Source organism: Streptomyces sp. NPDC048258, from assembly GCF_043201995.1.
Classification (GTDB): domain Bacteria; phylum Actinomycetota; class Actinomycetes; order Streptomycetales; family Streptomycetaceae; genus Streptomyces.
In genome coordinates, this window is the sequence record NZ_JBICZH010000019.1 from 1 (window position 1) to 56621 (window position 56621).

General features: G+C 71.6%; 46 protein-coding genes, 2 tRNA genes and 3 pseudogenes. 28 read left to right on the plus strand and 23 right to left on the minus strand.

Annotated features, from left to right (window positions below):
• Positions 1–559: 559 nt before the first annotated feature.
• The 3 genes from ACGFYQ_RS32375 to ACGFYQ_RS32385 form a co-directional block, all read right to left on the minus strand.
• Positions 560–634: transfer RNA gene (locus tag ACGFYQ_RS32375), tRNA-Trp, on the minus strand.
• Positions 635–1011: 377 nt separating this feature from the next.
• Positions 1012–1494, minus strand: a complete 483-nt coding sequence (locus tag ACGFYQ_RS32380) for a hypothetical protein (protein ID WP_393749863.1) — start codon at positions 1492–1494, stop codon at positions 1012–1014.
• Positions 1495–2230: 736 nt separating this feature from the next.
• Positions 2231–3772 (minus strand): hypothetical protein, encoded by a 1542-nt coding sequence (locus ACGFYQ_RS32385; RefSeq protein WP_393749748.1) that lies wholly within the window; start codon positions 3770–3772, stop codon positions 2231–2233.
• A gap of 448 nt (positions 3773–4220) precedes the next feature.
• On the opposite strand from ACGFYQ_RS32385, the gene ACGFYQ_RS32390 reads away from it, so the two are divergent.
• Positions 4221–5699 carry a hypothetical protein gene (locus ACGFYQ_RS32390; RefSeq protein WP_393749749.1) on the plus strand — a complete coding sequence of 493 codons (1479 nt, stop codon included), beginning with the start codon at positions 4221–4223 and terminating at the stop codon, positions 5697–5699.
• 28 nt (positions 5700–5727) lie between these two features.
• On the opposite strand, the gene ACGFYQ_RS32395 is transcribed toward ACGFYQ_RS32390, so the two are convergent.
• The 3 genes from ACGFYQ_RS32395 to ACGFYQ_RS32405 all read right to left on the minus strand — a co-directional run bounded on the left by ACGFYQ_RS32395 (position 5728) and on the right by ACGFYQ_RS32405 (position 9714).
• A complete protein-coding gene (locus ACGFYQ_RS32395) occupies positions 5728–6162 on the minus strand; it encodes a hypothetical protein (RefSeq protein ID WP_393749750.1) in 435 nt (144 codons plus the stop codon).
• A 143-nt stretch (positions 6163–6305) separates the two neighbouring features.
• Positions 6306–8432 (minus strand): PIG-L family deacetylase, encoded by a 2127-nt coding sequence (locus ACGFYQ_RS32400; protein ID WP_393749751.1) that lies wholly within the window; start codon positions 8430–8432, stop codon positions 6306–6308.
• Positions 8433–8679: 247 nt separating this feature from the next.
• Positions 8680–9714 (minus strand): helix-turn-helix domain-containing protein, encoded by a 1035-nt coding sequence (locus tag ACGFYQ_RS32405; protein WP_393749752.1) that lies wholly within the window; start codon positions 9712–9714, stop codon positions 8680–8682.
• 107 nt (positions 9715–9821) lie between these two features.
• On the opposite strand from ACGFYQ_RS32405, the gene ACGFYQ_RS32410 reads away from it, so the two are divergent.
• Both ACGFYQ_RS32410 and ACGFYQ_RS32415 read left to right on the plus strand, forming a co-directional pair.
• Positions 9822–10718: an alpha/beta hydrolase gene (locus ACGFYQ_RS32410; protein WP_393749753.1), complete on the plus strand. Its 897-nt coding sequence runs from the start codon at positions 9822–9824 to the stop codon at positions 10716–10718.
• Positions 10719–10941: 223 nt separating this feature from the next.
• The gene (locus ACGFYQ_RS32415; RefSeq protein WP_393749864.1) at positions 10942–12051 is read left to right on the plus strand and encodes a serine hydrolase domain-containing protein; all 1110 of its coding nucleotides are present in this window, start codon (positions 10942–10944) and stop codon (positions 12049–12051) included.
• Between the two features lie 52 nt (positions 12052–12103).
• Here the strand turns inward: ACGFYQ_RS32415 and ACGFYQ_RS32420 are convergent, their stop codons facing one another.
• Positions 12104–14308: an MMPL family transporter gene (locus tag ACGFYQ_RS32420; protein WP_393749754.1), complete on the minus strand. Its 2205-nt coding sequence runs from the start codon at positions 14306–14308 to the stop codon at positions 12104–12106.
• A gap of 292 nt (positions 14309–14600) precedes the next feature.
• Here ACGFYQ_RS32420 and ACGFYQ_RS32425 point away from each other — a divergent pair, with 292 nt between their 5' ends.
• The 4 genes from ACGFYQ_RS32425 to ACGFYQ_RS32440 are packed head-to-tail and all read left to right on the plus strand — an operon-like array spanning position 14601 to position 17544.
• Entirely contained in the window at positions 14601–15827 is a 1227-nt protein-coding gene (locus ACGFYQ_RS32425; protein WP_393749755.1) for a sensor histidine kinase, read from the plus strand.
• Positions 15824–16606 carry a response regulator gene (locus tag ACGFYQ_RS32430; RefSeq protein WP_393749756.1) on the plus strand — a complete coding sequence of 261 codons (783 nt, stop codon included), beginning with the start codon at positions 15824–15826 and terminating at the stop codon, positions 16604–16606. Before ACGFYQ_RS32425 ends, ACGFYQ_RS32430 begins: the two co-directional genes overlap by 4 nt.
• A 24-nt stretch (positions 16607–16630) precedes the next feature.
• A complete protein-coding gene (locus ACGFYQ_RS32435; RefSeq protein ID WP_393749757.1) occupies positions 16631–17014 on the plus strand; it encodes a hypothetical protein in 384 nt (127 codons plus the stop codon).
• 44 nt (positions 17015–17058) lie between these two features.
• Entirely contained in the window at positions 17059–17544 is a 486-nt protein-coding gene (locus tag ACGFYQ_RS32440) for a carboxymuconolactone decarboxylase family protein (RefSeq protein ID WP_393749758.1), read from the plus strand.
• Positions 17545–17632: 88 nt separating this feature from the next.
• On the opposite strand, the pseudogene ACGFYQ_RS32445 reads toward ACGFYQ_RS32440, so the two are convergent.
• Positions 17633–19241 (minus strand): annotated as a pseudogene (locus ACGFYQ_RS32445) (FAD-binding oxidoreductase).
• 64 nt (positions 19242–19305) lie between these two features.
• Here ACGFYQ_RS32445 and ACGFYQ_RS32450 point away from each other — a divergent pair.
• Positions 19306–19965: a TetR/AcrR family transcriptional regulator gene (locus ACGFYQ_RS32450; RefSeq protein ID WP_393749759.1), complete on the plus strand. Its 660-nt coding sequence runs from the start codon at positions 19306–19308 to the stop codon at positions 19963–19965.
• A gap of 870 nt (positions 19966–20835) precedes the next feature.
• Positions 20836–21603, plus strand: a complete 768-nt coding sequence (locus ACGFYQ_RS32455; protein WP_393749760.1) for an NPP1 family protein — start codon at positions 20836–20838, stop codon at positions 21601–21603.
• A 164-nt stretch (positions 21604–21767) separates the two neighbouring features.
• Here the strand turns inward: ACGFYQ_RS32455 and ACGFYQ_RS32460 are convergent, their stop codons facing one another.
• Positions 21768–22985, minus strand: coding sequence for a glycosyltransferase (locus tag ACGFYQ_RS32460; RefSeq protein ID WP_393749761.1), 1218 nt, complete (start codon positions 22983–22985; stop codon positions 21768–21770).
• A gap of 333 nt (positions 22986–23318) precedes the next feature.
• Between ACGFYQ_RS32460 and ACGFYQ_RS32465 the strand changes: the two genes are divergently transcribed.
• Complete coding sequence (locus ACGFYQ_RS32465) at positions 23319–24416, plus strand: hypothetical protein (protein WP_393749762.1); 1098 nt, start codon at positions 23319–23321, stop codon at positions 24414–24416.
• Between the two features lie 138 nt (positions 24417–24554).
• Entirely contained in the window at positions 24555–24914 is a 360-nt protein-coding gene (locus ACGFYQ_RS32470; protein ID WP_393749763.1) for a zinc ribbon domain-containing protein YjdM, read from the plus strand.
• Between the two features lie 64 nt (positions 24915–24978).
• On the opposite strand, the gene ACGFYQ_RS32475 is transcribed toward ACGFYQ_RS32470, so the two are convergent.
• From ACGFYQ_RS32475 to ACGFYQ_RS32485, 3 genes are all read right to left on the minus strand, one after another.
• The gene (locus ACGFYQ_RS32475; RefSeq protein WP_393749764.1) at positions 24979–25479 is read right to left on the minus strand and encodes a hypothetical protein; all 501 of its coding nucleotides are present in this window, start codon (positions 25477–25479) and stop codon (positions 24979–24981) included.
• Positions 25480–25615: 136 nt separating this feature from the next.
• Positions 25616–25852, minus strand: coding sequence for a hypothetical protein (locus ACGFYQ_RS32480; RefSeq protein ID WP_393749765.1), 237 nt, complete (start codon positions 25850–25852; stop codon positions 25616–25618).
• A 68-nt stretch (positions 25853–25920) separates the two neighbouring features.
• The gene (locus ACGFYQ_RS32485; RefSeq protein WP_393749766.1) at positions 25921–26253 is read right to left on the minus strand and encodes a GYD domain-containing protein; all 333 of its coding nucleotides are present in this window, start codon (positions 26251–26253) and stop codon (positions 25921–25923) included.
• A gap of 137 nt (positions 26254–26390) precedes the next feature.
• On the opposite strand from ACGFYQ_RS32485, the pseudogene ACGFYQ_RS32490 reads away from it, so the two are divergent.
• From ACGFYQ_RS32490 to ACGFYQ_RS32500, 3 genes and pseudogenes are all read left to right on the plus strand, one after another.
• Positions 26391–26906 (plus strand): annotated as a pseudogene (locus ACGFYQ_RS32490) (glycosyltransferase); the annotation flags it as partial.
• Positions 26907–27087: 181 nt separating this feature from the next.
• Positions 27088–27657, plus strand: coding sequence for a maleylpyruvate isomerase N-terminal domain-containing protein (locus ACGFYQ_RS32495; protein WP_393749767.1), 570 nt, complete (start codon positions 27088–27090; stop codon positions 27655–27657).
• Between the two features lie 133 nt (positions 27658–27790).
• Complete coding sequence (locus tag ACGFYQ_RS32500) at positions 27791–30481, plus strand: tetratricopeptide repeat protein (protein WP_393749768.1); 2691 nt, start codon at positions 27791–27793, stop codon at positions 30479–30481.
• Positions 30482–30590: 109 nt separating this feature from the next.
• Here ACGFYQ_RS32500 and ACGFYQ_RS32505 read toward each other — a convergent pair whose 3' ends face one another.
• Together ACGFYQ_RS32505 and ACGFYQ_RS32510 are read right to left on the minus strand one after the other, a co-directional pair.
• Complete coding sequence (locus ACGFYQ_RS32505; protein WP_393749865.1) at positions 30591–31247, minus strand: DUF5701 family protein; 657 nt, start codon at positions 31245–31247, stop codon at positions 30591–30593.
• Positions 31248–31526: 279 nt separating this feature from the next.
• Positions 31527–31685 (minus strand): annotated as a pseudogene (locus tag ACGFYQ_RS32510) (LacI family DNA-binding transcriptional regulator); the annotation flags it as partial.
• Between the two features lie 157 nt (positions 31686–31842).
• Between ACGFYQ_RS32510 and ACGFYQ_RS32515 the strand changes: the two are divergent.
• Positions 31843–32760: an oxidoreductase gene (locus ACGFYQ_RS32515; RefSeq protein WP_393749769.1), complete on the plus strand. Its 918-nt coding sequence runs from the start codon at positions 31843–31845 to the stop codon at positions 32758–32760.
• Here the strand turns inward: ACGFYQ_RS32515 and ACGFYQ_RS32520 are convergent.
• The 5 genes from ACGFYQ_RS32520 to ACGFYQ_RS32540 form a co-directional block, all read right to left on the minus strand.
• Positions 32720–33535, minus strand: coding sequence for a class I SAM-dependent methyltransferase (locus ACGFYQ_RS32520; RefSeq protein ID WP_393749770.1), 816 nt, complete (start codon positions 33533–33535; stop codon positions 32720–32722). The two genes, ACGFYQ_RS32515 and ACGFYQ_RS32520, sit on opposite strands and share 41 nt — an antisense overlap.
• A 132-nt stretch (positions 33536–33667) precedes the next feature.
• Positions 33668–35311, minus strand: coding sequence for a serine/threonine-protein kinase (locus ACGFYQ_RS32525; protein ID WP_393749771.1), 1644 nt, complete (start codon positions 35309–35311; stop codon positions 33668–33670).
• Between the two features lie 159 nt (positions 35312–35470).
• Positions 35471–37810 (minus strand): FtsX-like permease family protein, encoded by a 2340-nt coding sequence (locus ACGFYQ_RS32530; RefSeq protein ID WP_393749772.1) that lies wholly within the window; start codon positions 37808–37810, stop codon positions 35471–35473.
• A gap of 2 nt (positions 37811–37812) precedes the next feature.
• Positions 37813–38580: an ABC transporter ATP-binding protein gene (locus ACGFYQ_RS32535; RefSeq protein ID WP_393749773.1), complete on the minus strand. Its 768-nt coding sequence runs from the start codon at positions 38578–38580 to the stop codon at positions 37813–37815.
• Positions 38577–39083 carry a PadR family transcriptional regulator gene (locus ACGFYQ_RS32540; RefSeq protein WP_393749774.1) on the minus strand — a complete coding sequence of 169 codons (507 nt, stop codon included), beginning with the start codon at positions 39081–39083 and terminating at the stop codon, positions 38577–38579. Before ACGFYQ_RS32540 ends, ACGFYQ_RS32535 begins: the two co-directional genes overlap by 4 nt.
• 168 nt (positions 39084–39251) lie before the next feature.
• Between ACGFYQ_RS32540 and ACGFYQ_RS32545 the strand changes: the two genes are divergently transcribed.
• The 6 genes from ACGFYQ_RS32545 to ACGFYQ_RS32570 all read left to right on the plus strand — a co-directional run bounded on the left by ACGFYQ_RS32545 (position 39252) and on the right by ACGFYQ_RS32570 (position 46921).
• A complete protein-coding gene (locus ACGFYQ_RS32545) occupies positions 39252–40526 on the plus strand; it encodes an ABC transporter substrate-binding protein (RefSeq protein WP_393749775.1) in 1275 nt (424 codons plus the stop codon).
• Between the two features lie 219 nt (positions 40527–40745).
• A complete protein-coding gene (locus ACGFYQ_RS32550; protein WP_393749776.1) occupies positions 40746–42425 on the plus strand; it encodes a glycoside hydrolase family 13 protein in 1680 nt (559 codons plus the stop codon).
• 67 nt (positions 42426–42492) lie between these two features.
• Positions 42493–43824: an ABC transporter substrate-binding protein gene (locus ACGFYQ_RS32555; protein WP_393749777.1), complete on the plus strand. Its 1332-nt coding sequence runs from the start codon at positions 42493–42495 to the stop codon at positions 43822–43824.
• A 10-nt stretch (positions 43825–43834) separates the two neighbouring features.
• Positions 43835–45166 carry an ABC transporter permease subunit gene (locus ACGFYQ_RS32560; RefSeq protein WP_393749778.1) on the plus strand — a complete coding sequence of 444 codons (1332 nt, stop codon included), beginning with the start codon at positions 43835–43837 and terminating at the stop codon, positions 45164–45166.
• The gene (locus ACGFYQ_RS32565; protein WP_393749779.1) at positions 45163–46095 is read left to right on the plus strand and encodes a carbohydrate ABC transporter permease; all 933 of its coding nucleotides are present in this window, start codon (positions 45163–45165) and stop codon (positions 46093–46095) included. Before ACGFYQ_RS32560 ends, ACGFYQ_RS32565 begins: the two co-directional genes overlap by 4 nt.
• Before the next feature lie 124 nt (positions 46096–46219).
• Entirely contained in the window at positions 46220–46921 is a 702-nt protein-coding gene (locus ACGFYQ_RS32570) for a DUF4232 domain-containing protein (RefSeq protein ID WP_393749780.1), read from the plus strand.
• Positions 46922–46952: 31 nt separating this feature from the next.
• Here ACGFYQ_RS32570 and ACGFYQ_RS32575 read toward each other — a convergent pair whose 3' ends face one another.
• Entirely contained in the window at positions 46953–48572 is a 1620-nt protein-coding gene (locus tag ACGFYQ_RS32575) for a poly(3-hydroxybutyrate) depolymerase (protein ID WP_393749781.1), read from the minus strand.
• A 257-nt stretch (positions 48573–48829) separates the two neighbouring features.
• Here ACGFYQ_RS32575 and ACGFYQ_RS32580 point away from each other — a divergent pair, with 257 nt between their 5' ends.
• The 6 genes from ACGFYQ_RS32580 to ACGFYQ_RS32605 all read left to right on the plus strand — a co-directional run bounded on the left by ACGFYQ_RS32580 (position 48830) and on the right by ACGFYQ_RS32605 (position 53761).
• Positions 48830–50098: a TerD family protein gene (locus ACGFYQ_RS32580; protein WP_393749782.1), complete on the plus strand. Its 1269-nt coding sequence runs from the start codon at positions 48830–48832 to the stop codon at positions 50096–50098.
• Positions 50099–50381: 283 nt separating this feature from the next.
• Positions 50382–50654, plus strand: coding sequence for a hypothetical protein (locus ACGFYQ_RS32585; RefSeq protein WP_393749783.1), 273 nt, complete (start codon positions 50382–50384; stop codon positions 50652–50654).
• A 92-nt stretch (positions 50655–50746) separates the two neighbouring features.
• Positions 50747–50893: a hypothetical protein gene (locus tag ACGFYQ_RS32590; RefSeq protein ID WP_393749784.1), complete on the plus strand. Its 147-nt coding sequence runs from the start codon at positions 50747–50749 to the stop codon at positions 50891–50893.
• 381 nt (positions 50894–51274) lie between these two features.
• Complete coding sequence (locus ACGFYQ_RS32595) at positions 51275–51709, plus strand: hypothetical protein (RefSeq protein ID WP_393749785.1); 435 nt, start codon at positions 51275–51277, stop codon at positions 51707–51709.
• Between the two features lie 253 nt (positions 51710–51962).
• On the plus strand, positions 51963–52340 hold the full coding sequence (locus ACGFYQ_RS32600) for a hypothetical protein (RefSeq protein ID WP_393749786.1): 378 nt from the start codon (positions 51963–51965) through the stop codon (positions 52338–52340).
• Positions 52304–53761, plus strand: a complete 1458-nt coding sequence (locus ACGFYQ_RS32605; RefSeq protein ID WP_393749787.1) for a hypothetical protein — start codon at positions 52304–52306, stop codon at positions 53759–53761. Before ACGFYQ_RS32600 ends, ACGFYQ_RS32605 begins: the two co-directional genes overlap by 37 nt.
• On the opposite strand, the gene ACGFYQ_RS32610 is transcribed toward ACGFYQ_RS32605, so the two are convergent.
• A tRNA-Met gene (locus tag ACGFYQ_RS32610) sits at positions 53759–53832 on the minus strand. The two genes, ACGFYQ_RS32605 and ACGFYQ_RS32610, sit on opposite strands and share 3 nt — an antisense overlap.
• Before the next feature lie 196 nt (positions 53833–54028).
• Here ACGFYQ_RS32610 and ACGFYQ_RS32615 point away from each other — a divergent pair.
• Entirely contained in the window at positions 54029–54682 is a 654-nt protein-coding gene (locus tag ACGFYQ_RS32615) for a DNA alkylation repair protein (RefSeq protein WP_393749866.1), read from the plus strand.
• Between the two features lie 139 nt (positions 54683–54821).
• Here the strand turns inward: ACGFYQ_RS32615 and ACGFYQ_RS32620 are convergent, their stop codons facing one another.
• Both ACGFYQ_RS32620 and ACGFYQ_RS32625 read right to left on the minus strand, forming a co-directional pair.
• On the minus strand, positions 54822–56054 hold the full coding sequence (locus tag ACGFYQ_RS32620) for an FAD-dependent oxidoreductase (protein WP_393749788.1): 1233 nt from the start codon (positions 56052–56054) through the stop codon (positions 54822–54824).
• Between the two features lie 117 nt (positions 56055–56171).
• Positions 56172–56576: a hypothetical protein gene (locus tag ACGFYQ_RS32625; protein WP_393749789.1), complete on the minus strand. Its 405-nt coding sequence runs from the start codon at positions 56574–56576 to the stop codon at positions 56172–56174.
• Positions 56577–56621: the final 45 nt, after the last annotated feature.

Sequence of the window (56621 nt, forward strand, 5' to 3'; positions counted from 1 at the left end):
ACCGCGGCGAGAAGACGGCGGGTGGCGGGAGAAGCAGACATGCAGACGACTCCTTCGAAAAGTCAGCCCGGTCCGGCTTCGTGCGAGCCGGACGGACTCCGTGCGGTTCCCGGCGTCCTGCCGGGAAGCCACACTCTGGCCCCATCCATCGCCAAAGGCCACAACTCAGGACTCGTGTTGCCGAATATGGACATGTCCGTAACTCTCCCTTGTAGGAGGCATATGTCAATGTCCCGTTGACGGCGGTCGGTGCGGGGGGCGGCGACGGCCTGTGCGGTATCGGGGCATGCGGGTTTCGGCCATGGAACCCGGTCATTCGCGCCAGCCTGTGTGGTGTGCGCCGAATGGGTTCAGGGATCTGTAACAGGCGCTTCTGGTCGCATTTCGCACGCAGGTGCGCAGTTCCGTTCTGGTGTGCGGGTGACGTCGACAGCGGCTCTGTGGGCCCGTGCGTGAACTGGCGGCGTGCTGGTGGGGTTTGGACGTCAGCAAGGCGGCCTGTTGGACCTGGGATCAGGGCGGGTGGTCCCGCTGTCACGGGATGCCGGCGAGGTGCGGACGGAGCCGACCGGAATTGAACCGGCGTCCTCGCGATTTTGGAGACCGCGCGCGTCGACCTCTGCGCTACGGCTCCGCCCGCCCGGGCATCGTAATGCGGCCCCGCAGATGGCGGGAACTGCTGGAGTCCTGGGGGACCGCAACGGCCCGGGACTCCTCATCGGCTGGGGCGTTGGCTGCGCGACGCGGATCCGGGGCCGCGCGCCCCGTTCGCGTGACGGCGTGTCACAGGCTCGGTCGCGGTGGGTGGGGCGACGCGCTCCACGAGCTCGCAGGCGGCGTCCTCCAGCAGCATTTCGGTGGCCGGCCCTTGCAGTCGCAGACCGCCTCGGAGGAGGCGTGGTCGAAGGTCCGCGGCCCGACCACGCCGGCGAGTTCCAGAGCCCGTCGGCCGGCCGGCGTGGAGTGGGCGTCGATCCGCGCATGGGCGCCGAAGATCGCACTCCGGGGACGTCAAGCCGTGTGTTTGTGCATCACGTCCAGGTAATGCCGATCACGGTGCGGCACGTGGTCGTCCCGTCCCGGCAAGCCGAAGACCGCACAGACGTCGGCGGGCCGGGTCAGGATGCTCGACTGCTCGTCGAAGGTGAGGATGCTGTTGACCGCATGCCGGCAGCCTGCGGTGTCAAGGGCAGTGATCAGCTCCTCGCGGAGGACGGTTTCCTCGAATGACTCGGAGTCAGGCAGGACGAGCGGCGGAAGTCTGGCGGTCGAACCGGGCCGGAGGTTGATCCGGATGCCGCTCACAGTCCGTTGCGTGATCACCAGCTGCAGCCCGCCCCAGGAATAGGGGTAGCCGTCGATATCGGGCCCCTTCATGATGTGGGCCGGGTGCGGACGGCCCGGTCCGAGGAGGTCTTCGGCCTCAACCAGGGACATTCCGCAGTTCAGCGGCCCGATCCGGCCAGTACAGGAGAAGTCGACGAGTACGTCCATCAAGGTCACGACAGGACTGTGACACCCTCCCGGACAAGCTCGCACCCCGATATCGGCGCGGCGCCGGGACCGTGGCGTCCGGGCTCATGTCGTGGTCGAGCCGGAGGAGCAGGACCGGCAGGAATGCTGGGTCGTCCTGGACTCCCGGGACAGGAGCGACACTCGATCGCTGGCCTGAAGCATCGTCCGGCACCCAAGCCTCGGTCCAGCCGGGCCGGGCCGGGAACGGCCCCGGCGGTCGCGGCGGCCAGAGCGAGGACGGTGCCGTCGTCCGCCCGCCTCGTCCGCCCCGGACCGCCTGCCGATGTCACACCGGCCGCCGACAGCTGCGCCAGAAGGGCTCCAACCGCCACAGCCGCAGCGCCTCGCAGCGGTGTCGCCATGCCGGTGCCGCGCATCGCCGGGCCCCTTCCGTATGCGGGAGACGGCGCCCCGTCGTGCTGACAGGCCCCGCCTGTCATGACACCGGCAGAAGGTGCGCCGGGCAACCGACACGCGTCCGAACGGGTCCGCACGGGTACCGTCGTGCGTCCTGACAGTGCGGTACGGGCAACGAGGTTGCGAGGCCGGAGGCGCCGGGAGCACATCGCCGACATGGACTGGGGCGAGCAGCGCATCCGCCTCGTCCGACCGCAACCGGACCAACACACTGATGGGGCCAGTACAGTCGAGGGTCCGAAACCGTCCTGCGCCGCACATGACGGCGCCCAGGTCGTCGTGGGACACGGGCTCCGGTTCAGAGGCGGTGGATCCGGTCGACGCCGTACCACTTCGACACGCAGGCGGCGACCCAGTCCCGCTCGTAGCTCCCCGTGAAGAAGGGCTCGGCGAGACTGCCGATGTGCAGGGGCCGGTAGCCCACGTCCGCGGCGCTCCGTGCGGCCTCGGTCCGGATGCGGGAGTTCTGGGCGTCCCAGGCCACGGAACGGGCGACCGTGGTGGTCGTGAGCTGCCGGACGTTCGGGACGAGCACGGCCACCGAGGCCAGCGCCAGGCAGCCCGCCGCGACGGCGCCGGTCACGAGGACCGTGTCGATGGTGCGGCGGCCCGAGAGCCACCGGCCGCCCCACGCTCCCAGCAGCGCGCCGTAGCCGCAGAGCGCCAGTTCCATCGGTACGAGATAGTTCGTCCAGGCACGGGCGTACGTCCACCCGCTCGGGCCGTAGCCGCTGCGCAGGCCCACCACGACCGCGAACGACCCCAGCACCACCACGGGCACCGGAAGCAGAAGCACGGCGATCAGCACCTTGCGCGGGACGGTCCGCCGCGGCTCCCGATTCCCGGGCTCCGCGGGCCCGCGGAGCCCGCTCGCCAGGCCCAGGAGGACGCCGACGGCGGCGGCACCCAGGTAGGCCCACTGGCCGGTGACGGAGTCCCACATGCGAAGCCAGTCCGCGAACGCACCGCTGAGTTCGCCCGCGGAGAGCACGGACTCCTTGTCCGGCTGCTGGGCCCGGCGCCACCGGGCTCCCGGGGAGGTGTAGAGCACGACAAGACCGCAGACGAGGCCGGAGCACCAGAGCAGGCACCAGGTGAACGGATGCCAGTCCCGCGCCAGACCGAGGCGGGGCAGGCAGAGCAGCCCGACCCCCGCGGCGAGCAGCCCGCTGACGAGCGCGAACGGCTCGCTGAGGGTGCCGAGCGCGAAGCCGATGAGGAACGCCGAGGCGAAGCCCGCCACACGGACGGCGGCACGGGGATGGCGGACGGTCCGGATGGCCAGCAGGAGCGCCCACAGGCCGATGACGCTCGGAACGGTGTGGGAGATCGTGGCAGGGGCCCACAGCAGTACCTGATAGCTGCGGGTGCCCGCGAAGTAGACCAGCGCCTGGACGACCAGGGCGCAGGCGGTCAGGACCAGCACCCGGGGTCTGCCGCCGAGGAAGCGTATGAATTCACGCCCCAGCAGGACCAGTCCGGCGGTGAAGGAGACTGCGATGACCGTCGGCAGGATCTTGGTCCCGGCCAGTCCGTCGCCGTAGACGACACCGCTCAGGAAGGCGTTGGCGATCCTGCCGTTCTGGGTCGTGTAGAAGTCGGACGTGATGCCGAGGACTCCCAGATCACGGGCTTTCCACGCGGCGCACCAGTCGTCGGACGTGGGCCGTACGTAGAGACCGAGGAAGCATCCGACGGCGATCAGGGCTCCGGCCGCCGCGACGAGCGTGGCCCCGGCCGCCGGGAGGAGCCTGCGCAGGAGGGGGCGGCGGCCGGTTCCCCGGCCCCTCGCGGGGGAAGGGGTCCGGACGTCCTCGCCCTCGACCGCAGCAGTGCTCATTCACCACCCCTTCGCAGCGGGGCCCTGCCGGAGAGGCGGCCGATGCGCCCGCCGACCGCGGCGACCGCACGGCCCGCGAGCACCCATGATGTGCACGGTTCGCCGCCACCGGCATCCCGGGTGCGCCAGGAGGGGTACGGAGCCGCGAGGCCTCTCGGGCGCCTCGCTCACCAGGACGGGTACGGAGCCGCGAGGCCTCTCGGGCCCCTGGCTCACCCGGACGGGTACGGAGCCGCGAGGCTCCTCGGGCCCCTGGCTCACCCGGATGGGTACGGAGCCGCGAGGCCTCTCGGAACCCCTCGCTCACCCGGACGGGTACGGAGCCCCGAGGCCCCTCGGAACCCCTCGCTCACCCGTGCGGCGGCCATTCCGTGGCAGCCTCCGCACGGCTCTTCCAGGATGGGGAATCCGGGTCCGCGCGCAGGCGGGTCCGGCGGAGGGAGTGGCGATGCCCGGTGTCCGGCTCGGCCGTTGGGCGGTCGTCACAGCGGCCTTGGCGAGCGTGGCCGTGCCCGTGTGTGCCGCGGGCCCGCCCGCCGGGCGGCCCACCGGCGCGGCGCGGCCGGCGCTCTTCGTCTGGCCCGTGGGCCACCAGAGCCGTGGTCTGGCCGAGCGCAGTTACGCGCCCCTGTCGATGCTCGCCGCCCCCACCGTCGGCCTCCTGTCCAACACGACCGCGGTCGAAGGCGTTCCGCCGTCCGTCGCCAGGGGCGCGCGGTACGTCGAGGGGAGCAACGTCCTGCGGTTGGCGTCCGGCCGGTGGATGTACCTTCCCGCCGGCAGGACGAGGTCGGCCGTGGTCGCCCCCGACCATCCTCAGGCGGGGCAGCAGGTCGCGCGGAGCCGCGCCTGGCTGGCCTCCGGTCGGGTCCCGGGCAGGTCGCCCGCGCAGCGTGCGGCGGCCGAGCGGGCTCTCCTGACCATGCGCGCCCTGCTCCGGCCGAACGGCGCCATGGCGGCGGGGTGGAGTCCCGGCTGGAAGTACTCCTGGCCGCGCGACTCCAGCTTCGCGTCCGCCGCGTTCGCGCACACCGGCCATGAGGCCGAGGCCTACCGGATCCTGCGCTACAGCGCCGCGACCCAGCGCGCGGACGGCACCTGGGAGGCACGGACGAAGCTCGACGGATCCGGGCCGCCCGACGGCAGGCGGTGGCAGCTCGACGCCAACGGCTGGGTCCCCTGGGCCGCCTGGCAGTGGTACCGGACGGCCCCCCGGGCCACCCGCCAGGCCCGGCTGATCTCCCTCTACCCGATGATCCGCAAGGCGGCCGACCACGCGGCGGGCTCCCTGCGGGCGGACGGGCTGCCCCCGGCCTCGCCCGACTACTGGGAGCTGATGACGACCACCACGAACATCGGTACGGCCGCTCCGCTGCTCGCCGGGCTCAACGCCTCCGCGGACCTCGCCCGGGAGGCGAACCGGCCGGTCGACGCGGCGCGCTGGGCCCGGGCCGCGCGGCGGCTCTCCTCCGGGATCTCCGCGCGGTTCGTTCCGCTGGGGTACCAGCGCACCGTCGACGGACGGCACGGGCTCGACAGCGCGGTGGCGTTCATGGCGCCCCCCTTCAACGCGGCCCCCGCCGGCCTGCCCGGGGCGCTGGACGCCACGTACCGGGCGCTGCTCCTGCCCAATGGGGGGCTGACCCCCGGAAACGACCCCACTGCGCCCTGGGGCGGGAACGCCTGGACGCCCAGTACGGCTCTGTTCGCGCTCGCATGGGCCGCTACGGGGAAGCCGGCGAAGGCCGGGCAGGTCCTGGACTGGGTCCTCTCCAAGAGGAACGCGCTCGGCGAGCTGCCGGAGAAGGTGGACAAGGAGGGCAGGCCCGCCTCGGTCGCTCCCCTCGCGTGGACGGGATCGATCGCCGTCCTGTCCCTCGTGGCGCTCGACGGCACGCCGCTTCCCGCCCCGCCCCTGCGGTCGTAGTGCTCGCGGTGCGGGTCGGGGCAGGGGCTCAGACGGGCTCCGTCCCGTCACCCGGCGGCGGAGCGGTGCGGACCCTTTCCAGCGCGGCCAGGAGGTGCCGGTAGGCGAGCCGTTCGGCCGCCACCGCCCGCCCGAGGAGGAGGTCATGCGGATCACGGCGTGACCGGGCCTGTGCCGCGGCGGCGAGGCGGAGCTCCCTCGCCCGGTCCACCTCGTTCCTGGCCTCGACGTACGCGTCGTCGAGCAGCCGGTGGTCGAGCACCTCGGCGAAGGCGCGCTCCGCCAGGGCGTCGAGCCGGTCGAGGCCGTCGGCACAGCTCGCGGGGGCCGACCCGGCGCAGCCTTCTTCCAGGGCCCGGGACAGCGATCCCAGGGTCGCCCCGAGCTCCGGGTACCCCCAGGCCGGCGCGGCGTCGTTCCTGCACCCCGTGGCGAGGGCCACCAGCACGGCGACGGAGGCCACGGCGCGGACCGTTCCCGGTATCGCGCGCCCGCGCGCGGTGGAGCAAGGGGTCATGAGAGCCCCGATCGCCGGTGGTCAGATGGTCGGGAGCCGGCCTCGGCCGGGCCCCGACGTGGTCCGCACGCCATCCTCGCCCGCACCGGTCAGCGCTGCCACCCGGAGCCCGCACGACCGGCCAGCGCGACTTCCGGGGGCTGGACCGCGCGGTGCCACGGGGAGGAGGGCGGGCGGCTGCCGGCCGGCTCGGATCCGGCCGGGGGAGCCGTCGTGACGTGCAGACCGGCGTCCAGGCCGAGGGCTGCGGCGACGGCCGTGCCGTCCGGCTCGGCCACGGCCGCCGGTGCGCCCGTGTAGAGCATCTGGGAGTCGTACCAGGACGGCGTGTCGTCCGGGCCCGACACGCCGACCGTGCCCGTGCCCGCGCGGCCCGCGAGCAGGTGGCCCGCGACGCCGACGGCGCCGTAGCCGCCCTCGCCGCCAGCCTCGGTGACCGGGGAGAACGTCGGCGCGGGCCCGCCCGCGGTGGCCAGGCTCGTACCGACGGTGCCCGTGCCGGGGCGGCGGAAGTACAGGCGGACGCCGTCGCCCTGCGGGCTCGCCGAGAGCGGACCGGTGGTCGCCGGGAGCCCGGTCGGGAAGGGGCCGCTGAGCGGGGCGTCCGGGGTCGGCTGGACCCAGGCCAGCACGGTCCGGGCCGTGGCCGCGTACACGTGGCGCCGCCCCGCCCCGTCGGTCGCGGTGACCGGGTCGCCCTGCACACCGGTGCCGCCGAGGGCCTGCCACGCGCCGAAGGCGCCGTCCGGGGTCGCCTGTGCGCGGGCGCGCAGGGTGCGCCGGGAATCGCGTACGTACACCGTCATCCGGCCCGTACGGTCCACGGCGACGGACGGTGCGCTGATCGCCGAGGTGCCGGATATGTCGACCGTGTCCGGGGTGCCCAGCGACTGCCACGGGCCGAAGGTGCCGTCGGGCGCGGCCTGGACGGCGTACACGAGGTCGCGCCCGTACGCCTGGGGTGTGGCGCCCAGCGTGGTGCGGGTTCCGAAGACCGCGATCCTGCCGTCGGGGAGCCGGACCGCCGTCGCGCCCGCGTCGATCCCGGCGCCGGGGAGGAACAGGGGCCCCTGCCAGGGGGCCTTGGGGCCGCTGCGCGACCAGTACGCCATCCGGCCGTCCAGGACGGCGAAGGCCCACAGCCGGCCGGAGACGCCCTCGGCCATCCAGGACGTGCCGTCGCCCCGGCTGTAGCGGATGGTCTGGTTCCAGCCGGCGCCGGTGGGCCGGGTCGCCGTCTTGCGGTCGCCGCACCCGGCGGGGCTGCCGCACCAGTCCTGGTGGTCCGTCCAGGCGTAGGTCTTGAGGTAGCCGAGCTTCTCCTCGGCCGCCTGCGGGTCGAGCGTGGGAGGCAGGGAGCTGTTGGGGTAGCTCACGTAGTTCTGGATCGAGAAGTGCGGCCGGTCCGTGGACTTCGCGTAGCGTTCGGCCGCGGCCTGCACGAAGCGGGCGCCGTACATGTGGTCCTGGTGGTCGTGGAAGGCGCCGCCGCCCTGCGACCGGCCGGGCGTCGGGTCCTGCGTCCGTATCGTGGTCGGCCGGTACATCGCGAAGACGTCCGCGATGGCTTCCACGGCCTGCTCCTTGGTGTACGAGAACCAGGGCTTGACCGGCGTCCCGGAGGTCAGCTGGGCACCCAGGGCGGGGACCTTGCCGTCCCACAGGCCGCGGAGGCTGTCCGGATTGTCGTCGGAGATGCTGCGGGCCTCACGCAGCTGCATCCATACGAGGTTGACCTCGGGCCTGGCGACGAGGACGTCCACCTCGGCGCTGCCCCCGCCGACGGTGGGTACGGACTTGCGCTGCCAGGCGCTGGTGCGGTCACCGGTGGCCATCTGCGCGTAGGCGGCGCGTATGCCGTTCTGCCGGGCCTCCGCGTAGGCGGCGTGGTCGGCGGGGCGCGCGGGGTCTTCCAGGTGCGGGCTGTGGGCCTCGTTCCTGCCGTCGGACTCGCCGGAGGTCAGGTAGACGGTGGCGACCTTGACGCCCGTCGATATGGAGCGGCTCAGGTCGGGGTTCATGAAGAAGAGGTCGTCGTCGGGATGGGCGACGACCTGGAGGACTGTGCCTTCGGTCACACTCGGGCGGAGGGTCGCCTCGGGGGCCGCCGTCTCCTGCGCGTTCCCGTATCCGTAGGCCCAGGTCGTCACCCCGGCGGCGCCGACGGTGAGCGCGGCGAGCAGGGCCGCGAGGCGGGTGCGGCTGGCCAGGGACATCTGCAACGCCTTGAGGATCGGTCCGGTGCGGAATTCCGCCGAGGAGTGAGTCGGCGCCCCGATGGCTCCACCACTTCCGGAGACGACCGGGCCCGATTATGCCTCGCGCGTTTGCGGCTGACACACCATCAAGAGGCATATGAGAGGAAGCAAGTTGAATGCGTAATATGCACGACTTGTCCTATTTGGCATCGCTTGAGCGGCGCTCACGGCAGGGCGGAGGGATGATCGCCGAGGAGGCTCTTCCTCAGTGGTCGAGCAGCCGCCATGCGGCGAGGGCCAGCCCGGCCCGCATCAGTCCGGTGGGCTGGGTGAGTTCGATGTCCAGGGTCTTGCCGATCTGTTCGATGCGGCGGGCGACGCTGCTGTGGTGCAGGTGGAGAAGGTCGGCGGCGCGGCGCAGGGAGCCGGTGACGCAGTAGGCGTCCAGAGTCTCCAGATCCTCCGGGCTGTCGGCCACGCGGGCGATCCCGGCCACGTCGGCGTTGTCGCGCGAGGCGTCTTGAGGAATCTCGGCCAGGAGCGCCAGCGCGCCCAGGTCGGCGTAGCGGACGACGGGTTCGCGCGGGCCGGTGAAGCGGAGGGCGGTGCGGGCCTGCCGCCAGGAGCGGTCGGGGTTTCCCGCGGCGCCTATGCCCGCGCGTACGCCCGCCGGGAACCGGGCCGGGTCGACGGCTGTGGCCAGGATCACGCCCACGTCGGCGAGAGGTGCCGCCTTCACGGGGCCGGCCGGGCACACCAGGGCGCCGATCCGGTCGAGCGGGAGCTGGGACCGTACGGCGACGACGCGGACCGGCAGGTCGGGGGCGAAACCCAGCAGCCGTAGCGCCCGGGCCCTGGCCGCCTCGTCGTTGTCGGCGCTGATCGCCAGTTCGACGAGGGCGGGGTCGGCCATGGTGGTGCGGGCCGGGCCGTACCGCTCGGCGACGGCCGCGGCGGCGATGGCGAGCCGGTCGAGCAGCACTTCGTCGAGAGGGTTCGGCGGACCGGGGCGTTCCAGCCACACCGTGCCGATCTCTTCCTCGTCGAGCGTGATCGGCACCGTGGTGGACGCGGGTGACGGCGGGGTGGACGCTTGCCTGCCGTCGGGCGTGACGCGGATCACCCGCCCCGTGCCGTGGAGCCGAATCCCTGCCACGCACTCGGCCAGGCCCGCCGAAGCGCGGGCGAGCGCCGGGAGATCCACCCGTCGGCGCATCAGCGTGTCGTAGAACGCGATGACGCGGATCGCGCCGTCGACGTACGGATCCAGTCCCGACAGCCGTACGGCCAGTGCCTCCATGGCAGAAGGATAGAAGGACAGGGGCGCGCCGGTCGGCGCGCGTTCGGGGCGGGATGCGCGACGGATGGCGGATGACCGCCCGGGTGGCGACCGTGAGGATGGTCGTCATGGATCCCGAACTCGAAGCATTCATCCCGTTCCTTCCGCAATTGGACATGAACGACCCGGTCGCCACGCGCAAGGACTTCGCCGAGCGTGCCGCTGCGGCGCCGGCGCCGGACACCTCGGCCATGGAGGTCGAGGACCGCACGGTGTCCGCCGATCCGGACGTGGCGGTCCGGGTCTACCGCCCGCACCAGGCACAGGGCGCCGTCGTCTGGCTGCACGGCGGCGGCGGAGTCTTCGGCGACCTGGACACCGAGCATCCGTGGGCCGCCCGGATCGCGGACCTCTCCGGGGCGGTGGTGATCTCGGTGGGCTACCGCCTGGCGCCCGAGCACCCGTTCCCGGCCGCCCTGGACGACGGCTACGCCGTACTGGCCTGGACGGCCGGGCACGCGGCCGAACTCGGCGTCGACCCGGCGCGGATCGCGGTCGGAGGCCACAGCGCCGGCGCGAACATCGCGGCCGCGGTGGCCTTGCGGGCGCGGGACGAGCGGGGACCGGCGATCCGCTTCCAACTGCTCAACCAGCCGGGACTGGACGACCGGCAGGAGACGTGGTCGGCGCGGAACTTCACCGACACGCCCTGGTTCGACCGCGACAAGCTCGCCGCGGCGTGGCGGCACTACCTGGGCGGCCGGCCCGCCACGCCGTACGCCGCCCCCGCGCGGGCCGCCGATCTGTCCGGCCTGCCGCCGGCCTACATCGCCACCGCGGAGTTCTGTCCGAACCGCGACGAGGGCATCGCGTACGCGCTGCGCCTGATGCAGGCGGGCGTGTCGGTCGAGCTCCACCAGTGGCCCGGCACCTTCCACGGATCGCAGGCGATCCTGTCCGCCGCGGTCTCGCAGCGGCAGAACCTCGAACTCGGCGCCGCTCTGCGCCGCGCTCTGGCCGCGTGACCCGTGGATGTCCACGAGCACGGGGAGAGTCCCCGTCGCGCTCATCGATCATGAAAGGACGGATGTCTTGAAGATCCGACTGATGTTATGCGCAAGCGTGGCCGCGCTGAGTGTCTGCGCGGGCACGGTGACGGCAGCTGCCGCACCCGACGCAACGAGGGACGTGCCGGCCGGCAGCACCAGCCCGTCGAACGGCTTGGATCCCGCGGAGCTGAAGTCCGCCATGGACGGTGTCCACCGTGCGGGAGTACCGGGGGTGTACGCCGAAGTGCGCGATGCCGGCCGGACGTGGCGCGGCGCTTCCGGCGTCGCCGATGTCAGGACCGGCCGTCCCGTCACTCCCGATATGCGCCAGCGCGTCGGCAGCATCACCAAGACCTTCACCGCCGCCGCGGTCATGCAGCAGGTGGAGCAGGGCCGGATCCAGCTCGACGCGCCGATCGGCGGCTATCTGCCGCGGCTGGTGCCGGGAGAGCGCGGCCGGAAGATCACCGTTCGGATGCTGCTCAACAACACCAGCGGCATCCCCGATTACATCCCCTATGCGTTCCCGTCCCTCCAGACGCCCTCGCCCGAGAGCCTGGACGACAACCGGTTCAGGCAGTTCCGCCCGGCCGAGCTGATCGAGTTGGGACTGGGCGCGCCTCCCACGGGGGAGCCCGGAGGCCCCACAGGGGTGTACTCCAACACCAACTACCTGCTCCTCGGCCAGCTCCTGGAGCAGGTGACCGGTACCCCGGCCGAGGAGTACATCACCCGGAACGTCATCGAGCGTGCCGGGCTCCGGCACACCGGGTTTCCGACCGGGCCGCGTATCGAGGGACCGCACTCGCGGATGTACGAGGCCCTGTGGGGCCTGATCGACCCGCCGCGCGACTACAGCGTCTACAACATGTCCTGGACGGGGACGGGGGCCGCCCTGGTGTCGACCATGGACGATCTCAACCGTTTCTACGCCAAGCTGCTCGACGGCAAGATCGTCAACCGGTCGTCGCTGGAGCAGATGCAGCGCACGATCCCCGTCATCGCCCTGGACGGATCGACGATCCAGTACGGCCTCGGTCTGCACAAGGTCGACATCGGTTGCGGCACCTTCTGGGGTCACGACGGCACGGTCTGGGGGGCCGGAACGATCTCCCTGACCCGGGCGGACGGCAAGCGCCAGATGTCCGTCGCGGTCAACCTCCAGAGGTGGAACAAGCCGGACTCCTCGGGGAAGCCGCAGCACCACGCCATCGACGACGCGCTGTCGACGCTGCACCGGCAGGCGATGTGCGGCAACGGAAACGCCCAGGCCGAACATCCCTCGCAGGCCCCGGCGTTCGTCCCCTAGGGGTCCGCGAAGTCGGTCGGTCGCAGCGCCCTGCGCCCCGCACCCGATCAGGTCACGGCTTACCGAGGCTTGGACCGGCGGGTGCGGTCGCACGGTGCTGCGGGTGTCCGCCCGGGGTGGGCCGCGGGCGGACCGGCCACCAGATGGCCCGGCCGAGGAGTGCGGCCAGGGCGGGGACCAGCACCAGCGAAAGGACGAGCGCGGAGAGCATGATGCCGAGTGCCATCGCGAAGGCGACCTGTTCGCTTCCCGGGGTCGTGGCGAGCGTGGCGAAGGAGCCGGCCAGCACCAGCCCGGCCGTCGCGATGGCCGGTGTGGTGTGCCGTACCGCGCGGGCCACGGCGGCGCGGGCCGGGCCCGGTCGCTGCATCTCCTCCCGGATCCGGTCGGCGATCAGGATGTTGTAGTCGGTGCCCAGTGCCACGACGAACAGGAACAGCACCAGTGGGAGGGTGAAGTTGACGCCCGGCTTGCCGAGGGCGTGCTGGAACAGCAGCGTGGCGGCGCCGAGGGTGGCGGCGAAGCCGAGCCCGACGGAGAGCATCAGGACCATGGGTGCGAGCAGGCTGCGCAGGAGCAGCAGGAGGATCAGCGCGATCAGCGCGGCCGCGACCGGGAACACGATCGTGAGGTCTTGGTCGACGGCGGTCGAGATGTCGGCGAAGATCGCCGCCGTCCCGCCCACGTGTGCCGTCGTCCCAGCGGGCGTGTGCTGGGCGACCGCGGCCCGGACCGGTCCGGACGCCAGGTCGCGGGCCTGTTGGCTCTGCGGGTCGGCGGTCGGGTAGAGGTCGATCCGGGCAGCACGGTGGTCCTCGTTCAGGACGGTCGGTGCGACCTGGCCCACGCCGTTGACCTGGGTGAGCGCACGGGAGAGGCCGTCGAGCCCGGCGGCGGTGAGGGTGCCGCCGTCCGTGGCGGCGACGAAGACGCTCGTCGGGTCCGACACCCCGGCCGGCAGCGTGCGGGAGATCTCGGCCGCGGTGGCCGCGGCGGGTGTCCGGTCACCGGCATCGCCCCGGCCGTATTCCATGCGCATGCCGGTCAACCCGGCGGCCAGCGCGGCGAGCAGGGCGACGGAGGTGAGCAGCATCGTCAGCGGTCGTCGTGTGACCAGCGCGCCGAAGCGGGCGGCACGGCCTTCGCGCTGCTCGCGGCGCAGGGCTTTGGAGGGCCAGAACATCTTGCGCCCGGCGGCCGCGAGCAGCGCCGGCAGCAGGGTGAGGCTGCCGAGCAGCATCACCAGGACCGCGACGGCGATCGCGGGGCCCAGCGAGCGGAACTGCCCGAAGGTCGCCAGGCCCAGCGTGGCGAACGCGGCCACGATGGTCAGCGCCGCCGAGGTGATCGCGGTGCCCACCCGGCCGGAGACCTGCTCGGCCGCCTCGCGGGCGGACTGCTCGGGCCGGGTGCGCAGTTGCTCGCGGAAGCGGAACAGCAGGAACAGCAGGTAGTCGATGCCGATGCCGAGCAGGACCACGTTGATCAGCCCCGGGGTGCCCGCGTCGAGCTTCCGCCCGGTGAGCATCGCGGCACCCGCGACGGCACCCCCCGCCACGCCGCCGATCATGGCGACCGCGAGCAGCGGCAGCAGGGCCGCCGGCGCACTGCGGAACACCAGCACGTTGAGCAGGACGATGAACCCCATGACGAGGGCGCTCCCGACCGTCGAGGCGGTCCTGTGGGCATCGGTGGTGTCGACGGTGTCGGCGAGGCTCCCGGTGAAACCGGTGCGCATCCCCGCCTCGGAGAACTGCGTCCGGGCGGCGTCCCGGAAGGTCCGGTAGACGCCCTGGACCCCCTTGTCCGTGGGATTCCCGGTCAATTGGACGGAGAGCAGTTCGAAACTCCCGTCGGGCGCCGTCATCGCCGGCGCGATCCGGGGCGTCTGGGAGCGGTCCGGGACCAGGAACTCCGGGACGTCGTCCTCCCTGGGCATGATCACCCGGCGCTGGGCCAGCTTCGCCGCCTCGGCCTCGACCCGCTGCTGGTCGGCGGCGCCGAGGGCCTTGCCGTCGGAACGGGCGACCAGCACCGTCACCGTGGTGGCGTCGGGGTTCACCCCGAACTGTTCCTGGGCGATGTGCAGCGCGGCGGCCGAGTCATAACTGCGAGGAAGGAAGTCCCCGGTCTGCTGCTGGGTGACGCGGGCGATCAGCATCGGGGTCAGGGCGCTCAGTACGACACCCAGCACCACCCAGAGGGCGATGACCTTCCACGGGTGTCTGGTGGAGTATCCGGTCAGGGCGCGGATCACGATGTCCTCCGGCGGACGGACTTGAATGCGGACGTCTGCCGGGGGCTCCCGGCCGGTCTCCAGACCATCAGTCGCAGGGGCCGCCGAGCGTCGTGGCAGCGGATGATCCGGACCGGGGCTCTGGGTCCTCCCCCCGGCCCCCGACCAGGACCCTGGTCCTGGTCCCGATCCGGGTATCGGCGTCCGGGACAGGGGCCGCGTACCGCCGCAGCCTGTGCTGCCACCGCGGCTGCTGTGCAACCCTGTTCCCGGGGGACAGGAGACCGGGAGGCCGGACACAGGGGGAGCGGACATGCCCAGGAGCCGACACATCGAGCCCGGCGACGCCTGGGAGCCGCTGCACATCGACAGCGCCGAGCCGCCGTGGACCCGTAACGACGCACTCGTGACCGGCGGGGCCTGCTCGATGAACCTGCTCAGCTACGTGTTCTACAACGCCCCCGGCGGCCAACACGACGTGAGCGTGGCCGGGTTCTTCCTCGTCGCGCTGGCAGCCATGCCGCTTCTCGCCCGGCGCCGCCACCCGGTGGCGGCGCTCGCCGCCGTACTGGCACTCGATGCGACGACCGCCCTGACCGTACCGCTGCCCAGTCACTTCGGTGCCGTCCTGATCGTCGCCCTGTACTCGGTCGCCAGGGCCTGCCCCGGGCGGGTGACGGCGGTCGCGGCCGCCGCGACGGTGTCGCTGACGCTGCTGAGCCAGAGCAACGGCCGGATTCCGCCCTGGCAGGACGCCGTTGCCTCCCCCCTCTCCACCGTGATCGTCGTCGGCACCGCCATGGCGGTCAACCGCTGGCAGCGGGAAGTGGCGGTCAACCGCAGACTCCTCGCCGACCGTGCAGTGGCCGACGAACGCCGCCGCATCGCACGGGAGTTGCACGACATCGTGGCCCACCACATCACCACCATGCAGCTGATGGCCGGTGGAGCCCGGGCCAACATCGCCGAACCGGAGGTGGTCCGGGACGCCCTGGTCACCCTGGAGGCCTCCGGGCGGCTCGCGCTGCGCGAGATGCGCCAGCTCCTCGACGTGCTGCGGGCCGGCGACGAACCGGAGGACGCGCCGTCGCTGCCCCAGCCCGGCGTCGACGACCTCGACCGCCTGGTGGCCGAGTCCCGCCTCGCCGGACTGCCGACCGAGTTCGGCGTCCACGGGCCGAAGCGTCCGCTGCCGCCGACCGTCGGCCTCACGGTGTTCAGGATCGCCCAGGAGGCCCTCACCAACACCCGCAAGTACGCGGGGGCCGCCCGCGCGTCCGTACAGCTGACGTACGGCCAGGAGCGGGTCACCGTCGAGGTGCGGGACGACGGCGGGGGCACACCGCCGCAGGAGGGGGCGTCGGCGCCGGGCTCGGGCGGTTACGGCCTCATCGGCATGCGCGAGCGCGTCGCCCTGCACGGCGGCACCCTCACCGTCGGCCCGCAGGCCGATGGGGGGTTCGCCGTGGTGGCCGACCTGCCGCTGACCACCGACGAGTCCGCCGAGGCGGCCGTCCAGCACGAGAGGGCGCGCCGATGACCGGGACCGGGCCGACGCCGCCGAGGATCAGGGTACTGATCGTGGACGACCAGCCGCTGGTCCGGCGCGGCCTGTCGCTGATCCTCGCCCCGGACCCGTCCTTCGAGGTGGTGGGAGAGGCAGAGAACGGCGCGCAGGCCGTTACCCTCGCCCGCCAACTGCGCCCAGACGTCGTGGTGATGGACATCCGGATGCCCGTCCTCGACGGGGTCGCCGCGACCGGAGAACTCGCCGCCACCGTGCCTGGCTGCCGGGTCCTGGCACTCAGCACCTTCGACCTCGACGAATACGTCGTGGACGCCCTGCGCGCCGGAGCCTACGGGTTCCTGCCCAAGGACAGCTCCCCGGAGGACCTGAGCGCGGCGATCCGCACCGTCCACGCCGGCGAGGCCGCCGTCGCGCCGCGCCTGCTCACCCGGCTGATCTCCACCTACGTACGGGCACCCCGAGGTGCGCTGCCGGCGCCCACCGGCCTGGGTGAACTCACCCCCCGCGAGGTCGAGGTGTGGCATCTGATGGCCACCGGCCTCGACAACACCGGGATTGCCCGCACTCTGGACATCAGCCTCTCCACGGTCAAGAACTACATCACCAGCATCTTCGACAAGCTCGCCGTCCGCGACCGCGCCCAGGCCGTTATCGCGGCCTACGAATCGGGCCTGGTCACTCCCCGTGCGGCGGCCGGGGACCCGCCCGGCGACAGGCACAGCGGAAAAGGAACCCCTCACCCTGCACCCAGATCGTCACGGCACGAGACGAGCGACCGACCCCGGTTCTAGAACACTGCCCAGTAGCCTGCGGCCATGCCTGACTCCTCCGCTTTCACCGTCCCCACCCGTTTCGACGGGGCCCGTGACCGTGTCGCACTCGTCGTTCCGGGCGTCGGCTACTCGCCCGCCAGGCCGCTGCTGCACTTCGCCCGTGGAGTGCTCCTCCAGCTCGGCTGGACGGTCCAGGAGCTGTGGTGGAAGGTCCCCGATGACCTCTCGCAGTTCACCGTGGACGACCGGGTCGCGTGGGTGGAGCGGCAGGTCGCCCAGGCCGTCGACGCCGAGGCAGGGGCCTGTCGCCTCCTCGTCGGCAAGTCCTTGGGCTCCCTCGCCTGTGGAAATCACCGGACAAGATCGCCCGGAAATCTTCGTCGCCGACCGGTCACATCGGCGAGCGCCCATCCGTCAGTGAGGTGAGCGGCCGACGCGACAGGCGACGGCCCCGGCCTTGGAGACCAGCCATGGACAAGCCGATCACCCCCCGGATGCCCAACCCCGAGAACCTCGTCCCCGAACTCGCCGATGTGAGCGCGAGCCTGTTCCGGGCCACCGGAAACCGTTCGGTGCCGCGCACCACGATCAGCCTCGTCCACCTCCGTGCCGGCCAGATCGTCGGGAACACCTACCTGACCGTCCTGCACAGCAGCAGCCTCCGCAAGGCCGGAGAATCCGAGGAGCGGATCACCGCCGTGGCGTCATGGCAGGACGCGCCCTACTTCACCGAAGCCGAGCGCGCCGCGCTGGCCCTGGTGGAGGCCGTCCTCCAGCCGTCCCCTCGGGGGGAACGGGTCTCCGACGAGCTCTACGCCCAGGTGTCGGAGCATTTCGACGACAAGGCGCTGGCCACGCTGACGATCGCGATCGGGCAGGTGAACTTCTTCATCGCCCTCGCCGTCATCGGCAAGCCGGTGCCCGTCGACTCACTGGCCAGGACGCAGTGGACGTGAGGTCCTCGGCCCCGGGTGGGCCGGTACGGGCAGGGCGGCCGGATTACCCGCCGGGCCGCCCGTGTCCGCCGGTCGCCCGCGGCCCTGTTCAGTCCACGAGCACGCCGGGGTTGAGGATGCCCCGGGGATCGAGCGCCGCCTTCGCGGCCCGCAGCGCGAGGGCGAAGGGCTCGGGACGCTGTCGGTCGTAGCCCGGACGGTGGTCCCGCCCGACGGCGTGGTGGTGGGTGATGGTGGCCCGGTGGCGGTACAGGACCTCGCCCGCGACAGCCTTGAGGTCGTCCCAGAGGGCGACCTCGTCACCGGCACGGCCGGCGGCGAGGACGGTGAAGTAGGGCGCCGCGCCGTCCGGATAGACATGCGTCAGACGGCAGTTGACGGTCGCGGGGTGCCCGGTGGCCTTGAGCGCCGCCTCGCCGACCTCGGTGCGCACCGCCTCGATCAGGCCGGGGATCCGGTCCCAGGTGGCCGCCGTCTCGAAGGTCTCCGCGACGGCGCCCATCCTGGCCAGACCGTCGCGGAGGTAGGGCATCCGCAGGAAGGCCGAGCGCCATGCGCTCACGGCCGCGTCACCAGCCGGGGTACCAGCCCGGGACTCGTCCGGGCCCACGGTGCCGCCGTACCGGCCGCCGTGCGAGCGGGCCAGGCCGACGGCCCGTTCGAGCCGGGCGGTCACCGGTTCGTCCGCCACCCAGGACCAGCACGGCGGAACCGTCCTGCGCCGCGCCAGACAGCGCGGCCTCACCGGCGTCCAGCAGACGGCAGTTGGCGGGGGAGAGGTCGGACTGCGCGATGGCGCGCACCGCCCGGAGCGCGTCGTGGAAGCCGGTGAAGGCGACCGCGGCGGACGCCTTGTGGCGGGGGCGTTCCTGTAGGCGGACCCATGCCTCGGTGATGATGCCGAGGGCCCCTTCGGAGCCCAGGAACAGGCGGTCGGGGGAGGGTCCCGCCCCCGAGGCGGGCAGCCGCCAGGAGTTGCTCGTGCCCGCCGGTGTGACCACGCGCAGGGATTGCACGAAGTCGTCGATGTGCGTGCGGCCGGTGGCGTAGTGGCCGGCGGCCCGGGTGGCGAGCCAGCCCCCCAGGGTGGAGAACTCGAAGCTCTGCGGGAAGTGCCGCAGCGTGAGGCCGTGGGGCCGCAGCTGGTCCTCCAGGCTCGGCCCGAGGGTGCCGGCCTGGATGCGTGCGGCGCGGCCCTCGGCGTCGACCTCCAGGACGCGCCCCATGGCGGTCAGGTCGAGGGACATCACCGCCCGGTGGGCGTCGCCGCGGTACTCCACGCCTCCCGTGACCGAGGAGCCCCCGCCGTACGGGACGACGGCGACCTGCCGGTCGCCGGCCCAGTCCAGCAGGTCGGCCACGCCCCGCTCGTCCGCCGGGCGTGCGACGAGGTCGGGGACGCGCCCGGGGCGCCCGCGCAGGGCGCGTATGACATCGCGGTACGCCTTTCCCATGGCGTGGGCGGCGCGATCCGCGGGGTCGGCGGTGACCAGGTGGGCGAGGCTCCGCGGGGGTTCGACGGCGGGGCTGCCGATGCCCAGGTCGCGGACGCGGGGCACGGGGAGCGGGCGGCTGAGGGTGCCGGGGAGCAGGGCGCCCATCGCGGCGCATTCCGCGTCGTCGGGATGCGCGTCCGTCCAGCCCCAGCCCCACCAGGAGCGGGTACGGGACGTCGGCTGCGGGGTGGTGCCGGCCATGGAGGCGCTCCAGGGGTCGAGGTAATTTACCTAGCGGTAAATTACCTACTGATAATATCGGCTCATGGCAACCCCACCTGCGAAACCTGCACAACCTGCGAACCCTTCGAAAGCCGGCACCAAGGGAGTCCCGCGGGAGCGCCGTCGGCAGCAGATGCTGGAAGCCGCCACGGAGGAGTTCGGCACCTGCGGCTACGCGGCCGCGTCGCTCCCCGCGATCGCCGCGCGCGTGGGCGTCACCAAGACGCTGCTGCACCAGTACTTCGGGGCCAAGGAGGATCTGTACGTCGCCTGCCTGGTGCCGGTCGGGGACCGGCTCCTGGATGCCATCCGTACGGCGATGGGCCCGGAAGGGACTGCGCCGCACACGCCCCTGCGCGTACTCGACGGCATCTTCACCGCCCTGGAGGGGCAGCGGGAGGCGTGGTTCGTGCTGTACGACACCTCCCTGCCGTCCGGCGGCGAGGCCGCACGCCGGGCCTCGGAGTACTGGTCGGCCATCGACCGGCTCGCCGCGGGCGGCACCGCCGAACTGCTGCGCGCGGCCGGATCCACCGACCCGCTGGACGCCGACGCGCTCAAGTACGTCTGGCGGGACCTGGTCGCCACCCTCGTCCGCTGGTGGGTCAAGCACCCGGAGCAGACCCCTGCGGCCATGACGCAGCGCTGCGCACGCCTCTTCGCGGCCGCCGCCACCCTCACCTCCGACGACCGCTCCGGCTGAAGCCGGGGCGGCCGGGCGGCCGACCTGTGCTCCGCTTGGAACCGGGCCATCATGGCTAGTGCTGTGGCCGGAAAGGTTTGCCGGGGCGCGGCTCCCCCAGCTACCGCTGGGAGGTGCCCCCAGGTGCGGTGCATCGCAAGGCGGAGGGCCGCGGCTCGTACTGGACGTACTTGCGCGGTCCGACAACGCGGCGAGGTGCCGTGCCGGGCGTCGCGACCCGGTGAACCTTGCCGGTCACAGCACTAGAGGTCGGCGGGATCTTCGTGCGGCTGCCGGATCGACGCGTGGCGGCACGTCTGAGTCGGGAGGTGACTCGTACGCATGGACGAATCACGCAGAGCCTGGATCATGATCGGCGGCGTCATCGCCGTCATCCTCTTGAACCTCCTGGCCATCGTCCTGATGAACACCGTCGGACGTTGACCGTGTGACGGCCGCCCGCCGCGCCTCGGAGGCCGCGGTGTGGCGGCGCTTGCCTGCTGCGGCGTCACGTCGACGGTTCGACCGCCTTCGGCTCACATCCCGCTCGGACTCCTGCGCGGGGCGGCGACGGGTCCTCGCGTGACGAGCTCCTCCTTGCGTCGAACTGCTCCTCGTGCCGAGCCCTGTGCTGCGGGGGCCGCAGGAGCCGCAGGGCCGCAGGCCGAGGGCAACTCGGCTGTCGCGTTCCGCCCCCCGATCCATTGTTGACGTCTCGTCAATTTCCTTTGTGTGTGCGGCTGTCCGGGGCCATCCCTCCGCAAGTAAAAGAGGCTGCCCGGACTCTTGCCGTGTCGCGCCGGTTCGCGAATGATGCTCCGGGCGTGTGTCGGCCGACGGTGGTCGCGATCCGCTCGCCGCCATCGAATCCGACCGGCCAGGGGGCCCGTTTTGCGGACGAACCGTCACATCCGGAGATCTTTGGTAGTCGTCGGCGCCGCCCTCGCGCTGGTCGTCGGCGTTCCCCAGGCGGCCTTCGCAGCGCCACCCCCGGCCCTGCCCACCCAGGCCGAAGCGATCGAGCTGACCTTCCAGCCGGCCTATGACTACGACACCGACGGCTGCTACCCGACACCCGCCATAGGCCCGAGCGGAGTTCTGAACGGCGGACTCAAACCCACCGGCGCCCTCAACGGCAACTGTCGGGACGCCTCGGACCTCGACAACACCAACGGCTATTCCCGCTGGACCTGCAACAACGGCTGGTGCGCCGTGATGTACGCGCTGTACTTCGAGAAGGACCAGGCCGTCCCCGGCGTCAGTCTCGGCGGCCACCGGCACGACTGGGAACACGTGGTGGTGTGGATCCAGGGCAACGAGGCCAAGTACGTCGCGACCTCCGCCCACGGCGACTTCAGTATCCACACGCGCGACCAGATCCGCTGGGACGGCACCCACCCGAAGATCGTCTACCACAAGGACGGCGTCGGCACACACTGCTTCCGTGCGGCGAACACCAACGACGAACCGCCCGAGAACCATCGCCGCGCCTGGCAGTTCCCCGCGCTCGTCGGGTGGTCGGGCTACCCGGCGACACTGCGGGACAAGCTCAGCCAGGCCGATTTCGGCAGCGCGCACTTCGGCCTGAAGGACAGCGCCTTCGCATCCCACCTGGCGGAGGCCAAGCCGACGGGCATCCCCTTCGACCCGTACCTGTAGACGAGGACGGCCACCGGCCGCCCGCCCGGCACATCACACCCACCGGTCCCGCACCGGCCGAAGCCACGAGGGCGGGTGCGCCGAGGTCGGACGACCGTGACCGGGCCGGCGCCCCGGTCACGGCTCGAAGATCCCGCGTGCTCCACGCACACCGGCGGTCCTTCTCAGCTGAGGGCGTCGAGCAGCAGTTTCGCGGCCACCGTCGCCCCGTCGGTGCGGATCGTGCCGGCCACGGCGGTCGCCCGTGCGCGGGTGTCGGGAGTCAGGGCCGTCACGAGTGCGGCCGACAGGGACTCGACGGTCGGGATCGGACCGTCGTGTGCCGCGCCGATGCCCAGGCCGGCCACCCGGCCGGCCCAGTACGGCTGGTCGGCTCCCTGGGGTACCACCACCTGAGGCGCGCCGGCCCGGGTGGCGGTGGCCGTCGTGCCCGCGCTGCCGTGGTGCACGACGGCGGCCACCCGGCGGAACAGCGCCTGGTGGTTGACCTCACCGACGACAAGACAATCGTCCCCGCCATCGATCAGGCCCAGATCGGCCCAGCCGCGCCCGACGACTGCGCGGTGTCCCTGCGCGCGGATCGCCTCGATGGCCACCCGGGCGACGTCCTTCGGGGCGCTCACGGGCGTGCTGCCGAAGCCCACGTACACCGGTGGTGCGCCGGCGTCCAGGAACGTCACCAACTCGGCGGGGAGCGGGCGTTCGTCGGTCAGCGTCCACGTGCCGGTCTGCACCACGTCGAGGTCCGCCGACTGCTGCCACGGGGCCAGGACCGGGTCCGCGGCCAGCCACGGCCGGTCGGTGAAGGCGTAGTCGCGGACGTTGTCCACCGGCGGCAGGCCGAACGACGCCCGCTGGGTGTTGAGCATCTCGCCGAACATCGAGTTCGCGATCCGGGCGTCCAGGTCCCACAGGGCCCGGTTGTCGGTCACGTCCTGTGGCAACGGCTGGCCCCGCCGCGCCGGCGGCCGGCGGTACGGCGACGGCAGGCTGACCGGCTGGTGGCTCACGTGCACGTAGCGAATGCCCAGTTTCTCGGCCACCGACCGCGCACCGGCCGTGGCGGGCAAGGGTCCGGTCGCCACCAGCGCACCACATCCCTCGGCCGCCGAGGCGACCGTGTCGAACTGAGCGGCCATCAACTCGGCCGCACGCTGCGCAAGGCCCACCGCAGACCCCGGCGTCACCGAGGTCACCAGCGGACGCACCGGCCGGCCGGTCGGTACCAGCGGCACACCGGCCTCGGCCAACCGCTCTACGAACTCCTCGTCCGGCGGCGCGCACATCCGCACCTCCGCGCCAAGTTCCCGCAACCGCACCGCGAGTCCCGCTATCGGTTCGACACTCCCGCGCGACCCGTACGTCGACAACACCACACGCATTTCGTGATTCTCATTTCCGCAGGTTCTGGCTTCGGTGGGTGATTCTGCGGTACGGCCAGGGTCTTGCCGCAAGCCCCCCGCTGCGCTATATGTTGAGAGTGGAGAGGAGTGAGTGCTCCCCTCTCCCCTCAACGTCCGCCGCCGACGGACGACCTCCCCGCGAAGCGGAATCGGGATAGTCGACCTGGTAGCCGCTGGAGTCTTACCTCCTTCGGCGGCGCGAAGCGGCGGCCGATGGAAGGACCACCCCGCGAGACCGGTCCTGGCCCTGAGACCCCCGACCCCGTCATCCGAGGCGGGCGGCACCTCACTCTCGTTCGCCGGGAGGAAGCAGTGAAACTGCAGTTCCTCACCCCTCTCTACGCCCATCCCGGCCCGATCGCCTCGGTGTACCTCGACACCTCCCGTGACCTCGACGGCCCGGACCGGGCCATCGACGTTCGCTGGCGCACGCTGCGCAAGAGCCTGCTCGCGCACGACGCGGACGAGCCCACCGTCAGGGCCATCGAGGACGTGGTCGGCACCGACCGGGAGGTGGCCGGACGGCATGGCCAGGCGATCTTCGCCGCCCACGGCAGCCTCGTCCTCGCGGAGACCTTGCCCGAGCCCCCTGCTCGCGACAGCGCCCTGTACGGGATGCTGCCCGATGCGCTGCCGCTCGTGCTCCAGCGCACCCCGGACATCCCGTACGCCGCCGTCGGCATCCACCGCGTACGGATCGCCGGGCCCGGTGGCGGCGAGGAGGAGCTGGAGCTCGAGTCCGAGGCCGGCCGATGGCCGATGAACCGTGTCGGTCCGGGCGAGTACTCCCACCGCCGGATACCGGTGGAGGCGTGGCCCAAGGAGGTCGACCGGCTCCTGGTGGAGCTCGTCGACGGCGTGGACGCCAACGGCATCGAGATGATCGTGCTGTTCGGCGACCCGTGGGCCGTCAGCAGCCTCATGAGGGCGGCTCCGCCGAAACTGCACGGTGCCCTCGTCAAACTCAAGGACGGTCATCACCGGCAGCCGGAGCCCGGCCGGGCCCTCCTGGAGGACGAACTCCGCATCCTGCTCGACGACCGGCTCCCCGACCATGACAAGAAGCAGCTCGACGCTTTCCTCGGCCAGCGGGCCCGTCACCCGGAGTACGTCGAGGGGATCGCCGCCACGGTCGCCGCCCTTCAGCGCCGGCAGGCCCAGACCCTGATCTTCAACCAGCCGGTGGAGATCGACCGGCACCTCTGGGTCGGTACGGCGCCCACGCATCTGGCCCTGTCCGGCGAGGACCTGATCGCCTTCGGCCTGCATTACTTCTGGGAAGAGCCGGCGGTCGGCGCAGCCCTGATCCGGGCTGCGGCCGGCACCGAGGCCGACCTGATCGCCGTACCGCGCGACGAGCTGCCCTTGGAGAACGGCGTCGCAGTGCTCCTGCGCTACACCGGTACCTGATAGCCGCCCCGGACTCAGCGCCCTATGGGTGTAGTGAATTGCAGAAGTGTGCAATTCGGATACCCTGATCTCCCCATCGCTTGGGTGCCTCGAGCGCCCCGCACCTACGCACCTACGCACCGAGCTAGGACAGAACAGATGACGGCGAGCCTGCCCCCGTGCCCGAAGTGCTCCAGCGAGTACACCTACGAGATGAACGCTCTGATGGTCTGCCCGGAGTGCGCCCACGAGTGGGTTCCCGCTGCGGCGGGGGCGGATGACGCGAGTGCCTCCGGCGAGCGGGTGATCAAGGACTCGGTCGGGAACGTGCTGAACGACGGCGACACCGTGACCGTCGTCAAGGCCCTCAAGGTCAAGGGCAGCCCCTCGGGGATCAAGGCGGGCACCAAGGTGCGCAACATCCGCCTGGTCGACGGTGTCGACGGCCACGACATCGACTGCAAGATCGACGGCTTCGGCGCCATGCAGCTCAAGTCGAGCGTGGTCAAGAAGGCCTGATCCGGGTGGCCGGTGCGCAGAAAGGTCTCGGACCGCCTCGCGGCCCGGGCTTCCGTCCCCCGGCTCAGTAGCGAAGCGCCGTCCCGGTTTCCGCCTTCACGGTGCCCGACAGCGTGTGGGTACTGCGCGCGGTGCCCTCGCCGGTCGTATGCCCCGCCACATCCGGGATCGTCACCACCACGGTGTCCAGCAGCTTGCCGCCCTCGTCCTTGAAATTCACCTGTACGGCGAAGGACTTCTTCGAGCCGTCGGAATTCGTGGCCGAGACGGAGACGGTGGTGCGGCCGTCGCTGTCCGTTGCGGGCTCACCGAGTGTGACCTCGCCCTTCGCGTCGACGCCGTTCTTGACCTCGGAGAGCTTGTCCTTCGCGACGGCTGCGGCCGATTCGACGACGTCCGACGCCTCGGCAGCCGCCGACGAAACCGCCGCCCCCGCCGACTCCACGGCGGACGCCGCTTTCGAGGCCGCCCCGGACGGACCGCCTCCGTCCGAACATCCCGCGGCTCCCACCGCGAGGGCCGCCACCACACCCGCCAGCCCGCGCATTCGTGCGCCCACTGCCATCACACCTCCCTGATCCGACTCCACCCAGTCAAGAGCCGACAGGTCCGGTCCGCCCGCCCGGCACGGCATCCGAGTGATCATCTCCGTGGTGATGGCGCCGGTCTCGGAGGTGATGGTGTGTGACGCGTGGACGGCGTCAGTGCGCACTCCAGCGGTACTGCCCGCCGCCGACCCACCGGACCTCGTCCGGGTCGCCCAGGTCGTGGATCGTGATGCCGGCGGCAGCGGCGGTCAGGAGCACGTCCGTCATGGACCTGGCGGTGCCGACGACCTCGCCGTCGATCTCCACGATGCGGAACGGCGGGTCACCGGGATGTACGCCGAGTACGGTGACCCGGGCCGAGGAGATGTGGGGACTCGCGCTTTCGGTCATGCGGAGATCGCTTCCACGTCACGGCCGGCGGTAATCGCGGTCGGCATCGGCAGACTTCCGAGCATTGCTCACCGCTGCACGCCAGGAGCCCGGTACCGGACTCCTTCGGCTTTGCGCAGGGCATCCAGCGTTTCGTCCACGGTCAGGAGAACGGTCGTCTCGAACGAACTCAGCGCGCCGCCTCCGCTGATCGCCAGCGCGACCGCGGCCATGGACACGTTGTCAGGAGCTTCCCACAGGTTGTAGCCGTCGTGCCTGCCGAAGGCGTACCAGAAGCCGTGGAGCTTCCCGCCGATGGACTCGATGTACGACTGAGCGGCCTTCGCACGGTCCTCGGGGTGGCCCATCAGCCTCGCCCAGGTCTCCGGCGTGTAGCTGAACCTCGATAGATAGAGCGGCATCTGTCTCTCTTTCGTTTCATCAAGAGATGCCCGCGCCGGGCGGGAGAGGCACGGGGGTGGGCCGCGGGTCCCCCAAACAGCCGACAACGACGGCGTCCGGCCACTGATCGCACGACGTACCGCCGTACGCGGCGGGCGGCCTGCCGTCGCGGCACTTCTCTCCTGGGGCGCGGCCGGGCCAGCAATCCCCGCAGGACGAGACCGACAACCGGGTGCTGTGGGAGCAGGACGCCCAGCGGGTGAACGCGCCGTACGGCGAGGCGCTGGGCAGCCATCGGACGGCGATCGGCCTGCCGCCGGTGGACAGCGTCCGCGACCACGTGTTCACCGACCGGCCGTGGCTGGCGGCAGACGCGACGCTGCGTCCGTCGCAGGGCATGACGGACCTCGACATCGTGCGGACCGGGGCGTGGATCCTGCCCGACGACCGTCCGCTCCCGGAAGGGCTGGAGGGGTTCCTGGACGCCGGCTCACCGCCGGTGTACGTGGGCTTCGGCAGCATGGCCGCGCACGTCCCGAGGGGCATCGCCCGGGTGGCCATTGAAGCGAGCCGCGCGCACGGCCGCCGCGTACTCCACGCCCGCGGCTGGGCCGACCTGGCCCTGATCGACGACCAGGACGACTGCTTCGTCGTCGGCGAGGTAAACCACCAGACCGCGTGAATCGCACCGAATCGCCGAGCCGGGGACCGGCGGGCGACGACGCGAACCACGGGCCCGCATCCGCAGCGAGAAAGGACGTCCGTTGGAGAGGCCGGACCATCCTCAAGGCGACATGACCGGAAAACACGGTGGGCCTGCCCCGTCACAGCACTAGCCTCTCGGGATGCGCCGCATGGACAACCGAGACGTCGACAGGGCCGTGGCCGAGATGATGCGGGTACTCGGCCCGCACGACACGGAAGACTGGACAGTGCCGGCGGGTTCGCTGGAGTGGAGCTGTTGGACGACAGCTGCCCACATCGCGCACGACCTGCTGGCCTACGCCGGGCAGGTGGCGGCCCGCCCCACCGACTCCTACCTGCCCTTCGACCTGACCGTCCGGACCGGCGCCTCACCACGCGAGGTGCTCCACGTGGTCACCGTCGGCGGCGGGCTGCTCAGCAGTGCACTGGCCACGGCCGGTCCGGACGTACGGGCCTGGCACTGGGGGTTGAGCGACCCGACGGGGTTCGCCGCGATGGGCGTCGCCGAGATTCTCCTGCACACCCATGACATCACGCAGGGACTACAGGTGCAGTGGCTGCCTCCGGCGCCCCTGTGCTCTGCGGTGATCCGCCGTCTCTTCCCCGACGCCCCGCCAGGTGACCCGGCCCGGGTCCTCCTCTGGTGCACAGGGCGGGGCGAGTTGGAAGGCCGACCTCACCGCACCTCGTGGACGTGGCAGGCCGCAGTGTCCGACTGATCGGGTTCTTGGACGTCGTCTCGGATTCGGACCTGTCACGTCCCCCGTCGGGCCGAATGCGCAGTGGCGTGCGGGCTCCGACCGCGACCATGAGATCATCCAACTACGTGCATGTGCGAGGGGGTTGAGCCGGATGGCAGGGGTACGTGCGGGCCTGGGGCAGCGGCGCTGGCTGGTTCCGGCGACTCTTGCGGTGGCGGCGTCGGGCGGCATGCTCGGAGATCTCCTCTTCGGCATCGGGCTTCCCACGAAATGGGCGGTCGGCGGCATGGTCGCGGCCATGGGGTCGGTTGCCGTTCTGACGTTCACAGCTGAGCGCGGGTCCGACGCCGGCCAGGCCGAGGCAGCCGACGACCGCCCCGACATCGACCAACTCGAACCCATGCCGGTCCTCATCGGACGCACCACGCTGGCCCGCGCACTCTGCAGCATGCTGGAGGACGTCGCACCGGCCGGAGCAGCCCTGAACACCGCGGACCCCGCCCACGGCCGGGCGCAGGTCGTCGTGGTGCACGGCGCGGCCGGCACGGGGAAGACGACGCTGGCCCTGTACGCCGCCCACCAGGTCAAGGGCAGCTTTCCGGACGCGCGCCTGTACATCGATCTACGGGGCGACGGCACTGTGCCGGTCTCCAGCGCCCAGGCTCTGGAGCACTTCCTGCGCAGTCTCGGGGTGGCCACGGCCGACATCCCGCGCAGCGTGGGCGACCGAGCGTCCATGTTCCGGTCGCTGGCAGGCCGATTACGGATGCTCGTACTCCTGGACAATGCGCATTCCACCGAACAGATCAGGCCCCTGATTCCGTCCGGACCCGGATGTGGCGTCGTCATCACCAGCCGCAGGGCCCTCTCGGTCGGCAACATCAGCCACCGTGAGGAGATCCGGGTTTCCCTGCCGGAAGAGGGCGAGGCGCTCGCGGTCCTCTCGCACTACGCCGGCCGGTCGCGCGTTCTTGAGGATCCCGCCGCCGCACTGGAGATCGTCCACTTCTGCGGTCGGCTTCCCATCGCCCTGCGGATCGTCGGCGCCCGGCTGCAGTCCCGCGCCGACCTCACTCTGCGGCGGATGAGGGCACGGCTGGAGGACGAGAAATCACGCCTGCGTGAGCTCGCATTCGAGGACAGCAGCCTGCAGGCATGTCTGCTGCTCAGTCACCGGGACCTGTCGGAGCCCGCCCAGCGGATGCTGGGCGCACTGGGCGGGCTGCCGCGCGGGCGGCTGACCGAGTGGCACGTCGGGCTGGTCGCCGATGACGCCGCCGCCGCGACCGGGGCCCTGGACGAACTGATGGAGACGGCGCTGATGGAAGTGAGCGGAAACGCCTCCAACCCGGAGCCCGAGTACCGGCTGCACGACCTGGTCCGCGTCTTCGCCCGCGACCAGTACGGTCAGCTGCCGCCGGAGGAACGCCGCCTGACGGAGCAAAGGATCGTCCTCGGCTACCGGGACACCGCGTTGCGGCTCGCCGCGGTCCGCGCGCCCGAGCTCGCCGCCCGCGAGTCCGTGACTCCCGCGGCGAGCGCAGCCGGCCAGTCCGCCGCGGAATGGTTCGCCACCGAGGCGGAACGGCTGATGTGGGTGCATGCCCAGGCCGCCCAGGTCGGGCTGCCCGAGGTGGCGCCCCTGATCGCCGAGTGCGCCTCCTACTTCCTCGACGACCTCGACCTCGCGTCCGAGGCCCTCACCGCGATGTTCGCCGCCCCGGAGACGGGTCCCCGGTCGGCACACGCCCGTGCCCGGGCGGCGCTGCGGCTGGCCGACCAGGACTTCGTCGGCGCCCTGGCCGCCCTCGAAGACGGCGGCGGACCGGACAGCGGACCTCACGGGGCGGCCAGGACGCTCGCGCTCACCGCCCGCATCGAGCGCGAGCAGGGCCGCTACGACGTGGCGGCCGCCCACATGTCCGCCGCCGTCGAGCAGCTCCGCGCGCTGGGTGACGGCTGGCACCTGGCCCTCGCGTTGGAGATGCTGGGCGAGATCGAGCGAGCACGGGGCATGCCCTCCGAGGGGGAGTCGTGCCAGCGCGAGGCGCTCGCCATCGCCGGGGAGTTCGCGGACCTGCGGGCGCAGGCCCGGCTGCGCCGTACTCTCGCCGAGACACTGGCCTACAAGAGGGAGTTCGCTGAAGCCGGAGAACTGCTGCGGGCCTCCTCCGCCGGCTTCCGGCGCCTGGGCGACCGGTCGTGGGAAGCCCGCACCCTGTACGTCCAGGGGCGGGTGCAGCGGCTGCTCGGACAGCGCACCGCCGCACTCGCGAGCTACGAGCGCGCCCTGCAGATCTTCGATCAGCTCGGTGAGCGCCTGTGGTCCGGGCGTGTGCGCAACGCCCGGATCCGCCTCTTCGCGGGTCTCGGCGACATGGACCGCGCCCGTGAGGAAGCGGAGGCCGCGCTCACCGTCTTCGCCGAGGTCGGCCACACCCTTTGGCACGCGCACACCCTCCGCGACCTGGGCTGGCTGCACCTGTGCTCCGGCCACGCCGACGAGGCCGTACCAGCGCTGGAGAGCGCCGTACGCACCTGCCGCGAGGCAGGCGACAGCCACGCCGAGGCGGCGGCGGGCCATCTGCTGGGCGTCGCGTACCGCGAGACCGGAAGAGCGGCGGAGGCGCGCCGCGAGCTCGAGGCCGCCAGGGCGATCTACGCCGCCGGAGGCTACGCCTGGCAGGAGGCCACCTGCGTGCACGACCTGGCACGAGCCCTCCGTTCAGCGGGCGACGCGGCCGGAGCCGACGAGCTGGCACGGACCGCCGCGGCCGCAAACCCGTACTTCGCCGCGATGTCCGGTCGTGACGGCGCACGGGCCGTGCCCGACGAGGACTGATCCGGACTGCGAACCCGTCACTGAACGCAGGCGTCCGGCTCGCCTCGGCCTGGAGGCAGCCGCACAGTCGCTGATCGTCGCGACCCGGTGAACCTTGCCGGTCACAGCACTAGTGACGGCGGCCCGTGGCGGAGGCGAAGCCCAGCCAGGTGTGGCGGTTGCCCCACCAGCACCAGCCGACCTTCGGGGCGTTGCGCCGCTCACGGCCGTCGCGCCCCGTGCCGTTGCTGATCCAGATCGCCGGGGTGCGGGCGTCCAGGGCGCCGTTCGCCTTGCGCAGCCGGGAGCCGATGGTCATGAAACAGCGGTTGCGCTCGAGGACCGCCGGCTGCTGGAGCACCCAGTGGATGCCTTCGGTGAGCAGGAGCGGGGTGCGGTTCTCCTTGGTGAGGGCGGGCAGTGCCTCGTCCGGGCTCCAGTTGGCCATGTGGTCGCCGCGGTCGAGGCCGGTGACGAGGTAGAGGGGGGCGTCGGGCAACTCGATGGCGCAGGGGGCGAAGTGGTCGACATCGGGCATGTCGGTGACGACGAAGCCGGACTTGCCGTCATGGCGCAGCAGCGGTGCGAGGACGGAGGCGGGGGCGCGGTCCGGGTGGACGGCGAGCAGGGCGTCGCTGTCCCCGCGGCCGGCGCCTTCGGCGAAGGCCCGCATTTCGTCGGCGGGGATCCCCGCGAGCTCGTGCACCCCGAGCCGGATCAGGTGATCTGCCTGGGTGGCGAGCGGCGGGAGAGGGGCCACGGTGGCGGTGGACGAGGTATCGGGCAAGGTACTCCTCGGGTTCGCGGATCGCAGCAATAGACCTGGGATCAACGAGGCGGCCTGCCGGATTGTTCCTGTCGTGAACTCCCCGGATCCGTACTCGAAGGGCCCACCGTGGTCGGCCGTAGCGGGGACCGACAGCCCGTCACCGCGGCCGAGGCGGCTCGGGGCCCCGCCCCATGGCCGGGAACCGGCCCGCGCAGCGCAGAACGGCATGGAGGAGGCGAGCGCGATGGCCTTCGCCTGCCCGTGCCGCAGCCGCTGGGCCCGCAGGTTGGGCCGGTAGCCGAGCTCGGCGGCCACCTGCTTGATGCGCTCCCGCGTCCGGGGGTCGACCTTGCCCAGCCCGTTGAGGGCGTGCGAGACCGTCGTGCGCGACACACCGGCGGCACGTGCGACATCGGCGATCGTCGGTGGCTTGGAGCCGAGACCGGAAGTGGGCATCTGCGCGCGTGCTCCTCACCTGCTGAGGACGAGTGATCCCACCATCTTCGCCGATGCGGGCCGATCGGGAAGAGAAGGGAATGCGGCCGACGCGGCTCGGGAGGGACCGAACATCATCTTTGGCGCATACCGCCCCTCCGCTGGGATACTGGTCACCATGAGCGCGCACGCCGCGGCCTGGTCCGCAGCCGACCTGCCGGACCTCACGGGCCGCACGATCGTGGTGACGGGCGCCAGCAGCGGCCTGGGGGCCATCACGGCGCGTGAGCTCGCGCGGGCGGGCGCACGGGTCGTACTCGCCGTGCGGGACACCACCCGGGGCGAGGCCGTGGCGGTCGGCTGCGGCGCGAACGCCGAGGTCCGCAGGCTCGACCTGGCCGACCTCGCCTCCGTCCGCGCCTTCGCCGAGGAGTGGGACGGGCCCCTCGACACCCTGATCAACAACGCCGGGGTCATGGCCATCCCCGAACGCCGCACGGCCGACGGCTTCGAGATGCAGCTGGGCACCAATCACCTGGGGCCGTTCGCGCTCACCAACCTGCTGCTGCCCCGGATCACCGGCCGTGTCGTCTCCGTCGCCTCCAACGCGCACCGCAGGAAGGGCGTCGACATCGACTTCGACGACATCAACTCGCGCAAGGACTACCGTCCCTGGCGCGCGTACCAGCAGTCCAAGCTGGCCGATCTCCTCTTCATCCGTGAACTCCAGCGCCGCCTCACCGCGGTGGGCTCACCGGTCACGGCACACGCCGCCCACCCCGGGTACGCGGCGACGAACCTCCAGAGCAGCAGCGCCAGCCCCGTCCAGCGGACGATCATGAAGCTCACCAACCGGTTCGTGGCCCAGTCCGACGCCATGGGCGCCCTGCCCATCCTCTACGCCGCCACGCAGCCCCTGCCCGGCGGCAGCTACACGGGCCCGCAGGGCCGGGGCGAGCTGCGCGGCCACCCCGGCCCCGCCGTACTGAGCCCCGAGGCCCAGGACGACGGACGCGCCCGCCGCCTGTGGCGGATGTCGGAGGAACTCACCGGCGTCACGTTCCCCCTGCCGGGGGCCGACGGCCCCAGACCGTGATCATCCCGGGTGACAGCGCCGCGCAGTCGGGAGAGTCGAGGTACCGGATCGCCACGTCGAGGTCCGCGTCGTCCACCAGCCCGGTCGCCGTCATCGCCTCCCTCGCACGGCCCCATGTCCCCGCCCAGAAGCGGCTGATGGGGCTGCCGGGGAAGAGCGGCGGGACGTGGATCTCGGCGGCCACGGAGGTCAGCCCGATGTCGTGCAGCAGCTGCGGGTAGCGCGGGGTCCAGGTGACGTCGGTGCCGATGGTGTCGCGCAGGCCCTGCCACATGGCTCGCATGGCCCGGCCGTACGGGCTCGGGGGCGCGGCCTCGCTCGTCAGGTCGACCGCATCGCTGAGCACCAGCACACCGCCGGGGACGAGCAGCTCGCCGAGGCGTGCGATCAGCTGCCCCCGGGCGGGCAGGTGCATCAGCACGAAGCGGGCGTGCACCAGGTCGAAGCGTCCGGGATCGAACCCGGGAGCGCTGATGTCCGTCTCCAGGACGTCGAGCCCGGGCTGGGGGTGGGCGGCGAGGAAGCGGACGTCGCGGTCCACGGCCAGCACCCGTATGACGCCCAACTCCCCGAGCAGCCGGCGGGCTACGCTGCCGGTGCCCGCTCCCACGTCGAGGCAGCTCCATCCGGGTCCCGCGCCCAGCTCCCGCAGCCGCGCGACGGTGATGTCGTCGTAGGCGAGGGCGCCGAGGTCGATGCGCTCGTCCTCACCGGCCTGATCGGGCGGGAACACGGCCTCGCCGTACTGGCCGGGCGTCGGAACGGACGGGTACATGCGTCGGCCACCGCCTTCCGTACGGGGCGGGCCCGGGGGGCCACTGCCCGCGGAACCCCGTGGTTCCAGTATCGGCCACCCGGTCACGACACGCGCCGGGGACGGCCTTCGCGCGGGCCGTGCGCGGTTCCGTCACGGCCGGCGGCCGACCGCGAAGTCGGTGCAGCTGGCCACCGAGCTGATGACCGCGCCGGACATGACGGCGGGACGTTCCCCGGCGACCACGGCGTCGAGGTCCACGGTGAGGTAGTCGCGCGGGCGGTTGATCCAACGGTCTCCGCGCAGGGTCATCCGGCCGCTCTCGAACGAGCCGATCATGGTGAAGGAGCCGTTGGGCACGCCGGGGTTGTCGGGGTGCGCGGAGAAGGCGAACACGGCTTCCAGCGCCCGCCCGCCCGGCGAGGTGATCGTGAGGTCGAGCCGGGTCAGGCCCTGGCCGCACCGGTAGGTCCCCTGCCACGAACCGACGACCGGGAGCGGCTGCGACGGGACGCGTGACACCGAAGTGCCAGGCGTACGGGTGGTGCCGGGGGCCGAGCTTGCGGCACCATCGCCCTGCCCCGCGGCCGACCCGGCCGTCTGCCCCGCGGTCGGCCCCGCGGAGGACGCCGATTCTCCCTTTCCACCGGTGTTGCCGGTGTTGCCGACGTCGATCGCCCGCGGCACCAGCCAGGCCAGCAGGCCGACCACGACCACCGCGGCCCCCGCGGCCGCCAGGGCGCCCCGCCGGGACCGCGGCCCGGCCAGGGTCGGGGGACCGTAGCCCCGCGGTACGTCGGCGACCACCGGCGGATGCGACGGCAGCGGCGGTGGAGCCGTCCGGGTCGGGGCCACCGGGTCGACGGTCGTGGGGGTGCGCGGATCGGCGGGAGCCTTCGCCGCGTCGGGCGCTGCGGCCGCCGGCGAGGACGACGGCCGGGCCGGATACGGGGGAAGCCACGTGAAGCCGACCGAGGTGTCCAGCACCCCGGCGAGCTCGTCGAGGAGCGCGGAGACGGTCGGGCGCCGGGCGGGATCCTTCGCCAGACATCCGGCCACCAGAGCGCGCAGCCGGACCGGCAGCGCGCCGAGGTCCGGCTCGTCGTGGACCACCCGGTACATCAGCCCCGAGGCGGTTCCGGTACCGAAGGGCCCGGTGCCGGTGGCGGTGAACGCCAGCACGGCGCCCAGGGAGAACACATCGGTGGCCGGGGTGACCCTGCCGCCCGTCAGCTGCTCGGGGGCCATGAAGCCGGGCGTGCCGATGAGGGTTCCGGCACGGGTGAGTTCGGTGACGGCCTCGGCGACCGCCGAGATCCCGAAGTCGATGACGCGCGGCCCGTCCGGCGAGAGCAGCACGTTGGACGGCTTCAGATCCCGGTGCACCACACCCTGGACGTGGATGGCCTCCAGGGCTTCGGCGACTCCCGCCGCCAGTGCCATCACCGACTCCTCGGGCCAGGGCCCGTGGTCCCGTACGGCTTCGCTCAACGAGGGCCCGGCGACGTAGGCGGTGGCCAGCCACGGCGGGTCCCCGGTCGGGTCGGCGTCGACGACCCCGGCCGTGTACATGCCGTTCACCCGCCGCGCCGCACTCACCTCGCGGGCGAACCGCATCCGGAACTCCGGGTCCTCGGCCAGCTCCGGCCGGATCACTTTCACCGCGACGGACCGGCCGCCGCGCGAACGCCCGAGGTAGACGGCCCCCATGCCTCCGCTGCCCAGCCGGGCCGCGATCCGGTACGGGCCCACCTGCGAGGGATCCCCGGCCCGCAACGACTCCATCTCCCGCTCCATGCCGCACCTTTCCGGCCAACTCGGCAGTCGCGCCACCGCTGCCGCGCCATGATGTCAGCGTCACCCCCGCGCCGGCACCTGTTCCCGGATCTCGGCCACCGATCGGGGATATGACAGATGTAATGACGTGAGGACCCCCTGCTCTCCGGGGGCTGGGGGTCAGAGCGTCTCGCTCAGCGAGTCCGCCAGCCGCCGCCGTGCCGCCCGTGCCGCCGGCAGCGCCGCCGCCGCCACCGCACCCAGCACCGCTCCGATGGTCACCGTCAACAGCATGGGCAGCGGCGGCAGTTGGGCGATCCCCGCGCCGATCCCGCTCGCCGCGCCCTGGGCGTCCACCAGCCAGCTGCCGGACAGCGCACCCACCGTCGTCCCCACCACGGCGGAGACGAGCGCGGTCAGGCCGGCGGCCGTCACGATCGTCGCCCCGATCTGCCGGGGCGTCAGCCCGATGGCCTTCAGCGCGAGCAGGTCCCGGCCCCGGTCGCGTACTCCCGTGCTGATCAGCGTCAGCAGTTCGATCAGCCCGATCAGTGCCAGCACCGCGATCAGGGCGGCGATCACTCCGCGTGCCGGTTCCAGCCGGTCGGCCGGATTGGGCGTCTCACGGATCTCCAGCGTTCCGCCTGCCGCCACGGCGAGCGTGCCGCTCACCGCCCGGGGGTCCGCCCCCTCGCGCAGCACCAAGGCATGGAAGTCGGGCCGCAGTCGCGGATCGCGCTCCCGCAGCGCGTCGATGGTCGTGGTGATCACCCGGCCGCCGGATTCGGGTTCGATGGTGCGGCCGACGAGGTGCAGGATCTGCGGCCGTCCCTCGACGGTCATCCGCACCCAGTCGCCGACCCGCACCCCGAGGAGATCCAGCAGCCCCTGCCCGGCCACTGCCTCGTCCGGACCGCCGACCGCGCGGCCTTCCACCACTTCGGAGGGATACGGGTGCCGAGCCGTGCCCAGCCCGCGGAGCGTGATGGTGCCGGTCTGCCCCGGCACGAGCGCAGCCATCTCCGCGCCCGGATGGACCGCGGCGATGTCCGGGATCGTCGCCAGGGTCTTCTCCAGCTCCGAGTCCGACGGCCCGGCGGGCTGCTCGGCCCGTACGGTCAGCGCCGCGGGCAGTCCCATGCTCGCGGGTCGGCTGCGGAACTGGTCCAGCGTCGACCAGGCGACGAGCGCGACCGTGATGAGCACCATCGGCAGGGCGAGCCGGGCCACCGCCACGAGCGTCCGGCCCCGTCGCGGGAACGCCGCCCGCCACCCCAGGACCAGGGCGGGGGGCACGCGCATTCCGAGCGCCCGTCTGCCGAGTGCGGTCATCGGCGTGGCGGACGGCAGCGCCGCCCGGGCCACCGGCACCGGCGGCACCCGTCCGGCCCGCCAGGCCGAGAGTCCGGTGGCGGCCGCGATCAGCAGCACCGCGCCGCAGGGAACGCCGATCATCAGCGCGGTGTGGCCGGGCAGGTCCTGCCACACGGCCGCCGCTTCCCCGATCCGCCCCGGTATCCGGGCGCCCAGCAAGGCGATCGCCGCCGTGCCCAGGGTCACGCCGAGGAGCGCGAAGGCCAGATGCTGTACGAGGAAGCCGCGGGTCACCTGGCCGGGGGTGAAGCCGACCGCCTTGAGGATGGCGATGTCCCTCAGCTGACCGCGGACCCGGGCACCGATCGCTCCGGCCGCGGCGAGCGCTGCCGCGAGCAGCGCGCCGAGCCCGAAGACGGCGAACATCTGCCCGAGGAGCCGGTCGTCGCCGCCCGCCTCGGCCCGTGCCTGCTGCCACTTGGTGACCTGGGCGACCCGGTCGGCGCCGAGGACGGTCACGGCGCGCTGGACCATGAAGTCGGTGTCGTCCGGATCCTCCAGGCGCAGTCCGACGCTCTGCCCGGTGTCACCGTGGGCGATCTCGTCGAGGGTGCCGGAGAGCACCCAGCCGATGCCCGGTCCGCCGCCCGGCCGGTAGCCCGGCTCGGCCGCCTCGGCTATCCCGCTCACCCGCAGTGCGTGCGGGGCGCCGTCCGGCCCGGTGACCCGCACCGTGTCACCCGGCTCGGCCCACAGCGCCCGCGCGACCGAACTCTCCAGCACGACGGTGCCGGCCTGGGCGCCGTCGTCCGATGGGGCCAGCCAGCCGCCCGCGGTGACGAGCGGCCGCCCTGTCTCCGGAGGTGCCACGGCGGCTGCGCGCAGCGTCACCCCGGCCCGCGCGCCGCGCGACTCGACGGTCGTCGCCGCCGTGCGGAACGGCCCGGAGAGGGCGGCGATCCCGTCCACGCCGGACAGGGCGTCCACGTCTGGTGTGAACGGGGTCGCCCCGGCGCGGGTGTGCAGCCAGATGTGCGCGCCCTGGGACTGGTTGAAGATCCGCTGCCACGGGTTCGCGGCGTAGCTGAACAGCGCGCCGGCCAGCAGGAGCGAGGCGATGATCCCGGCGCTGGCCAGCACGACGAAGAGGGCTTCGCCGCGGTGTGCGCGGAAGTCGGCTTGCGCCCAGCGCAGAGTGGCCCGCACGGTCACTCCTTCAGTTCGAGTACGCCGCGGACGCCGCCGCCCGGCTCGCGGCGCCCGTCGCCGAGTGCCGCGTCGTCGGCTATGCGCCCGTCGAAGAAGCTGATGACGCGGTCGGCGGCACTGGCCATCCGGGCGTCATGGGTGACCATCATGATCGTCTGGCCGCGCTGGTGGAACCGGGAGAGCAGCCGCAGCACCTCGCGGGTGCCCTTGCTGTCGAGGCTGCCGGCCGGTTCGTCGGCGAGCAGCAGAGCGGGGTGGTTCACCAGCGCGCGGGCGAGCGCGACCCGCTGCTGTTCGCCGCCGGACAGCTCTCCGGGCATCGACCGCTCGCGGCCTTCGAGGCCGAGCTCGGCGAGCAGTTCGGCGCGGGAGTCGCGGGCGGCCTTCGGGGAGGCGCCGGCGAGCAGGGCGGGCAGTTCGACGTTGTCGGCGACGGTGAGGTTGGAGACCAGGTTGAAGAACTGGAAGACGACGCCGATGCTGCGGCGCCTGAGGACCGCCCAGCGGGCCTCGCGGTACTCGTCGACCCGCTCTCCGCCGAGCCACAGCTTCCCGCTGTCGGGCCGCTGGAGGCCGCCGATCAGATGCAGCAGCGTGGACTTGCCGGCCCCCGACGGCCCGGTGACCGCGACGAACTCGCCCGGCTGGACGGACAGGTCCACCCCGCGCACGGCATGCACCGCCGCGCCCTCGCCGTAGTGCGTCTTGGTCAGGCCCTCGGCGCGCACGATGGGCACGGCAGGAGCGCCGGTGGCGTCGTCGCTCATTCCAGCTCCTCCTGACAGCGTTCCAGCCAGTCGAGGTCGGCCTGCAGATGCAGCATGGCGCCCTCGATCAGCAGTTGGGAGATCTTGTTGTCGCGGTCCTCCGCCGCGGCCAGCTTGGACAGGTCCCGCATGGTGTTGAGGTACTGCCGCCGCTGCTTGTTGATCAGCGCGACCGGGTCGGCCAGACCCGACCGGGGTGCGAGCGCGAGCTTCATGAAGAACTCGTCCCGTACCCGGGGCTCCTCCGCGGTCTCCTCGAACCAGGCCAGCACGGCCTCGCGCCCGGCGTCCGTCAGCCTGTACGTGCGCTTGTTGGGCCGGCCCGACTGCTCGACGTCCTCGCCTTCGATCAGGCCGCTCTTCTCCAGCCGGCCGAGGGTGACGTAGATCTGGCCGACGTTGGGCTGAGGGTACGCGGCGCCCAGGAGCTTCTCAAGGTCCTGCTTCAGCTCGTAACCGTGCGCAGGGCTACGGGTGAGGAGCGCAAGGAGCGCCAGCCGCACTCGCTCCCCCTCCCTTCCACCCGGTAGTCAACTGTTCACTCGGCATCGGACCGAGTGGCGCCGCCGTCTGTATCGTCTGCCTGGACGTCTAGTATCGCCCATGCCTAACGGGTATATATAGGCCGCGAGGGTCGGCGGCGCAGCCGGATCGTGCACTGGGAGGAATCTATGCGGTGGATGCGTGCCGCGGGTAGAGCTCTCCTGGTCGCGGCGGTCGTCCTGACGGGATACGCGGGTTTCGGCGTCCGCGCCGACGCGGACGTGGCCTCCGAGGGGCGCGGCCCCCTGACGCTCGTGACGGCGGGCGATCTGACCGACTACCTCTCCCCACTGCTCGACGACTGGAACCGCGGCCACCCCGACGAACGCGTCACGCTCGTCGAACTGCCCGACTCGGCCGACGAGACCCGGGCCCAGATGATCAGCGAACTGCGATCGGGCCGCGACCGGTTCGACGTACTGAACATCGACGTCGCCTGGACGCCCGAGTTCGCGGCGGCCGGATGGATCTCCCCGCTCGAGCGTGACCGCTTCCCTCTGGACACCTTCCTGCGGCCGGTCGTCGACACCGCGACCTTCGAAGGCCGGCTGTACGCGGTCCCGTACGTCACCAACGCGGGACTGCTCTACTACCGCAAGGACATCCTGGACCGGGAAGGCGAGAAACCGCCGCGCACCTGGGCCGAGCTGGTCCGCCAGGCGCGCACGATCGCCCCGAAGTACGGACTGGACGGCTATGCCGGTCAGTTCCTGCCGTACGAAGGGCTCACCGTCAACGTGACCGAGGCCGTGCACTCGGCGGGCGGTTCGATCCTGCGCGACGACGGCGCCCGGGTGACCGTGGACTCCGACGCGGCGCGCGCCGGACTGCGGTTCCTCGCGGACGGTGTGCGGGACGGCTGGATCTCCCGCGACGCGCTCGGCTACAAGGAGGAGGAGTCGCGGCGGGCGTTCCAGGACGGCCGGCTGCTCTTCCTGCGGAACTGGCCCTACGTGTACGCGGACGCGAGCGCACAAGGGTCCGAGGTCGCGGGCAGGTTCGGCGTCGTACCGCTGCCCGGGCCCGACGGGCCCGGCACCAGCGTGCTGGGTGGCTCCAACCTCGCCGTGAGCAGCCGTGCGCGGCATCCGGCGTCGGCGGCCGATCTGATCTCCTATCTCACCAGTGAGCGGGTCCAGCGACAGGTACTCACCGAGGGCTCGCTGCCACCGGTGCGCGCCGCACTGTACGAGGACCCCGAGCTGATCCGCGCGTATCCGTACCTGCCCACGCTTCGCCAGAGCGTGCTCTCGGCGGTGCCGCGCCCCAAGAGTCCGCGCTACGACCAGGTGAGCCTCGCCGTGCAGGCCGTGGCGCAGGACGTGATGGCGCAGCGCCAGACGCCGGAACAGGCAGTGGCGCGGCTCGCGCGCGAACTCGGGGCCATCTCCCACAAGGGCTGATCGCACACTCCTCTGCCTTCCTCCCCGCAGGGCCTCTACTTACATGTTAAGTAGGGGCCCTCTTTCGTGCATGCGGACATTCAGCCGCAAACTACCCCAACTTTCTGCTGTTTCTAGACACATCGTTGACACCTTCCAGTCGTCATTACTTAACATGCATGCATAACAGCGCACCTGATCCAGGGCGCTCTCGCATTCAGCAGAACAGGTCGACGCGAGATGCTCAGCACCCTTCCGGCCGACACCGGCCATCCCTTCCGCACTGCCACCACACCTGCCTGGTGGCGCGACGCGGTGATCTACCAGGTCTACGTCCGCAGCTTCCTCGACAGCACCGGGGACGGCATCGGCGACCTGGCCGGCGTACGGGCCGGGCTTCCCTACCTGAGGAAGCTCGGTGTCGACGGCATCTGGCTCAGCCCCTTCTACCCGTCGCCGCAGCACGATCACGGCTACGACGTCGCCGACTACTGCGGTGTCGACCCCGTCTACGGCGACCTCGCCGAGTTCGACCGGCTGATGGCCGACGTCCGCCGCCTCGGGCTCAAGCTGCTGCTCGACATCGTCCCCAACCACTGCTCGAGCGAGCACCCGTGGTTCCGCGAGGCACTCGCCGCGGCGCCGGGCAGCGCGCCGCGCTCCCGTTTCCACTTCGCGCCCGGCCGCGGCCCGGAAGGGGCGGAGCCGCCGAACAACTGGCGCGCCATGTTCGGCGGTCCCGCCTGGAGCCGGATCACCGAGCCCGACGGCACCCCCGGAGAGTGGTACCTGCACCTCTTCACGCCCGAGCAGCCCGACCTGAACTGGCGCGACCCGGCCGTGGGCGACGACTTCGAGCAGGTGCTGCGCTTCTGGCTGGACCGCGGTGTCGACGGCTTCCGCATCGACGTCGCCGCCGGGCTGTTCAAGCACCCCGAACTGCCCGACTCGGACGACCCCGGAGCCGACGAGCGCGCCCGCGACGCCGTCAACCAGCTCGCCTGGAACCAGCCCGAGGTCCACGACGTATGGCGCCGCTGGCGCTCGGTCTGCGAGGAGTACACCGCCCGGGACGGCCACGAGCGGCTGCTGGTCGGCGAGGTGTCCGTGCCGACCGCACGCGAGCACGCCGAGTACGTCCGCCCCGACGAACTGCACCAGGCGTTCTTCTTCGACCTGCTCAGCGCGCCCTGGGACGCCGACGCCTTCCGCGCGACGATCACCGAGGCGATACGCGACATCGCCGGCACCGGCTCCACCGTCACCTGGGTCCTCAACAACCACGACCAGGTCCGCACCGTCACCCGCTACGCGGGCGAGCCCGGGGTGGAAGGCAGTGGACTGGGAGCCGCCCGCGCCCGCGCCGCCGCACTCCTGATGCTCGCCCTGCCCGGCGCCGCCTACGTCTACCAGGGCGAGGAACTCGGTCTCCCCGAGGTCCTCGACCTGCCCGACGAGGTCCTCACCGACCCGATCTTCCACCGCACCGGCAGCCGCAAGCACATCCGGGACGGCTGCCGCGTGCCACTGCCCTGGTCCGGGCACGCCTCCCCGTTCGGCTTCAGCCAGGAAGCGGCCGGCGCCAAGCCGTGGCTGCCGCAGCCCGAGTGGTTCGCCGAGCACGCCACCGACCGTGCCCTCGCCGACACCCGTTCGTTCTGGCACCTCTACCGGGACGGTCTCCAGCTGCGGCGCACCCTGCCGCAGCTCGGCGACGGCACCCTGCGCTGGCTGGACGCGCCTGCGCAGGTGCTGGCGATCGCCCGCGGCGAGGGCCTGATCTGCGCGGTGAACTTCGGCACGGAGCCGGTGCCCGCTCCGGTCCCCGGGACCCCGCTGCTCGCCAGCGGACCCTGCCCCGCCGGCGTGCTCCCCGCGGCGACCGCCGCCTGGTGGACGGCCGAGTGCCCGGCCCCGTGAACCCGCGGCCCGAGTGACGTCACGTCCCACCCCGCAGTCCCCGAACCCCCCGGAAAAGGACATCATCATGCGACGACCCAGCAAGACGACCCGACGGACCGCGGCCACCGCAGCGGCGACCCTCGCCCTCGCCCTTGGCGCCACCGCCTGCGGCGGTACCACCGGACCCGCCGGCGGCGGTGAACTCAGCGGCCAGACCGTGACCGTGGCAGGCGTCTGGACCGGCAGCGAACAGAAGAACTTCAAGAAGGTCCTGGACGCCTTCACCGAGAAGACCGGCGCCAAGACGGTCTTCGTCCCCTCCGGCGACAACGTCTCCACCTTCGTCGGAAGCAAGATCGAGGGCGGCAACGCGCCCGACGTGGTGATGGTCCCCCAGGTGGGCGTGCTCCAGCAGTTCGCCAAGGAGGGCTGGCTCCAGCCCCTGTCCGACCAGACCGCGAAGACGGCCGGCTCCACCCTCGCCCCGGTGTGGAAGAACTACGGCACCGTCGACGGCACGTACTACGGCCTCTACTTCAAAGCCGCCCACAAGTCGACCGTCTGGTACGCCCCCGAGGCTTTCACCCAGGCGGGCGTCAGCGAGCCCAAGAGCTACGCCGACCTGCTGAAGGCCGGCCGCACCCTCGCCGACTCCGGCCGCCCGGCCTTCGCCATAGCCGGCGAGGACGGCTGGACCCTCACCGACTGGTTCGAGAACATCTACCTCTCCCAGGCCGGGCCGGAAAAGTACGACCAGCTCGCCCAGCACAAGCTCAAGTGGACCGACGACAGCGTCGTCAAGGCGCTGACCACCCTCGGGGACCTGTTCAAGGACAAGCAGCTCGTCGCGGGCGGCGCCCAGACGGCTCTGGGTACGGACTTCCCCTCGTCGGTCGAGCAGGTCTTCGGCCCCGAGCCCAAGGCGGGCATGGTCTACGAGGGAGACTTCGTCGGCGGCGTCGCCAAGGACCAGTTCGGCAAGCAGCCCGGCAAGGACGCCAAGTTCTTCCCGTTCCCCGCGGTCGACGGCGGCAAGGCGCCGGTCGTCAGCGGCGGTGACGCGGCCGTCGTCCTCAAGCAGGGGACGAACAGCAAGGGCGGCATGAAGCTGCTCGAGTTCCTGGCCGGCCCCGAGGCGGCAGAGGTCTGGGCCGGCGCGGGCGGCTTCCTGTCCCCGAACCTCCGGGTCGACATGGCCTCGTACGGCGACGCCGTCACCCGCAGCACCGCCGAGTCGCTCATCGCGGCGGGCGACTCGATCCGCTTCGACATGTCGGACCAGGCGCCGGCCGCGTTCGGCGGCACCAAGGGCGCGGGCGAGTGGAAGCTCCTCCAGGACTTCCTGCGCGACCCGTCGGACCCGCGGGGCACGGCCGCACAGCTCGAGGCCGAGGCCGCCAAGGCCTACGGGAACTGAGGCGGATCCCATGGCTGACACCGTGACCGCCCGCGCCGCGGCCGACGGGCGGCGCCGGGCCCAGCGAAGGAAGCGCCGCCTCGCGGTCGTCTTCGTCCTGCCGGCCCTGCTGCTGCTCGGCGCGCTGGTCGTCTACCCGGTCCTCTTCTCCATCGGCCGCAGCTTCTTCGACGCCGGCGGCGACCGCTTCGTCGGAGCCGGGAACTACGCGGCGATCATCCACGACCCGGCCACCCTCAAGGCGATCCGCAACAGCACCATCTGGGTCGTCGTCGCACCGACCCTGCTGACCGGACTCGGACTGATGCTCGCCGTGCTCACCGAAAAGGTGCGCTGGGCAACCGCCTTCAAGCTGGTGCTCTTCCTGCCGATGGCCGTGTCGTTCCTCGCCGCGGGCATCATCTTCCGGCTCGCCTACGAACAGGACCCGGGCCGGGGCGTGCTCAACGCCGCCGTCGTCGGCGTCCACGACAGTTTCGACGACGCCGCGGCCTATCCGACGGCCCGAGCCCGGGCGGACCACGGTCTGACCGGCACGGCGGGCGGACCGTACAGCACCGCGGAGACCGTACGTCCCGGCCGCTCGGTCAGCCTCGGCTTCGTCGGGGTGGCACCCGACGCGATGCCCGCCGGCGCGAAGCCCGCGGCCGCCGCGGCGCCCGGCACGCAGGAGATCGGGGGAGTCGTCTATCTCGACTTCGCCCCCGGCGGCGCCGGCACGCCGGGGACCGTCGACCCGGGCGAGAAGGGCCTGCCCGGCATGACGGTCGAGGCCGTACGGGACGGCCGGGTGGCCGCGACCGCCACCACGGCCGACGACGGCTCGTTCCAATTCACCGGGCTCGCCGACGGCGAGTACACCGTCAGGCTGCCCGCGGCCAACTTCGCGGCTCCCTATCAGGGGGTCAACTGGCTCGGTCCGGCGCTGGTGACGCCGGCCATCATCGGCGCCTACCTGTGGGTGTGGACCGGCTTCGCGATGGTCCTGATCGGCGCCGGCCTCGCGGCCATCCCACGCGACGCGCTGGAGGCCGCGCGGATGGACGGTGCCACCGAGGGCCAGATCTTCCGCAAGATCACCGTGCCGCTGCTCGCACCGGTGCTCACCGTCGTCTTCGTGACCCTGGTGATCAACGTGATGAAGGTCTTCGACCTCGTCTACATCATCGCGCCCGGACCCGTCCAGGAAGAGGCGAACGTGCTGGCCACCCGCATGTGGCTGGTCTCCTTCGGCGGCGGCAACGACCAGGGGCTCGGCAGTGCGCTCAGCGTGGTGCTCCTCCTGCTGGTCGTCCCGGCGATGATCTTCAACATCCGGCGCTTCCGAAGGAGTGGAGCATGAGCGGCCACAGCACCATCGAGCGCCGACCGTCCCGGCGGGCGGCGGCGGTCAGGCCCGTCCCCGTCCCGTCCGCGCCCGGGCCGCGCCGCAGGAGCAGGCTGTCGCGCTGGCTGGGCAACTCCGTCGTCCAGGGCGCGCTGATCCTGGTCGCCCTCGTATGGATCACCCCACTGGCGGGACTGTTCCTGTCCTCGATGCGCTCCGAGCGGGACAACGCCTCCGACGGTTGGTGGACCGCGCTCACCGACCCGTCCCAGCTGTCCCTGGACAACTACAGCGCCCTGCTGAAGGACTCCGGCATCGCGGCGGCCTTCGGGAACACCATCCTGATTTCCGTGCCCACCACCGCCCTGGTGGTCGCGATCGCGGCACTCGCCGGATACGCCTTCGCGTGGCTGGACTTCCCCGGCCGGGACGGCATCTTCCTGGTGGTCGTCGGACTGCTGGTCGTACCCGTGCAGATCGGACTGCTGCCCGTGGCCAAGCTCTTCGGCGCGGTGGGACTGTTCGGCACGATCGCGGGCGTCGTCCTCTTCCACGTGGCCTACGGGCTGCCGTTCGCGATCTTCCTGCTGCGCAACTACTTCGCCGAGATACCGCGCGAAATGCTGGAAGCCGCCCGGATGGACGGCGGCAGCGAGTGGCGGATCTTCTCCCGGCTCGTGCTGCCGCTCGGCCGTCCGGCCATCGCGAGCCTGGCCATCTTCCAGTTCCTCTGGGTCTGGAACGACATGCTCGTGGCGCTGCTCTTCGCGGACAGCGGGTCCCAGCCGCTCACGGTCGCGCTGCAGTCCCAGATGCGGCAGTTCGGAAGCAACATCGGCGTCCTCGCGCCGGGGGCGTTCCTGTCCCTGGTGGTCCCGCTGATCGTCTTCTTCGCCTTCCAGCGGCACTTCGTCCAGGGCGTCATGGCGGGCTCGGTGAAATAGCCGCGTCATGGGCGCGTCACGGAACCGCCACAGCGTCGCGCCCCGGGAACCCGAGTGGGGCGCGACGCCGTGTCCAGCGACGAGTGCCGGTGTGGGACCGGCCGTGAACCTCGGGGAGCGCCCCATGCAGTACACAGCAGGCGTCAGAAGGACCGCGGCAGCGCTGGTGACGGCGGTGGCGGTCACCGCCCTGATGGCGGGATGCACACCAGCCGGCGACGACGGCGCGGTCGGCAAGCCGTCGACGCCGCCCGCGGGCGCGGAGTCGGCGAAGCCGACGCCCACCGGCGGCACTTCCTCCGCCGGGGGCGGTACGGGTGGCACGGGTGGCACGGGCGGCACCAAGCCCAGCCCCTCGGTACCCGGCTCGGGAGGCGGGACGAAGGCGTGCAAGATCGACCAGATCAAGGTCTCCGAAGCCCACCAGGCCGATGTCCGACCGCCCGGTACGGGAACGGGAGCCGCCATCGTCTCGGTCACCAACACCTCGACGCTTCCCTGCACGCTCCACGGATTCCCGACGGTCGCCGGAGCCGGCCACGGCTCGCCCGACAAGAACGTCCCGCTCGCCATCACCCACAGCGGCTCGGCCTCCACGGTGTCCCTGGCCCCGGGCGCCCGCGCCTGGACGAAGCTCACCTTCGTCAACGTCCAGGGCGAGGCCGACGGCTACTGCGTATCCGGCGCCACGCCCGCCAGCTTCCCCACAATCGTCCTCGGCGTGCCCGGCGCGGGCTCGCACCAGATCTCCATGGACGACGGCGTCTTCGCCGAATGCGACAACAAGGCGACCGTCACTGCCTTCTCGCCCACCAAGCCCTCCTGACCACCGGCGACGGGGGGTCCCGACGCGCCCGTTACCGGTACTCCACGGTCAGAGTTGCCTGTGTGTCCTTGTTGACGAAGAGGTAGGCCGTAGCCGTCTGGTTCTGTTCGAACCGAAGGCGGATCTGGGTCCGTCCGGAGCGGTTGATCGCGGACAGGCCAGCGGCGGACAGGTCGCCGGAGGCTTTGCTGCCGGACGCGAAGGGGCCGATCTCGGCCGTGCCCGCGGCCGTCGCGGCGGCGGCCCAGTCAGCGGTCTCCACCGTGCAGCCGCCGAGGCAGCCGGTGTGGACGTCGACCAGGATCCGGTTGCCGGCGGGTCCGGCCCAGGGGTCGCCGGATCCGCTGCTCCTCGTCAGGGTCACCCAGGCTCGGGTGATCTCCTTCCCGGAGGGAACGGCGCCGGTGTCGAAGGACAGAAGGGTCCGGTTGAACTTGCCGTCGGCGCCCCGTCCCAGCGCCAGACCGGAGGTTTCCTCCAGGGTGCCGACGGCCGGGCCCGAGCCGTCACCTGCGGCCTTGATGTAGCCGTCCTCGGCGTCCACGCTCGGCAGGGTGACGGTTCCCGTGGGCGGCGTCGTCGAGCCCGTGCCGCCGAGGGCCTTGACCATGCCCATGATGGTCTCGATCTGCCTGCCGCCGTGCCGCGCGTAGTCGGGGTCGCCGAGGTAGCCCCACCAGTTCCAGCAGCCGTTGGGGTTGTCGAGCGTCGTGGTCGCGATGGCCTGCGGGTACAGGACGATCAGGTTGTTGGTGTCGGCGTACTCGTTGAGGTACGCCTTGTCGATGAACTGGGTGCCGAAGCCCTGGTACGAGTAGCCCTGCTTGCAGCCGTGGAGAGTGACGACCACCTTGCAGGCCGCGCCGTTCGCGCAGCTCGTGGGGACGTAGACGAACCCCTTCTCGTCCATGGAGATCGGCTTGGCGGCGCCGCCGGGCGCGTACCTGTTCTGGTCGAACCGGATCAGGCTGCCACCGGGGTCGGCCGCGGGTGCGCTGACCGAGCCGAGGAGATGGCCCAGGAACTCGCGTTCGGCGTCGATGCCGCAGTTGTTGATCCACGGATTGGCCGTGACGGTGCACGCGTTCGGGCCGAGCGGGCTGATCCAGGCGTGGCCGGCGGTGGTGCTCTTGTTGTAGAGCACGTTGGCGCCGAAGTGCCGGTAGTAGTCGTTCAGCGCGGTGGACACCGGGCGCTCGACGGTCGAGTCACCGGACCCGCTGAAGACGTAGACCGGGTCGCCGCTGAGGCCGGCCGCGTCGTCGATGACGCCCTGCGCCGACCAGTTCGCAGTGGTCTGCTTCAGGGTGGCGAGCTGGAGGTCCTGGTAGACCTCCATGCACGCGTTCAGGGCCTTGCCCAGGTCGTTCTGCGCGCAGTACTGCGGTCCGGAGGCGAACGCGGCCGAGCCGTCGAACGTACCGGAATAGGCCACGTGCAACTGGGTCGCCATGTACCCGCCGGATGAGACGCCGGCGCTGTAGATGCCGTCGACGTTGTACGCCTTGAGCTCGCCGGTGACGGGCGGGACGGCGGCCGCGGCGGCCCTGGTGACCCCGGCGGCAGCGGAGGCCGGGCCGCCGACGAGCACACCGACGCCGAGCAGCAGGGCGGCGGCAGCCCCACCGAGCCTTCCAAGAAATGGATGCACAAACCCTCCACTGATGTGAAACGGCTCTCTGGTTCGGACGGCTGCGACGATAGCTTCCGGCCAGATCCCGTACGCACGGTCGTGACTGCCACAACAGCCCGCCCGTCTATGGCGGTTGACACCCTGGACCCGGTCCGTCAGGCGGCCGAGACCCCCACAACTTCCCCTGGGGAAAGGGAAATCCGCCTTCGGGGAGGGGAGCAGGCCAAAACCTCGTACGCTGCGGGAGTGGGGAAGGCTGCGGAAGGGGGACCCACATGTCCTTACAAAAGGGTGCCAACGTACCGGTGGCAAGTACCAGGGTCCGGGTGGAGCTGGGCTGGCAAGGAGGCCCCGGAGCCCCCGATGTGGACGTGTCGGCTCTGTTGCTGACGGCGGCCGGCAAGGTGCGGTCGGACGACGACTTCGTGTTCTACAACCAGCCCGTGCATCGCAGTGGTGCTGTGCGTCACGAGGGCAGGCGCCAGGACGGCACGGGCGCGCTCGAGACGATCGGGGTGGTGCTGTCCGCGGTGGAGCAGGACATCGGGACCGTGGTGGTCGCGGCTTCCACCGACGCCACGTTCGGTCAGGTGTCCGGCCTGTTCGTGCGCGTGCTGGACGCGGAGAGCGGCGCCGAGACGGCGCGGTTCGATGCCACAGGTGCCACGTCGGAGACGGCGTTCGTGCTCGGGGAGCTGTATCGGCGCAACGGCGCATGGAAGTTCCGGGCGGTGGGCCAGGGATACGCGTCCGGCCTGGCAGGGCTCGCCACCGATTTCGGTATCACCGTCGACGAGCCCGCCCCGCCTCCGCCGGTGCAGCAGGCGGCGTCTCCGCCGCAGCCCCTTCGGCCCGCGCCGCTTCCCGCCGCGCCGCAGGCTCCGTCGCCCGCGCGTGCCCAGCCGGTGCGGCTGTCGAAGATCACGTTGACGAAGGCTGCCCCTTCGGTGTCGCTGACCAAGCAGGGGGCCACCTCAGGAGGCATGCGGGTCAATCTCTCGTGGAGCGTCCCCAAGCCGCCGCGCGGCTGGATGAACAAGGGGAAGGACGCCGTCCGGCTGGAGGACGTCGACCTGGACCTCTCCTGTCTGTGGGAGCTGCAGAACGGATTGATGGGGATCGTCCACCCCATCAACAACCAGTTCGGCGCGTTCGACCAGCCGCCGTACATCCAGCTGGACCAGGACGACCGGACCGGCGCGAGTGAGACCGGCGAGAACCTCATGATCAATCTTGATCATGCCGCCGAGATCAAGCGCATCCTGGTGTTCGTGGTCATCTACGCCGGGGCGTCCAGCTTCGCGGGTCTGCACGGGGTCGCCACGCTGTATCCGCCCACCGGTCCGCCGATCGAGGTGCGCCTGGACGAGTGCACCGTTCCTTCGCCGGTCGCTGCGATCGCACTGATCGAGAACGTGGGCGGGGAACTGATCGTCCGGCGAGAGGCGAAGTACCTCCTGCTGCCGCCCGGCATCTTCAAGCAGCAGGCTGTGGACATCGAGTACGGCTGGGGGATGACCTGGCACGTGGCCGAGAAGGACTGACGGACTGCGCCCGTCGTCGTGCGGGTACGAGTCGACGCCGGCCGGAGCCGCTGACCAGCAGGGGCGGAGCGGGTGGGTGCCGGCTCCAGCGGGTGCGTGCGACAGGGGCCTGATCTAGCGTCGAAGGAGGGAGGGGAAGCCCTGCCGAGCCGGTCCGGTGCGGGGGCCCCGGACCCGGTGGCCGTACCTCGGCCGCGTGCGCTCGGCGCCCGTTCCCGCGCGGCTCCGGCACACCCGGGTTCCGGGATCGCCGCGCGGCGATCCCGGAGAGCAGGTGCGTCCCATGCACGCGTCGACCCGTATCGCAGGTGTCCTCACCGGCCTGACCCTCGCACTCGGTGGCGCGGCCCTGGTGGCTCCCGCCGCCCACGCGGACGTCACGGCCTGCATCAACCAGGTCGAGCGGGAGCTACAGGGTGGCGAGGCCCCGGAGTCCGTCCGGACGGCGTGTTACGTCGGGTTGACCGGCGACCACGAACAGTGTGTGTCCGGTCTGACCAAGGGCGGTGTGACCAACGGGACCGCGGTGAGCGCCTGCCGGGTAGCCCCCGAGTAAGGGCTCCGCGCGGCGGGTGTCCCTCGGTGCCGCGGGCCGAGTACGGCGCTACGGCGCGTTCTGTGGTCGACCGTAAGACGATCCGGCGGAGCGTGATCGTTCGCGGAAACCGCATTCTCGCCACCTCCAGCCCCGACGTGTTCATCGCCGAAATCGACACGGTCTTCGACGGGAACGGCGAGGACGTGCCTGTATCGCTGGTGCAGATCTTCCGCATCCGTGACGGGAAGATCGCCTGACTGCGGGACTACTTCTCGCCGGATCTGATGAGCTGAGAACGTCACCAGTGTGGAGAAGGCCGGCACGTCCGCTGCGGCGGACGTGCCGGCCTTCTGAGTCCGCGGCGTAGAAGCGCGCCACCACGTCCAAGGTTGAGTCGGCAGGAGTGGATCGGCGGCGCCGGACGGCTGGCACCGCCGGTATGGCGGCAGCCATTACCAAGATCGGTTCTGGATGTCCAGCCACGTATTCGAGTGGCGTGACGCACGTGCCCTCGCAGGGTTTATTTGAAGTGTGCCCACCGGGGAAGCCCGGGAGGAAATGAGGTCGGAAAGCTATTCCCGGCCTGTTCTGCGGGACGGTATTCAATTCCTTTTCTTTACATCGAATGGAGAATTCTCATGCACAAGCTGTTCTCGACTCGTCGTGTTGTTCTGGCCGGAGCTTCCCTGGCGCTGGTGGGCGGCGGTATCGCACTGCCGGCGACCGCGATGGCCGCGCCGGCCGCCGTCCCGCAGCACGCCGTCACCCTGGCCCCCAGTGACAGCGCCGACGGTATCGGTACGGGTGGTGACGCCAACGCCGAGAACACGACGGTCGGTGGTACCGCCACTGGTGGAAACGCCAACTCGGGTGTCGGTCAGTGTGAGGGCGGGTGTGACGTCACCACGGGTGCGGCCACCGGCGGCAACGCCAGTGCCGACGCCGTCAACACCGGTGACGCCACCTCGGTGGGCGGTGACGGCACGGGCACGGGCGGCACCGTGAGCAAGGTCGAAAAGCAGGTGATCAAGAACCAGCTCAAGGACGCCCTGAAGGCGAAGCTCGGCAAGTGAGGGCCGACAGCCCCACAGCCCCGGGATCAGATCCCGGCGAGCCGCCCGTCCCACACTGCAGACGCCGGAGAGGCCCACAGCCTCTCCGGCGTCTGCATGCCGGTGGTTTCGGGGCACGTCGAGGGCTGTTGAGCGGGACGGATATCGTCCTGGCATGACACAAGGTTTGATCAACGACGACCGCTGAGGCGTCCAGACTGCTGTCAGGTGAGCTCCCACGCTCGCGTCAGCACAAGGATCGGGGGAACGGGCCGTGGTCGAGCTTCCCGAAGGGTCTTGGTGGGACTGGGACATTGTTGCCTGGGACCCCGGCCGGCTGCGCCTGGGCGCCGGGCGCGACATCTCGTACGCCCACGGCTTGGAGCTGGTGTTCAGTGACCCGGTCTTCGTCACGTGTCCGGCGGCCTTCCACGATCCGGTGTTTCGTGAGCCGACGCCCGACGAGGTCCGGCTCGTAGCCCGGCAGGTCGGTGAGAGACCTCCCGTGCTGGTCGCCTTCGAGGCCGATGCGGGCGGGGCAAGCCTTGCCTCCGGGCTGGTTGCGGCCGGGCAGCCCGCCACGCCGGCCCGGTGCCCGCCGACCAGGTTGTGCCCATGGCACTCCACGACCGCTGGGAGCAGCTCGCCATGAGCGACCGGACCGCTTTCCTCCCCCGACGTGCTGCGGCGGGACGCTGGCCGTACGGGGCGCAGGAAGGATGGCAGCGCGGTCGGCCATGGCAGCCGATGCGCCCGCTGGTCATCGCCCACCGCGACTACGAGGCGCTGGGTGCGGTCGCGGAGCGGTTGTTGCGGATGGCTGTCGACGCCTGCCGCAGGCGGGCCACCACGGTGGGCGAGCTGCGGGAGGTGATGCACGACCGATGTCCGCAGCGGTTGCTGACCCCTGCCCGGCCGCTGGAGCACGACGAGGTACTGCGGGTCGCCCGGCCCGATGTCCTGCTGTGTCAGGGTGTCCCGAAGTTCCTGGAGCTGAACATCTCGGCCACCATCTACGGGATTCCTGCGCTGGACCGGATGGCCGACGCGTACGCCCGGTTGTGGCCCGGCGCCGCCTTGGCCGCCCCCGCCCCGATCCTGGCGGCCCGCGCGGCTCTACTGGCCGCACTGATGTCCCGGCGGAGCCGGCCTGGAGGCTGCCTGATAGTGCCGACCTGGCGCACCCGCTTCGGGCAGGCCGCGAAACTCGGCAACCGGCGTGCGCTGCGCGCCTACCTGCGACCGACCGTCGAATCAGCCACGAGCGCGGGGCTGGACGTCGTGGTGGAGGACCTCGGCCGGCTGCGCACCGACCAGCACGGCCGTCTGTACGCGGGGGATGCCCGTGTCGGCATGGTCCTCAACTGGTTCCACAGCTGGATGATCACATGTGACTCGGGTGGCGTGGACGCGATCGCCACCGCGCTGGCCGCCGGAACCGTGGAGCTGTTCCTGCCGGAGACGATGCGGCTGCTGCGGAGCAAGCAGGTCCTGGCCTGGCTCTACGAGGACCTCGGCCTGCTGCCCGCCGCGGACCGCACGCTGGTCCTCTCAACGCTGGTCCTCTCACACGTCCCCTGGACCGCATGGGCAGGGCCCCAGCAGGCGCGCGGAGACCGGGACGCTGTCGTGCGCCGCGCGGTACGGGAGCGGGCGGACCTGGTCCTCAAGCCCGCGAACGAAGGCAGCGGCCGCGGAGTGGTGTTCGGCGCGGACCTCGACGACCACAGCTGGCGCGCCCTCGTCACCGAGAGCGCCCGGCAGGGAACCGTCGTCGTCCAACGTCGCGTGGACAGTGACACCGTCCGGATGCCGTTCCTCGACCCCTCATCCGGCGCACAGTGCGATCTCCGGCTTCCGTACGTGCTCTCCCCGTTCCTGGTCGGTGGCCGGATCTGCGGAGCGCTGGTCCGCCACGTCGGGCCGGACCGCACCGGCGGCCGGGTGATCAACCTCGGTGCTGGTGCGGTGGCCAACACCACGCTCCTCGCAGCGCGGCCTCGCGCCCCGAAGCGACCCGGAACGACAGAAGGGCCCGGATCCATGGAGGATCCGGGCCCTTCCGGGCAGTAGCGGGGACAGGATTTGAACCTGCGACCTCTGGGTTATGAGCCCAGCGAGCTACCGAGCTGCTCCACCCCGCGTCGGTGAACCCCACCCTACGGCACCGCGGGGCGGTGCTCGACCGGTTTTCGCTCAGGAACCGGTGTCCCGCCCTTCACGCCGGCGATGCTGCCGCGGAACCGGCATGTACGACAGGAGGCCGACGTCCGTCGTAGGCTGAATCCCGCACGTGATGGACAGGAGGCTGAGGTGGCCGAGACGGCGTTGGCCGAGGTGATGGCCGAGCTGGCCGCGCTCGAGGACCCGAAGGCACGCGTGGTGAACGAGAGACACGGTGACGATCACGGTGTGAACCTCGGCAAGCTGCGCGCGCTCGCGAAGCGGCTGAAGACGCAGCAGGAACTCGCGTGCCGGCTCTGGGCGACGGATGACACCGCGGCGAGACTGCTGGCGATGCTGATCTGCCGCCCGAAGGCGTTCGCGAGTGACGAGCTGGACGTCATGGTGCGCGAGGCGCGCACACCCAAGGTGCACGACTGGCTCGTGAACTACGTGGTGAAGAAGAACCCGTGCTCGGAAGAGCTGCGCTTGGCCTGGTCCGCCGATCCGGATCCGGTGGTCGCGAGTGCCGGCTGGGCGCTGACCACCGAACGTGTGGCGAAGAAGCCCGGGGGCCTCGACCTCGCAGGTCTGCTCGACGTCATCGAGGCGGAGATGAAGGACGCCCCGGACCGCCTGCAGTGGGCGATGAACCATTGCCTGGCTCAGATCGGGATCGGGCATGCCGAGCACCGCGCCCGTGCGATCGACATCGGTGAGCGGCTGGAGGTGCTCAAGGACTACCCGACGTCCCAGGGTTGCACGTCTCCGTTCGCGCCCATCTGGATCTCCGAGATGGTGCGACGACAGCACGACAAGACGGTGGCCTGATCGGCGGTCGACGTCGCTGCGACGACCTGGCGGTGCTTGCGGCGATCGTATGTCGTGGCCACCTCGGGCCCGCACGTGGCGGCGACGTCGACACGGTCCTCGGCCGGTGACGCATCCCGGCAGCCTCCTGGCGGGTGGTTCAGCGGAGCGATTCCCTCGGGGGGCGCTCGCGCAGGGCTCCGTACGCGATGAAGTAGGCCGGGATCCGGTTCAGCCACCGTGAGTCGGTGACGAGCTCCGTCATCCGCTTGGCCCGTCGGGGATCGCCGAACGCGTTGCGGCCGGCCAGCAGCGGTCCGATGACCTGGGCGTGGGCGAGGCGCTGGAGGCCTTGGGTCGCCACGGTGGTGGGCCGGCGGCGGATTTGGACGCGGCGCACGTCGCGGAGTCCTACGGTGCCCTCGCGCAGCGGGTGCACGAGGTAGCGGGCCGCGGCCACTGCGTCCTGTACGGCGAGGTTGATGCCGATGCCGAAGACGGGTGACATCGCGTGGGCGGCGTCGCCGATGCACAGCAGCCCGGGGCGGTGCCAGCGGCGCAGGCGGTCGAGTCGTACGTCGAGCAGTTTCACCTCGTCCCAGGAGGTGACCGCGTCGCTCCGGTCGGCCAGCCATGGGGCGGCGGCCGTGAACCGGGCCATGAAGCGCTCCAAGCCCTCGGCGCGGCGTTCGGCGTCGGTTCCTTTGGGGATGAGCGCGGCGCACTGCCAGTAGTCGCCGCGGTCGATGAGCGCGGTGAAGAACCTGTCGCCCAGGGCGCCCACGAGTCCGCTGGGGTCGTCCTCGCGGCGCGGCAGGCGGAACCACCAGGCGTCCATGGGGCACGGGAACTGTTCCAGGCCGAGTTCGGGCAGTGCTCTGGCCAGTGAGCCACGGCCGTCGCAGGCCACGGTCAGGGTGGCCCTGAGCTCGCCGGTGCTGCCGTCCGCGGTGCGGTAGTGCACGCCCGTGACCCGTCCGCGCTCGATGAGGAAGGAGGTCGCCTCGGTGTCCATGCGGAGGCGGAAGCAGGGTTCCCGGCCCGCTTCGTCGGCGAGGAGGTCGAGCAGGTCCCACTGGGGGACCATCGCGATGTAGTTGTACTTCCCGTGCAGCGCCCCGATGTTCCCGACCGTGACCGGGGACCGGTCCGGCCCGATGGGCAGCCGCACCGTGGTCACGCGGCGCTGCGGCAGCTGGGCGAACCGTTCGGCGAGGCCGATGTCGTCCAGCAGCGACAGGGTGGAGGGGTGCACGGTGTCACCGCGGAAGTCGCGCAGGAAGTCGCCGTGCTTCTCCAGCACCGTCACCTCCACCCCTGCGCGGGCCAGCAGCAGCGCCAGCACCATTCCGGCCGGCCCGCCTCCCACCACGCAGCAGGTCGTTCGCTCCACGGCAACCACTCCCTTCGCGGGGATCGGGTGTGTCCCAGGGGACATATACCGCACCGGGGGCGGCGGGGCCGGTAACGGCGAGGCCGGCCTGACCCGCCTTCAGGCGCAGAGCGGCGGCTACGACCGGGTGCCGGAGCGGTCCGGCCGGCGGGTGGACAGCACCTGGCCCAGTGCCAGCACGCTCAGGCCGAACATCAGGATGCCCAGGGGGACATGGAGCGACGGCATGTGAGCGATGCCCAGCACCACCTGCACCGAAGCGAGTACGAGGAAGCCGGACGCGTACAGGATGGGGCGGGGTGACCCGCCGCCCGGCCGCCACGCCAGGATCGCGGCGAGCACGTACAGCATCGACGCGCCGTACATCACCTTCGATCCGGCGTCGTGCAGTACGTAGCCGTGGGACGAGGACAGCAGCATTCCGGCGGTGACCGCCTGGAAGAAGAGGGCCAACGTCTGCAGGGCCATCGCGACCTGCGGGAACGTGACTCTGCCCTGTACTGCCGTCGTCTGTGTGGCCATGACGCGGTCCCCTCTTCTGCCTCGCGGCGGTGGATCGGTAGTGTC

Coding starts and splice junctions, on each gene's coding strand:
- ACGFYQ_RS32380 (WP_393749863.1), bottom strand. CDS start 1,494: ATGGACGTACTCGTCGACTTCTCCTGTACTGGCCGGATCGGGCCGCTG.
- ACGFYQ_RS32385 (WP_393749748.1), bottom strand. CDS start 3,772: ATGAGCACTGCTGCGGTCGAGGGCGAGGACGTCCGGACCCCTTCCCCC.
- ACGFYQ_RS32390 (WP_393749749.1), top strand. CDS start 4,221: ATGCCCGGTGTCCGGCTCGGCCGTTGGGCGGTCGTCACAGCGGCCTTG.
- ACGFYQ_RS32400 (WP_393749751.1), bottom strand. CDS start 8,432: ATGTCCCTGGCCAGCCGCACCCGCCTCGCGGCCCTGCTCGCCGCGCTC.
- ACGFYQ_RS32405 (WP_393749752.1), bottom strand. CDS start 9,714: ATGGAGGCACTGGCCGTACGGCTGTCGGGACTGGATCCGTACGTCGAC.
- ACGFYQ_RS32410 (WP_393749753.1), top strand. CDS start 9,822: ATGGATCCCGAACTCGAAGCATTCATCCCGTTCCTTCCGCAATTGGAC.
- ACGFYQ_RS32415 (WP_393749864.1), top strand. CDS start 10,942: ATGGACGGTGTCCACCGTGCGGGAGTACCGGGGGTGTACGCCGAAGTG.
- ACGFYQ_RS32425 (WP_393749755.1), top strand. CDS start 14,601: ATGCCCAGGAGCCGACACATCGAGCCCGGCGACGCCTGGGAGCCGCTG.
- ACGFYQ_RS32430 (WP_393749756.1), top strand. CDS start 15,824: ATGACCGGGACCGGGCCGACGCCGCCGAGGATCAGGGTACTGATCGTG.
- ACGFYQ_RS32435 (WP_393749757.1), top strand. CDS start 16,631: ATGCCTGACTCCTCCGCTTTCACCGTCCCCACCCGTTTCGACGGGGCC.
- ACGFYQ_RS32440 (WP_393749758.1), top strand. CDS start 17,059: ATGGACAAGCCGATCACCCCCCGGATGCCCAACCCCGAGAACCTCGTC.
- ACGFYQ_RS32450 (WP_393749759.1), top strand. CDS start 19,306: ATGGCAACCCCACCTGCGAAACCTGCACAACCTGCGAACCCTTCGAAA.
- ACGFYQ_RS32460 (WP_393749761.1), bottom strand. CDS start 22,985: ATGCGTGTGGTGTTGTCGACGTACGGGTCGCGCGGGAGTGTCGAACCG.
- ACGFYQ_RS32470 (WP_393749763.1), top strand. CDS start 24,555: ATGACGGCGAGCCTGCCCCCGTGCCCGAAGTGCTCCAGCGAGTACACC.
- ACGFYQ_RS32475 (WP_393749764.1), bottom strand. CDS start 25,479: ATGGCAGTGGGCGCACGAATGCGCGGGCTGGCGGGTGTGGTGGCGGCC.
- ACGFYQ_RS32480 (WP_393749765.1), bottom strand. CDS start 25,852: ATGACCGAAAGCGCGAGTCCCCACATCTCCTCGGCCCGGGTCACCGTA.
- ACGFYQ_RS32485 (WP_393749766.1), bottom strand. CDS start 26,253: ATGCCGCTCTATCTATCGAGGTTCAGCTACACGCCGGAGACCTGGGCG.
- ACGFYQ_RS32495 (WP_393749767.1), top strand. CDS start 27,088: ATGGACAACCGAGACGTCGACAGGGCCGTGGCCGAGATGATGCGGGTA.
- ACGFYQ_RS32500 (WP_393749768.1), top strand. CDS start 27,791: ATGGCAGGGGTACGTGCGGGCCTGGGGCAGCGGCGCTGGCTGGTTCCG.
- ACGFYQ_RS32515 (WP_393749769.1), top strand. CDS start 31,843: ATGAGCGCGCACGCCGCGGCCTGGTCCGCAGCCGACCTGCCGGACCTC.
- ACGFYQ_RS32520 (WP_393749770.1), bottom strand. CDS start 33,535: ATGTACCCGTCCGTTCCGACGCCCGGCCAGTACGGCGAGGCCGTGTTC.
- ACGFYQ_RS32525 (WP_393749771.1), bottom strand. CDS start 35,311: ATGGAGCGGGAGATGGAGTCGTTGCGGGCCGGGGATCCCTCGCAGGTG.
- ACGFYQ_RS32535 (WP_393749773.1), bottom strand. CDS start 38,580: ATGAGCGACGACGCCACCGGCGCTCCTGCCGTGCCCATCGTGCGCGCC.
- ACGFYQ_RS32545 (WP_393749775.1), top strand. CDS start 39,252: ATGCGGTGGATGCGTGCCGCGGGTAGAGCTCTCCTGGTCGCGGCGGTC.
- ACGFYQ_RS32550 (WP_393749776.1), top strand. CDS start 40,746: ATGCTCAGCACCCTTCCGGCCGACACCGGCCATCCCTTCCGCACTGCC.
- ACGFYQ_RS32555 (WP_393749777.1), top strand. CDS start 42,493: ATGCGACGACCCAGCAAGACGACCCGACGGACCGCGGCCACCGCAGCG.
- ACGFYQ_RS32560 (WP_393749778.1), top strand. CDS start 43,835: ATGGCTGACACCGTGACCGCCCGCGCCGCGGCCGACGGGCGGCGCCGG.
- ACGFYQ_RS32565 (WP_393749779.1), top strand. CDS start 45,163: ATGAGCGGCCACAGCACCATCGAGCGCCGACCGTCCCGGCGGGCGGCG.
- ACGFYQ_RS32570 (WP_393749780.1), top strand. CDS start 46,220: ATGCAGTACACAGCAGGCGTCAGAAGGACCGCGGCAGCGCTGGTGACG.
- ACGFYQ_RS32580 (WP_393749782.1), top strand. CDS start 48,830: ATGTCCTTACAAAAGGGTGCCAACGTACCGGTGGCAAGTACCAGGGTC.
- ACGFYQ_RS32585 (WP_393749783.1), top strand. CDS start 50,382: ATGCACGCGTCGACCCGTATCGCAGGTGTCCTCACCGGCCTGACCCTC.
- ACGFYQ_RS32595 (WP_393749785.1), top strand. CDS start 51,275: ATGCACAAGCTGTTCTCGACTCGTCGTGTTGTTCTGGCCGGAGCTTCC.
- ACGFYQ_RS32605 (WP_393749787.1), top strand. CDS start 52,304: ATGGCACTCCACGACCGCTGGGAGCAGCTCGCCATGAGCGACCGGACC.
- ACGFYQ_RS32615 (WP_393749866.1), top strand. CDS start 54,029: ATGGCCGAGCTGGCCGCGCTCGAGGACCCGAAGGCACGCGTGGTGAAC.
- ACGFYQ_RS32625 (WP_393749789.1), bottom strand. CDS start 56,576: ATGGCCACACAGACGACGGCAGTACAGGGCAGAGTCACGTTCCCGCAG.